Genomic DNA, 56,519 nt, shown 5'->3' with positions numbered 1-56,519 from the left:
ACATCAGGGCGGCGATCGAGAGGGTCACCATCTTTTTCATCGTCGTTCTCCTTCTTTCGTCGTTCGGCCCTTCTGGGCGTTGTCGATGAAGGGGTTATGGGTGATTCGCATTGAGCCAACCCTGAACGCGCTTGTTGGCTGCCGTTCAGCTTCGCGCCCCGGAACACTTCCCTTTCGCCCCCCACCGCCCTAACCCCGCGCCGATGCGCCGCTTGTTTCTTGCCGCCCTGATCTTTCTCGCGCTCGGCCCCGTGCCGGGGACGGTGCAGCGCTTCCCCGTGGATGACCTGACCCAGCGCGCCAGCGCCCACCCACTGGTGTTGGCACCCGCGACGACCGGGTCGATGCGCTTTGCGCGCGGCTGGCATCTGGTCAGCCCGCACAGCCGCTTCGGCGGTTTTTCAGGGCTCGCGCGGATTGCGCCCGACCGCTTCCTGCTCATCGGCGACAATGGATATCGGACACGGCTGGCATTCGATCGCAAAGGGCAATTGTCCTCTTTTGATATCGCGCCCTTGCCTGTGCCGCCCGGCTGGCCCGACCGCAAAACGATGCTCGACACCGAATCGCTGTTCGTCGATCGCGCGCATGGAACAGCGTGGGTGGGTCTGGAACACATCAACCAGCTGTGGCGCTTCGACAGTGAATTGACGCGGCTACAGGCGCGCCATGCCCCCGCCGCCCTGCGCGACTGGCCAAAGGGTCGCGGGCCGGAGGCGATGGCGCGGCTCGCCGGCGGGCGAATCATCATCCTGGCCGAGGGCGGCCGCGACGATCCGCGTCGCAATCGCGGCGTGCTGCTCGCGGGCGATCCGGGCGCCGCTTCGCCGCCGCCGACGCACTTCTTCTATGATTCGCAGGGCAAGGGCGCGGTCAGCGATGCCGCGCCGCTTCCTGATGGCCGCATCCTTATCGTGCACCGCAAAGTCGGCTGGAGCAGTCAGCTGTTCACAACGACGGTCGCGATTGCCGATCCGCACGACATCAAACCGGGCGCCATCTTGCGGTCGCAACCGATCGGCCGCGTTCCTCGTCCGCTTGCCGAAAATTACGAAGGCGCATCGGTGACGGTCGAAAATGGCCGTACGTGGCTGTGGCTCGTCGCCGACAATAATTTCAACCGCTGGCAGCGCAGCCTGCTGCTCCAGTTCGAACTGGTCGATCTGCCACCAGCAAAAACCCCGGACAGCAAAAAGGCCGCGCGGAAACCGGCGGCCTGATTGCGACTGGCGATGGGAAAGTGCTTAAGCGGCTTTTTCGGCCAGCTTCTTCGTCACTTCCTTCTTCACCTTGCGGGCCGAAGCCGACAGCTGGTCGTCGCCAGCCTTGACCAGCCAGTTGTCGAGACCGCCATTATGTTCGACGGTGCGCAGGCCGTGGGTCGACACGCGCATCTTGATGCCCTTGCCCAGTGCGTCCGACAGCAAGGTCACATTCTGCAGATTGGGCAGGAACGTGCGCTTGGTCTTGTTGTTGGCATGGCTGACATTGTTGCCGACCATACGACCCTTGCCGGTCAGTTCGCAGATGCGCGACATGATGTTTGTCCTCGTACAAAAATATCGGTTCGGCGTCCGGGTGCTTCCCGTGAAATCGGGGAAGGAAGGACCGGAGTGAGCCGGGAAAGGCGCGCGCTTATCGGCTTGCCGCAGATTCGTCAAGCGACTAGCGGGAAAAGCGATGCCGCAATTTCCGCTGCCCGAACCGATGCGCCGCGCGCTCGACCTCGCCAAAACCGCGGCAGACCGGGGCGAAGTGCCCGTCGGCGCGGTCGTCGTCAAGGACGGTATGAATATCGGCGAAGGCCATAATCGCCCGCGCGAATCGCACGATCCCACCGCGCACGCCGAAATCGTCGCGATTCGCGCCGCCGCGGCCAGACTCGGCAACGAACGCCTCGACGGCTGCGATTTATACGTGACGCTGGAGCCTTGCGCGATGTGCGCCGGCGCCATCGCCCACGCCCGCATCGCGCGGCTCTATTACGGCGCCGACGATCCCAAGGGCGGCGCTGTGGTCCACGGCCCGCGCGTCTTCAGCCAGCCGACGGTGCATCATCGGCCGGAGGTTTACGACGGCATCGGGGCAGGGGAGGCGGGAGCGCTGCTCAGGGATTTCTTCTCGGCTCGTCGGTAACAAGAATCTCACCCAAAGGCGCGAAGACGCAAAGAAAAATGTGACACCCCGAACCGTTCGCCCTGAGCCTGTCGAAGGGCCGTTCTTTCCTTCGGCGTCGAGGAAAAGAACAGTGCTTCGACAAGCTCAGCACGAACGGAATAGGAGTATCTTTGCGCCTTCGCGCCTTTGCGTGAGATAATCGGGGAAATGCACCGCCGCAGTTAATTCCCTAAAACCTCGTCCACCCACGTCGGCACCAGCACCCCCGCCGGCCCATGCCGCGCCTCGCTGAACCAGTGGCTCCCCTGGCTCGGCTCCATATTCAGCTCCAGCGTCCGCGCCCCCGCCTGCCGCGCCTCGCGTACGAACCCCGCCGCCGGATACACCGCGCCCGACGTGCCGATCGACACAAACAGGTCGGCGCGGTTCAGCGCCGCATAAATCTCGTCCATCCGGTACGGCATCTCGCCGAACCACACGATGTCGGGGCGCAAGGTGCCGACCACCCCGCACGCCGCACAGGCGGGCCGATCGAGCAGCGGCCCGGTCCACCGCAGCCGCGCGTCGCACGCCGCGCACCAGGCGTTCAGATGCTCGCCATGCATATGGATCAGCCGCCTGGCCCCGGCACGCTCGTGCAGATCGTCGACATTCTGCGTCACGATCAGCAACTCGCCCGGCCATTCCGCATCGAGCCGCGCCAGCGCCTCATGCGCCGCATTCGGCACCTTGGTCTGGATCGCCGCGCGCCGCGCATCATAGAATCGCAGCACCAGATCGGGGTCGCGCGCAAAGGCTTCGGGGGTCGCCACATCCTCGACGCGATGTTGTTCCCACAAGCCGCCGCCGTCGCGAAATGTGTCGATGCCGCTTTCGGCCGACACCCCGGCGCCGGTCAGGATGACGATGTTCTGAATATCCTTCATCCCCCCTCTCTATCCGTTGGTGCCGCGGGAAGTCGAGACACCCATCGTCGAAACCTTCCCATGCTCACCCTCTTCGTGGGGATGGGGCTGCCCTGCCTTCCGTTCGTCCTGAGCTTGTCGAAGGACCGTCCTTCCTCTTATGGCGGTGACAGGACAAGCACGGCCCTTCGACAAGCTCAGGGCGAACGGGGATTTAGGGTCATGACCAGCATCGGCATTATCGGCAGCGAAGGCCGCATGGGCGTCGCGCTGGCCGCCGCGATCGCCGCGGCGGGGCAGCAGCATCGCGGCGCCGACAAGGGCGGCAACATCGTCAAACTGGTCAGCGAGAGCGACGTCCTCGTCGATTTCTCCTCCCCCGCCGCGCTCGAAGCGACGCTCGACGCCTGCATCGCGGCGAAAAAGCCGATCGTCATCGGCACCACCGGGCTCGAGGAACGCCATCATTATCTGATCGACGATGCGGCCGCCGACATCGCGGTGCTGCAAACCGGCAACACCTCGCTCGGCGTCACCCTGCTCGCGCATCTGGTGCGCGAAGCGGCGGCGCGGCTCGACGCCGACTGGGATATCGAAGTCGTCGAAATGCACCACCGGATGAAGGTCGACGCACCCAGCGGCACCGCGCTGCTGCTCGGCCAGGCCGCCGCCGAGGGCCGCGGCATCGATCTCGCTGCGGCTTCCGAACGCGGCCGCGACGGTGTCACCGGCGCGCGCGTTCGCGGCAACGTCGGCTTTGCGTCGCTGCGCGGCGGCACCGTTGCGGGCGATCACGACGTGATCTTTGCGGGCGACGAAGAAATGATCACCCTGTCGCACCGGGCCGAGAACCGGATGATCTTCGCGCGCGGCGCCGTGCGCGCGGCACTGTGGCTTACGGGGCAAAAGGCGGGACGCTATACGATGCCGCAGGTGCTGGGGCTGCCCGAACGGTGAAAAAGGCCGATATTTTCGAATTCTATCGCCGCCTCGCGGACCTCAACCCGGCGCCCGAGACCGAGCTGGCCTATGGCAACACCTACCAGCTGCTCGTCGCCGTCGTGCTCTCGGCGCAGGCGACCGATGTCGGGGTGAACAAGGCGACGCGGCGCTTGTTTCAGGACGTGACCACGCCGCAGCAGATGGTCGACCTCGGCGAGGCGGGGCTGAAAGAGCATATCAAGACGATCGGGCTGTTCAACGGCAAGGCGAAGAATGTCATCGCGCTCTCCGAAATCCTGGTCCGCGACCATGGCGGCGAAGTCCCCGCCGACCGCGATACACTCGTCGAACTGCCCGGGGTCGGGCGCAAGACTGCCAATGTCGTGATGAACTGCGCCTTCGGCGCCGAAACCTTTGCTGTCGACACCCATATCTTCCGCGTCGGCAACCGCACCGGGCTGGCGCCCGGAAAGACGGTGCTGGCGGTCGAAAAGGCGCTGGAAAAAGGCACGCCCGCGCCATTCCGCGTCGGCGCGCACCACTGGCTGATCCTCCACGGCCGCTACATCTGCAAGGCGCGCACCCCCGAATGCTGGCGCTGTCCGGTGGTCGACCTGTGCCGGTTCAAGCCGAAGACGGAGGCGCCGAAGGGGTGGCAGGCGGGGTAAAGGGTTCGTGCCGTCTAACGTCCAACTTGGGGTGGGAAGCGGACGTTACTAAGGCTCTAAGGCTTGCTCGGCAGGCCAGTCGTAAGGCGGCGGTTCAAATCTGTGCGCAGTATCCGGCTCGTTGGCGACGCCCAGCACACGCCGCTCCCGATAGCGGAATGCGCCATGATATTGATCCCCGCCAGCTCCATTGACGATGTAAAGATGCCCTGACTTCAGTGGTTCCGCAGGCACCACTGACTGCCAGTTCTCCGGTGCAACGCCATAGAATAGTGGAAAAATCTCGCACTTAAGATTGTCTGTTGCGTTCTCAATTCGCCAGACAGTCTTCCCCGATTCATCGCGAACTGAGAAATAGCTGGGGCAAAATCCCGTTTCCCCAAAGAACCAGTCCTTCCCGGCGCCTGCAAAGGCCAATCGACCCTTCAAGAAAACGGCATTGACCGGGTAATCGGCGCTGCACGAACTAAGGACGGCCGCCGCCGCTAACACCCATAAAAAAGTGCGCACCACCCGTGTCCTCCATATGCCGCTCTCGAACTTATGACGACCGGCCGAAGTCCGCAATTGGTCGTTTGAGGCCATCGAGCCCTAGGCCAAATGAACAATTATATCCGGACCGTCATAGGTCTTATCACTGAGCCAAAGAAAATCGCCGAAATGCGCGTGATCCCAAAGTTCGAATTCTTTCGTTTCGTTCGCGCATTTCACCAAAAACTCCGACAGCTTCAGCATCTCGGCAGGACTAAGATACAAGGTTGCTTCCGAAAGGCGGCCAACGCCGTCCTCTGGTCGATGCGTTCCGCTTGTGTCAGGCGTGCCGAAAAGTTCCATGCGTTTCTCATCCCAATCTGATCAATGCTGGGAGCAAATAGTTTAATCAGCCAAACAGGAGCTTAATGTCCGCAACCGCTCGAATCTCGCCGTGCCGCATGCGGTCGCACCGCAGCTCCAACGATTGGCGCTTGCCGTCTGCCCACGACCCGCCATAGTCCGTTTCCATGCGCAACCTCACCGCCCCGCTCGCCCTCGCCGCCGCCCTGCTCGCCGCCGCGCCCGTCCACGCCAAACCCGCCGATGCCGACGCCGCGAAGCAGATCCTCAAGGACAGCATCGCGATCCCGACGGTCGAGGGGCGGGGCAAAGTGCCCGAACTGGCGGCCTATTATGCCGGGGTGCTGAAGGCCGCGGGCTTTGCCGACAGCGATATCGAAATCACCCCGATGGGCGAAACCGCAACCCTCGCCGCGACGCTCACCGGCACGACCCAGAAAAAGCCGATCCTGCTGCTCGGCCATATGGATGTTGTCGCGGCGGACCCGAAGGACTGGACGCGCGATCCCTTCGTGCCGGTGGAGGAAAATGGCTATATTTTCGGCCGCGGGTCGGAGGATAACAAGTTCGACATCGCGATGATGGTCGCAACGATGGCGCAGCTCAAACGCGACGGATTCAAACCGCAACGCTCGATCATCCTGTTGCTCACGGGCGACGAGGAAACCCAGATGCTGACGACGCGCGCGCTCGCGGCCAAGTACAAGAATGCCGAATTCGCACTGAACGGCGATGGCGGCGGCGGGACGATCGGCGAAGATGGCAAGCCGCTATATTACGGGCTGCAAGCGGGCGAAAAAACCTATGCCGACTTCACCCTCGAAGTCACCAACCCCGGCGGCCACAGCTCGCGGCCGTCGCCGGTCAACGCGATCGTCCAGCTTGCCGCGGCACTTGAAAAGGTCGGGGCCTATAAATTCGCCGCGCAGCAGAACGAGCTGACCAAGATCGGCATGCCGATCGTCGCCGACCAGGTCGGCGGCAATATGGGCGCCGCGCTCAAGGCTTTCGCCGCGAACCCGGAGGATGAAGACGCGATCACCAAGATTCGCGCCGACCCCGAATATGTCGGCCAGATCGGCACCACCTGCGTGCCGACGCTGGTCAAGGGCGGCCATGCCGAAAATGCGCTGCCGCAGCGCGCAACCGCCAACATCAACTGCCGCATCTTCCCCGGCGTCCCGGTCGAAAGCGTGCGCGCCGAACTGGAGCGGCTGATCGCGGACCCCGCGGTCAAGGTGAATACAGATCCCGACGCCAGCGCCAGCGACGCGTCGCCGCTGCGCCCCGACGTCATGGCGGCGGTCAAGAAAGCGGTCCACGCCCGCGCCCCCGGCCTGCCGATCATCCCGTCGATGAGCGCCGGGGCGACCGACAGCTATCATTTCCGGATGCAGGGCGTGCCGAGCTACGGCGTCGCGGGGCTGTTCTCGAAAGCCAGCGACAGTTTCGCCCACGGCCTCAACGAACGCGTCCCGGTCGACGCCATCGCCCCCGCGCTGGCGCATTGGGACAGCCTGCTCAGGGATTTGTCGAAATAGGGCGCCTCACGCCGACAATCCGAATTCGGGCGCCGCGCGCAGCCGGGCGGCGTCGCGCAGCGGCGGCAGGCCGAAGGCACGGCTATAGTCGCGGTTGAACTGCGACGGGCTTTCGTACCCGACGTGAAAACCCGCGCTCGCTGCGTCCATCGCCTCCGACACCATCAACCGCCGCGCTTCGAGCAGCCGCAGCCGGGTGCGATATTGCAGCGGGCTGAAACGCGTCACACTCTTGAAATGCTCGTGGAAGGAGGACGGACTCATCCCTGCCAGCCCGGCCAGGTGATCGATGCTGAAGGCGCCGGCATAATGATCCTTGATCCACGCCACCGCGCGGCTGATCTGGTGCAGCCGGGTGTCGGCGGTGGCGATATGGCGCAGCATCGCGCCCTGCGATCCGGTCAGCAGCCGGTACAGGATCTCGCGTTCGGCTAGCGGTGCGAGCGCGGCCATATCGTCGGGTGTATCGAGCAGGCGCAGCAGGCGCAGCGCGGCATCGAGCAGGCCCGTATCGACGTCGCCGACCGCAATCGACGGGGCATGATCGCTCCGCGGGACGCGCGCCTCATGCGCGAGCAGCAGGTCGCTCAGCACGGCAACGTCGAGATCGAGCTTCAGGCATAGATAAGGATCGTCAGCGCTGGCATCGACCACCATGCCGCTCACCGGCAGGTCGACCGAAACGACCAGAAACTGTGCGCTGTCGTAGATAAAGCTCGCATCGCCCAGCAGCACGCGCTTGCGGCCGCTGATCGCCAGGCACAGCGACGGCTCGTACACGACGGGCATCGGCTCGCTCGGCTCGGAGCTACGGACAAGCGATACGCGCGGCAGCGCGCACGGATGGACCCCGTCGGTCGGCCGATGACGGAGTAGCAGCGAACGCATTTCTTCAAGTTTTGTCATGATGATGGTTTTGCAGCCTTGCGCTGCCCCGACAAGCGCAAAGCGCAGTGTCCGGAGGATCGTGCAATCATTGCGGAGCCTTGATCTACCGTCTGACCGCCGGTCGGTCGCAAAAGCGGGTCAACGGACGGCACGGGGCCGTCCGGTTTCGATGGAGACGATCATGACCCCCACCACCGACAAAGTCATCCTGATCACCGGCGCGAGCAGCGGCATCGGCGCCGCCACGGCGCGCGAACTTGCCGCAACCGGCGCGACGCTTTTGCTCGGCGCCCGCCGTACCGACCGGCTCGAAGCGCTCGTGGCCGAAATCGCCGCTGCCGGCGGTACCGCCGACTATCGCGCGCTCGATGTGACCAGCCGCGCCGACATGCAGGCGTTCGTCGATCATGCGATCGCGCGCTTCGGCCGCGTCGATGTGCTGGTCAACAATGCGGGCATCATGCCGCTGTCGCCGCTCGCCGCGCTCGAGACCCAAAATTGGGACGCGATGATCGACGTCAACATCCGCGGCGTCCTCAACGGCATTGCAGCGGCGCTGCCGGGCTTCACCACGCAGGGTTCGGGCCATTTCGTCAATGTCGCCTCGCTCGGCGCGCATTATGTGGTTCCGACCGGTGCGGTCTATTGCGCGACCAAGTTTGCGGTGTGGGCGATCACCGACGGTATCCGGCAGGAACATCGGGATGTGCGCGCGACGATCATCTCGCCCGGCGTCGTCGAATCCGAACTCGGTCACGACATCACCGATCCGGGCAGTGCCGCCGCGATGGCCGAATTCCGCAGCATCGCGATCACCCCCGATGCGATCGCCCGCGCGATCCGCTTCGCGGTCGAACAGCCCGATGATGTCGACGTCAGCGAGATCATCGTGCGCCCTGTGAAGGGCAGTTTCTGAGAATGCCGCGTGGCAGCGCTGCTAATCGAGCAGCGCTGCCACCGCCTTTTCGATCATCGCCGCCGCCGCTTCCGCACCGAAGCTGGCGGCATCGAGCGACAGTTCGAGCCATAGCCCGTCGACCATCGCGGTCAGCATGATCGCCAGCCGCTCGGCATCGCGCGCGCCGCACGCGGTCAGCAACTCGCCGAGCCGCGTGCGATATCCGGCGTAACTGTCCGCGTGAATAGCCGCCATCCGCGCATCGCTACGCGCCAGCGCCCAGAAGGCCGTCCACGCCCCCAGCAGTTCAGGATCGGTCACCGGTGGGCGAAAGCTGGCGGTTAGATACGCCGTCAACTTCGCGCGCGGATCGTCACCGGCATCGTCGACCGCCGCAGCAAAAATCGCGTCCATCCGGTCGCTCGTCGCCTGATAGGTCGCCGCGACCAGGTCGTCGATGCCACCGAAATAGTGGCGCAGCAGCCCCGGCGACACGCCTGCTTTCGCGCAGATTGCCCGGACATTGGTGCCCGCCAGCCCATGCTCGGCCAGGCACGCCGCGGTCGCCTCGATCAGGTCGCCGCGGCGGGCATCGGCGCTTTCGCGCGTAAAGGCTTGGCGAGCGGGCTGCATCTTGTTATACGTTTGTATAACAAGGATCGACTCATGGCAACGCTGCGCGACACTTTCGACAACATCGACCCGCAAGACGGTTGGTCACTTCCGGCGTGGACCTACAGCGACCCCGATTTCTACGCCGCCGAAATGGCGCGGATCTTCCGCCCCAGCTGGCAGGTCGTCTGCCACGATAGCGACATCCCGAACCCCGGCGACTGGCACAGCATCGACTATTGCGGCGAAAGCGTCCTCGTCGTGCGCGGCACCGACCGCATCGTCCGCGCTTTCACCAACGTCTGTCGCCACCGCGGCTCGCGACTGGTCGATGGATCGGCCGGCTGCGCGAAAAAGCTTGTCTGCCCCTATCACGCCTGGACCTACGAACTCGACGGCCGCCTGACCGGCGTCCCCGACAGCGCCAGCTATCCGACGCTCGACAAGGAAAAGGCGTCGCTGGTGCCGGTCGACCTCGAACAATGGCGCGGCTTCTGGTTCGTCCGCCTCACCGACGACGGCGGACCCTCGGTCGCCTCGATGATGGCGCCCTATGAAGCGGAGGTGGCACCGTACCGCTTCGACGAACTCGGCGCTTTGGGCCGCGTCACGCTGCGCCCGCGCGAGGTGAACTGGAAAAATGTCGGCGACAATTATTCGGACGGCCTCCACATCCCCGTCGCCCACCCCGGCCTGACCCGCCTGTTCGGCAAAAGCTATGGGGTCGAGGCGACGGACTATGTTGACCGCATGTGGGGCGACCTGATCGACCGGCCATCAGTGAACTGGTCCGAACGCATGTACCAGCGGCTGCTGCCCCCGGTCCCGCACCTGCCCGAAGACAAGCAGCGTCACTGGCTCTATTTCAAGCTCTGGCCCAACGTCGCGTTCGACATCTACCCCGACCAGGTCGATTTCATGCAATGGCTGCCGACCGGCCCGACCAGCTGTCTGATCCGCGAAATCAGCTATGTCTTGCCCGATGACCGCCGCGAAATGCGCGCCGCGCGCTATCTCAACTGGCGGATCAACCGGCAGGTGAACGCCGAAGACACGCTGCTGATCACCCGTGTCCAGCAGGGGATGGCGTCGCAGAGTTTCACCATGGGGCCGCTCAGCGACAAGGAAGTGTGCCTCAAACATTTCTGCGCCCGGATGCGCGAGCTGCTCCCCGAATCCCGCCTCGAACAACCCCCGCGTGCGGGATGGAGCAAAGCATGACCAAGCAATATGACGCCCTCATCATCGGCGCCGGCCACAATGGCCTCGTTTGCGCCTTCTATCTGGCGCGGGCGGGGCTGAAGGTGCGGATGGTCGAAGCGCGCGACGTCGTCGGCGGCGCCGCGGTAACCGAGGAGTTCGCGCCGGGTTTCCGTAATTCGGTCGCCAGCTACACCGTCAGCCTGCTCCAGCCAAAGGTGATCGCCGACATGAAGCTCGCCGAGCATGGCTACCGCGTGATCGAGCGGCCGATCAGCAACTTCCTGCCGCAGGAAGATGGCGGTTACCTCAAGCTCGGCGGCGGGCTGGAGCGCACGCAAAAGGAGTTCGCGCGTTTCTCGGCCCACGATGCGGCGCGTCTCCCCGCATATTATGACATGCTCGAAGGCGTCGCCGATGTGCTGCGCGACCTGGCGCTGAAATCGCCGCCCAATGTCGGCGATGGCTTCAAGACCTTGATCGACGCCGCGCGGCAGGGGCGGGGGCTCACCAAGCTCAGCCTGTCGCAGCAGCGCGACGTACTCGAGCTGTTCACCAAATCGGCGCGCACCTTTCTCGACAGCTGGTTCGAAAGCGAGGCGGTCAAGGCCGCGTTCGGCTTCGACGCCGTCGTCGGCAATTACGCCAGCCCCGACACCCCGGGCAGCGCCTATGTCTTGCTCCACCATGTCTTTGGCGAAGTGAACGGCAAGAAGGGCGCATGGGGTCACAGCGTCGGCGGCATGGGCGCGATCACCCAGATGATGGCGAAGGTCTGCACCCAGCTGGGGGTCGAGATCAGCCTCGAAGCGCCCGTGTCGCGCGTGCTGGTGGATGGCGGCAAGGCGGTCGGGGTCAAGCTGGTCGGCGGCGAGGAAATCGCCGCGGCGCGCGTCATCGCCAATGTCGGGCCGAAACTCCTTTACGAACGGATGTTCGACGAAGGCGACATCGCGCCCGAATTCCGGCGCCGGGTCAAGGCGTTCAAGGCAGGCAGCGGGACGTTCCGAATGAACGTCGCACTCAGCGAGCTGCCCAAATTCACCTGCCTGCCGGAACCCGGCGAGCATCACCAGTCAGGGATCATCCTTGCCCCGACGCTCGATTATATGGACCGCGCCTTCCTGGATGCGAAGGCACATGGCTGGTCGAAGGCGCCGATTGTTGAGATGCTCATCCCCTCGACCGTCGACGACAGCCTGGCGCCGCCGGGACAGCATGTCGCGAGCCTGTTCTGCCAGCAATTTGCGCCCGAACTGCCCGACGGACGCGATTGGGATGCCGAGGAAGGCGCCGCCGCTGACTGCATCATCGACACCGTCGAAGCGCATGCCCCCGGTTTCCGCGCCTCGATCGTCGGGCGCCAGATCCTCAGCCCCAAGGGGCTCGAACGCAAGTTCGGCCTCGTCGGCGGCGACATCATGCACGGCAATATGAGCCTCGACCAGCTGTGGTCGGCGCGCCCGGTGCTCGGCAACGGCGCGTATCGCGGGCCGCTGAAGGGGCTGTATATGTGCGGTGCGGGCACCCATCCCGGCGGCGGCGTCACCGGCGCGCCGGGGCATAATGCGGCGCAGGTGATCCTACGCGATCGGAGCTTCTTCGCACCGCGCTGGCGTTGAGCGGCGCATCGCGAAGTAGATCGGCAGCCCGGTCGCGGTCATCGCGAGGCTCCACAGGCTCGCCTCGATCCCGGCACCGTAAAAGGCCCAGCAGCTGTAGATGAAGCCGGTCAGCGTCAGTGCAGCGAATCGCGGCGAGGCCGCGATGCGGCGCTGTCGTTCGAACTTCAGCGCCGCGAGCGCCGCTGCCATGTAAAATATGATCGCGGTCGAAGTCGTCACCAGCACCATGAAGTTAAACAACCCGGCCAGCCCGCGTGAATAATTGGCATAGACGACCAGCGTGGCGAGGCTGCTGGCGAGCAGCAGGCTCCACAGCGGCGCGCCAAAGCGGTTCTCCCTTGCCATCAATGACGGCAGTTGCCGCTTCTGCGCCATATCGCGCGGGATTTCGCCGACGAGGAGGACAAAGCCGTTGAGCGCCCCGAGCGCGGCGATTGCGGCGAACAGCGCGACGAGCTGGCCCGCGGCTGGGCTGACCAAGGTCGCGAAAAAGGTCGCATAGGGGGCGTTCGAGGCCTGTACCGTCTCTACCGGCAGCAGCATGGTGACAGTGGTACAGGACAACAGATAGATGATGCCCGTCGCCACCGCGCCGATCATCGTCGCGCGCGGAACCGTTTTTTCGGGATCTTTCACCCGGTCGCCGACCGCTAGTGCGCTTTCAAACCCGAGCAGCGCGAACAAGGTCAACGTCGCCGCGCTTCCGATATTGCCCAGGCTGACCGGCGCGGCGTTGGCGAGTGCGGGCGGGGTCACGCTGCCCGACCCCAGCACCCAGACCGCCACCACGACGGCGCCGAGCAACGGCAGCAGCTTGAGCGCCCAGGTCAGCACCTGCGCGCCGCCCGCCTTGCGCACTCCGAGCAGGTTGATCGCCGTGAACAGCCAGATAAAGCCGATCGCGATCAGCGCGGGGGTCTGGCCTTCGTCGGCGAGGCCCGGAAAGATGATCGACAAATTGCTGGTTGCCGCGACTGCCAGCGCCGCGTTGGCGGTCCAGCAGCTGATCCAGAAACTCCATGCGACGATAAAGCCGACGCCGGGGCCAAAGGCTTCGGCAGCGTAGGTGAACGGTCCCGTGCCCCCCGGCAGCAAACGCGCCAGCCGCGCGAGGACCAAGGCGAGGCACAAGGTACCGCCGATCGTCACCCCCCAGCCGATCACGGCATTCCAGCCGAGCGGTGCGAGCGCGGCGGGGAGCAGGAATACCCCCGACCCGATCATATTGCCCATAACCAGCGCGATGCACATCAAAAGGCCGAGCTTTTGGCCCGGCCTTTCCATGTTGGTCACGCTGCCGGTCACCCGGTCAGAAATCCTTGCTGACCTTGATCCCGATCAGGCGCGGGCGAATGACATTGTCGTAAAAGACTCCGCCGGTGCTGCTGACCCCGTCGGGATCGCCGCAGATCGATTCACCGCACTGGACCGCGCTGTTGATGACGCCGTTGCTGTTGAACAGGTTCGTGGCGAACAGCTCGGCGTCCCAACCTTCGCCCTTGACGCCAAAGCTGATGTCAGCGGTGGTATAGGCCTTGAAATTGCCGACGATGTCATTTTCGAACGGTCGCACATCGGATCGCCGCTTGCCGATATGGTTGACGGCAAACTGGAAATGACCGTCCATGCCGCCGATCGGAAACTCATAACGGGCGATAGCATTGCCCTTGAATTTCGCCGTGACTGGCAAACGTGATCCTGCGGGCGCAAGGAGTGCGTTTGTCTGGCCCGGTGGGTTAATCGTACAGTCGAAACTGTCATTGGCGATCCGGCAGAAATCGCGGCGGATCGTCGCATCGTTGTAACTGCCGCCCAAGCTGAGCGTGAAGCCGCCGGCGCGATAGTTCAGATCGGCCTCGATCCCGCGGATGCGGGCGATACCGGCGTTGCGGATTTCAGTGAGACCATTGGCGCCCAGGAACGACAGCTGAATGTTGTTCCAGTCCTGCTGATACACGGCACCGTTAAAGCGCACCGGGCCGAACGACGTCTTCCAGCCGAACTCATAATTGTCGAGCGTGTCTGGACCATAGGGATCAAGCGTGCCGCGGCGGTTGATCCCGCCCGGGCGGAAACCGCGCGACCAGGTGCCGTACAGCAACACATCGTCGGTCACCTTATAGGTGAGGTTCAGTTTGTGGATGAAGTCGGTATCGCTCGTGCTCTTGTCGAGATTGGTACAGGGTGACCCCGCAATGATCGTCGGAGCGAAACACGCCGCCTCGCCGGTGCGACTGCTGAAACCGGCCGAATAGCCGAAGAAGCCGACCAAGCTGTTGTCGAATTTATAGACGCGGCCGCCGCCGGTCAGCGTCAGCTTGTCGGTGATGTCGAAACTGACTTCACCAAATGCAGCATAGTCGCGGTCGATGCGCAGCTGTTTGGTCAGCCAGATATTGCTGTCGGTGCCGGTGACGGTGATCGCGTCGCCGATGCCGTCGATGATGTAATTCTGTTCGATATTGTGCGACTGGCGCTGCCAGAACAGCCCACCGATAAAGCGGATACGCGCATCGGCTGGCGAGGCAACACGGATTTCGGCGAAGCTGCGCTTATAGCGATCGATCCCTTGGATATATTGGTTCGGATTGACCGGGTCGCCATTATTATCGGTGAAATAGGCGCCATAGCCATAGAGCGCATCATAGAAATAGGCGTAATCCGAATAGTCGCTTTCGGTCTCGGTCTTCCGGCGCATATGCCCGCCGGTGACGGTCAGATCCCAGCTGCCGATCTTGCCCTCGATCGTCATCGCGGCCTGGATCCATTTATCGTCGCCGCGTTCGGGATTATATTGCACCGTCTGCAGCTTGCCGTTCACCGCGGTCGAACGCTCCTGCGCGAAGCTGCCGTCGGCCTTCTGGATCTGCCCCATCAGGTTCGGGCGGATCGTCCAGTCGTCGTCGAGTTCGATGCCGAGCGCGAGGCGCGCACCATAGGTATCGACGTCGTTATAGTCCTTCTTGACCAAGTCAGCGTTGTTCTGGGTGATGCCGCTGGTCGGATAGGTCCGGCTTCCGGTAATATTGTCGATATAGCCTGCGTCGTGGCGGTACCAGCCGACCAGACGCAGCGCCGCCTTTTCACTGAGCGCGGCGTTGACAAAGCCTTCGGCAACCCCGCCGACGCCGCCCTTGGACACGGTGTTGAGCTCCAGGCCCATCGAGCCATAGGTGCCGCTGGTATCGGGCTGGTTGGTAATCAGGCGGATCGTTCCCGCCATCGAGCTGGCGCCATAGAGTGTGCCTTGCGGCCCGGCGAGTGCCTCGACGCGCGCCAGGTCATAGGCATGGATGTCGAGCGCGCCCTGAATGGTCGTGATCGGCATTTCATCGAGATAGGTGCCGACGGTGGGCAGCGATGCCGAATGGTTGGCGTTCTCACCCGACGCGACGCCGCGAAAATAAATCTGCGCAAAGCCGGGTCCGGCGGTCTGGATCGTCACCGACGGCAGGAATTTGATGACGTCCTGAAATTCCTTGACCTGCAACTGGTCGAGCCGCTCGGTCCCGATTGCGGTGATCGCCAGCGGGACGTCCTGCAGATTCTGTTCGCGCTTCGACGCGGTCACGACAATGTCGCGATCGTCGTTAATCGCGGCCTCCTGCGCCAGCGCAGCGCCCGACGTGCATAAAATGGTCCCGCCAAGCAGTAGTGCGCTGCTCCGCATCAGACCGGCCGAAATCTTCATCATGAGACCCCCCTCAATTGACAATTGTATGACGTAAACATGACGCAGTGCAGCACAAGCGCAAGCCTTGTTCGCCGACCCAGTACATCGTTGGTCGAAAATGTCGCCCGCTGTTGCCAAAAGGCAACGAATTTGCTCTGGGCGCTCAGTCGAAGCGTGGCGGCGGTGCCGGGTAGGCTGCGAGAACGGGCCCGAGCGCAGCCTTGAGCGGATCGAGCCACGCGTCGTAAGGCCGCCATTGATCGACCCCGTCGCGGTTGATCGGGCGGCGGACCTGCTCGCTCGACGCCGTCCGCACTGCGCGCGCATTGGTGTGGAACGCCATGCAGGCGTCCTCGAACGGCAGTCCGAGATAGCCCAGCATCGCGCGCACCTCGGCTTCCGGATTATCCAGCAGCGCTTCGTGGATCACGCGGTGGACGCGGCCCGGCTGGACGGCGTCGATATGCGCCATCAACCGCACATAGTCACGGTAATAAGCGCCCATGTCGGCCAAGTCATAACTGAAGGCCTGTCCCTTGGCATAATGCTGGCGGAAGTTGGACCAGCAACAGTCGAGCGGGTGCCGCCGCGCGTCGATGATCTTTGCATTGGGCAGGATCAGCCGGATCAGCGGCACATAGCGCCAGTTGTTCGGCAGCTTGTCGATATAGAAGGGTTTGGCGGTCTTGCGCTGGACGGCGGTGCGGCGCAGGAACGCCGCGCCCATTTCGGCAAGGCGCTCAGCTGGGGCGTCGGCCAGCGCCGCGACCCAATGCCGTCCCTCACCTTGCGTTTCGCGCCCCAGGCCCAGCGCCAGCGCGGGGATGTCGGGCAGCTCCATCGTCCCCTCGATCGCCGAATGGCTCGCCAATATCTGCTCGATCAAAGTCGACCCGGCGCGCGGCATGCCAAGGATGAAGATCGGATCGGGCGCGGGATCGCCCATATCGGCGCGGGCCGCGAAAAAGTCGGCGGTGCAGGTCGCGATCGCGGCATCGACGATCGCACGCGTGTCGCCGGCGTCATAGCCGAGCTGCCCAGCGCGAATCGCATTGCCAGCGGCAAAATGGCGAAAGGCGGGTTCAGCGTCGCCGGCGTCGTCATAGGCTTTGCCGAGCGCGAAATGCAGGTGCAGCCGGTCGTCGTCGCGTCCGGCGTCGCCCGTATCGATGGCGACCAGCGCTGCCTCCATCGCCGCTCGGTCGTCGGTGCCGAACCGGATCGTCTTGAGGTTGGCGAGGCTCCACCAGAGTTCGCCGAGGCCTGGATCGACACCGAGCGCGTGGCGATAGGCGGCGACGCTGTCATCCTGTTGCCCAACGGTCTTGAGCAGATGGCCATAGCTCATCCACAGCTTGGCATGATCGGGGAAGCGCGTCGTGAGTTGCTCGTAGAGGGCAAGCGCTTCGTCATAACCGCCAATACGGCCCAGCGCCGCGGCTTTCAGATTGGCGTGCGCCGGATTGTCGGGGTCATCGCCCAGCACTGCGTCGAGCGTTTCGGCGGCCTCGGCATAGCGGTTCTGTTTGTAATAGACGGTGGCGAGATTGGCGCGCGCCGCCCCGAAACCCGGGGCGAGTTCGAGCGCGCGGTTCAACAATTTCTCAGCGTCTGCGTAACGTCCGATCCGCCCCGCGACCTCGGCCAGCATCCGTATCGCCGCGACATCGGTCGCGTCCTCGCGCAGCCGCTGGCGCAGGGCGGCTTCGGCGTCTGGCAGGCGGTTTTCGGCCAGCGCCAGCGCGGCATCGACCATCGCCGCGTCGTAGATCGTTGCGCCAACCGCGGCGAGTGCGGCGGCCTGCGCTTCCGCTTCGCGGTTCAGCGCGCGCAGAGCGTGCGCGGCCAGCCGGTGCGCGGCGGCGGACGTCGGCACCGCTTCGATGATCGCCTGTGCCTGCGCCAGCGCGGCGGCGGGCTCGGCTGAGAGCAGGCGGCGGGCGTTGGCGAGTGCCGCATCATGGGTGACGGTTGCCACGCTACCCCGATCAGCTTTTCGCCGCGCGTGCTTTGGCGACCGCCTGCTTCAACGCGTCATAACCAATCTGCCCCTGGAACAGCTGGTCGCCGACGATCCAGGTCGGAGTGGCGTTGAGCTGCAACTGGGTCGCGATCGCCAGGTTGCTGTCGAGCTCGCGCTGGAACAGCGCCTCGTTCGCAGTCGCATCGGCGGTGCCGTCGGTGACGACGCCGGCGCGCTGGGCGGCGGTGGCTATGCCCGCTGCGTCGAGCGATCCGACGGCGAACATCGCATGATGGAACGCATCATATTTGCCCTGCCGCGCCGCGGCAAGCGCCATCAGCGCCGCGTCACGGCTCTGCGGGGCGATGATCGGCAGCTCGCGGAACACGACCTTTAACCGTTTGTCTTCGCGGATCAGCCGGTCGACGTCTGGCACGCTGGCGCGGCAGAAACCGCAGGCATAATCGGTGAACACCACCAACGTGACGTCGCCGTCGGCATTGCCCGCCCACGCCCCGGCATAGGGTTTTTCCAGCGCCGGGCGGATCGCGCCGATCGCCTTGGCGATTTCGCCGTTGCGCTGCGCCTCCAGCGCCTCGGGAATGATCTGCGGATTGGCCTTGATATAGTCGGCGACGATGGTTTCGACCTCGCTCTTGCTCAGCCCGCCGCCCATGCGGCCACCGAGCCAGAACACCACAGCGAGCAACAACAGCCCGCCAAGCGCGATGGCCCAGATACGCGTCGATCCGCCGTCCATTCCCGTCCCCTTGATGTGCGGCAAGCGCGGCGCCGCCATCGCTTTGGTTGCGCCAATCGGCTTTTTCGGTGGCGGCGCGGCCAGCGGTGAGCGGTCGTCACCATCGGCGCCGGCGCCCACCGGGGCCGACGCCATCGTCCTGCCCGCATCGCTCGCAAACAGCGGCAGGTCGGGGGCTGACGGGTTTTTGGCGCGCGCCGCGGCTTCCTCGCGGGCCAGCAATTGTTCGAGCCCTGACGGCGGCGGCACCAATTCCTCACGTGGGCCGGGGCGGAGCTTTGTTGCGGCGTCGCCAATGCTCCCACGGATGCTTTCGCTGCCCGCTTTGGCGATCTGGCCGACACCCGCCTTGGTCCGGTCGGCGACTTCGCCAAGCCCGCGCCCCGCTTCGCTCGACAGCTTCCGCGCCTTGTCGCCGAGCGCCAGCCGGTCCCACGCTGCGCTGCTGGCCTTTGCTGTGACGCGGCCTGCCTGCGCCGATCCGCGCCCGATCGCGCGCGCCGCTTGCGCCGTCAGCGCGCCAGTTTTGGCGGCGAGTTCGCCGGTTCGGCGCGGAATTTCCATCGCCTCGACGCGCGCCGGAATGTCGGCGCGGTCGCCGATGCGGATCGTCCAGTCGGCAAAGGCGTCGGCGCCATCGCGCAGCGCCCGCCACACTCCGGCGGCGCCTGCCTTCATCTGGTCCGATGTGACCACCGGCTTGCGCGCCGCCTTGTCGTTGGCGGTATAGCGCGACAGGTCGATGCCAACCGGCGGTATGTCGCGCGGCTTGGCCAATCCTTCGTCCGGCGACGGCGATGTCGGCAGCTGCGGCCGCGGCACAGCCTTCGGGGTCGGCTCCGCGTCGCGCAGCCATGGCTGATAATAATCGTCGTTTTTGTCGGTCACTTGTTGCCCTTGCGCATCATGATCGACGATGCGGCCCCTGTCTTTGTTCGAAACTAGCGTCGTTTGCGCGTCTGTTCCACCTCGGCGCGTGCGACCAGTGCAATATCCTGTGCACGGATCCAATCGGGGGAGTCCTGCGCCAGGCCCTGCATCGCGATTTCGGCATTACGCAGCGTCAGCGCAGGCTGTCCACCCTGCAGGCTATAGCGTTCCGCCGAAGCGAGCGCGGCGCGCGCCTGATCGCCTTTGTTCGCATAGACGATACCGAGTTGATACCAGGCAAAGGGGTTCTGATTGTCGAGTGCCACCGCCGTTTTCAGCACATCCTCGGCCTCGGTGAAATTGGCCGGGTCTTCGGTCGCGATTAGCGCGTGGCCCAGCGTCGCGCTAATCAGCGGCTGCGACCGCGATATCGTCACCGCTTTGCGCAGCGCCGGGATCGCTTCCTTGGGGCGCCCCGATTCGAGCAGCACCTGGCCTTCAAGTTCCAGAAAATAAGGGTCGCGTGGATTGGTGGCGAGCAGCGCCTTGACTTCGTCCAGCGCTTTTTGCGGATAGGCGCTGCGATGCCAGGCGTAGGCGCGCGCGTAACGCGCCGGAATGCTTGTGTTGGTTTCGGGGAATTTGCGCAGCGTCCGGTCGGGATCGGTCATGAAACCGGACAATTTTGCTTTGATTCGCTGAAAACGTGCCTCGATCACCGGATCGGCGGGCTTGTCCCACGCCGGATCGATCACATAGACCTCGCGCAGCGCCTGGATGCGATCGCCCGACATCGGATGGGTGCGGCCATAGGCCTGATCATCGTCCTGCTTCACCGCGTAACGAAATTCCAGATTCTGCAATTTTTTGAAAAAGGCCAGGCTGCCGCGGCCGCTGATCCCGGCCTTGGAAAGATATTGGGCGCCCGCCGCGTCGGCAGTCGATTCCTGAACGCGACTGAACGCCAGATATTTGCCCAGCGCGGCCTGCTGCCCCGCCATCATGACACCCATGCCGGCTTCGCCCGCGCCCGCCGCGATCGCCGCGGCACCCAGCAAAAGGCTGAGCAGCGATATGCCGGTGGCCGTCTTGGCGCCGTCATTGACGCGAATCGCGTGACCGCCGATGACATGGCCCAGTTCGTGCGCGAGCACACCCTGCACCTCTTCGGCAGTGTCGGCGGCCTCGATCAGCCCGGCAAAGACATAGACGTCCTGACTGCCCGCCACGAACGCGTTGATGCTGGGGTCGCCAAGCAGATGGACGCGCACCTGCCCCGGTTGCAGCCCGGCTGCGACGAGCAGCGGGTCCATCATGTCCTGAAACAGCGCTTCGGTCTCGGCATCGCGCAGGATCGATTGCGCCATCGCCGGGCGTATCGTCACGGCGAGCATCGCGAGCAGGGTCAGTGCGATCCGGAGCAGCGGGCGCCATGCGCCTGTCCGAAAGATCGATTTGGGGGAGGGCGGCATCATCCTGCCTTCCCTCGCGCGGCGCATCTGAACATCGACTGAAGCCATGCCAGCTTTGTGGGGGTCAGCGCGCGTGGAGGCAAGGCGAGACTTTGGCGGAAAACGATCATGGCTTCCCCCGGCGTTTGCCGGAGGAAGCCATGATGAGACGTATTTCGCTCGGATCAGCCGAAAGTGCGCTGCCACCAGCCGCGACGCGGTTCGCCGTCGGGACCGACGCCGCTCTCGTCGCCATTGGCGGCTTCGGTTTCAGCTTCGCCCGTCGTCGCCGCTTCGGGCGCCGCGTCCGCTGCAACCGCCTTTTTGGCGCGGCTCGCCCGCTTCTTCGGCGCGGGTTTGGCGGGTTCGGCTTCCGGTTCGGCCTCGGCAACGGGTTCGGCCTCCACCGCTTCCGGTGCCGCTTCGACCGCAGCGTCGGCGGCTTCGGCTTCGACTGCCGCCTTGGTCTTGCGCGGTGCGCGCTTGCGTTTCGGCTTTTCCTCGGCAGCCGGTGCGTCGTCGGCGACCGGTTCGGCGACGTCCGCGGCTAGCGGGGCTTCGACAGCTTCTGCGGCGGTGTCGTCGGTTGCCTCTGCCGCGTCGACCTTGGGCTTGCGACCACGGCCACCCCGTCGGCGGCGCGGTTTGGCGTCGGGATCGACGGCTTCGGTCCCGGCTTCTGCCTCGCCATCGCTGGCGGTTTCTGCCGGTGCGGCCTCACCCTCCTCGGCACCGTCGGCGGCGTCGTCGCGCTCGGCTTCGCCATCGCGTTCTTCGCCGTTCTCGAGGATTTCATTACCTTCCTCGTCGCGGCGGCCGCGACGACCGCGGCGACGACGGCGGCGGCGCTTGCGGCCCTCGCCGTCGGTGTCGCTCTCGCCGCCCTCGGATGCGCGTTCACGCTGGCGTGCGGGGCGAGCTTCGGCTTCTTCTTCGGCCGCTTCCGCATCCTCGTCTTCGGGATAATCGTCGTCATCCTCGTCCTCGATCGGCGCGATCGGGGCAAAGCTGCGGCGCTGCGTCGGCGGCGGGCCGGTGACTTCGACCGCCATCCGCGCACCTTCGGTCTCGCCGTCGGGCAGGATTTCGACGATGACGCCGTACAGCTCCTCGATGTCGCGCAGCTCGCGGCGCTTTTCGTTGAGCAGATAGAAAGTCGCTTCCTGGCTGGCGCGAAGCGTGATCCGGCTGCCCTTGCCGCGTGCCGCTTCTTCTTCGATCAGGCGCAGCGCGCTGAGCCCCGCCGACGAGGCGGTGCGGACCAGCCCGGTGCCTTCGCAATGCGGGCACGGGCGCGTCGATGCTTCGAGCACGCCGGTGCGCAGGCGCTGGCGGCTCATTTCCATCAAGCCAAAGCCCGAGATGCGACCGACCTGGATGCGCGCGCGGTCGTTCTTCAGCGCGTCCTTCATCGCCCGCTCGACCTTGCGGACGTTCGAGCCATGATCCATGTCGATGAAGTCGATCACGATCAGCCCGGCCATGTCGCGCAGACGCAGCTGGCGGGCGATTTCGGCCGCGGCTTCCAGATTGGTGCTGACCGCGGTCTGCTCGATATTATGCTCGCGGGTCGAGCGGCCCGAGTTGATGTCGATCGACACCAAGGCTTCGGTCGGGTTGATCACCAGATAACCGCCCGATTTCAGCTGGACGACGGGATTGAGCATCCCGGCCAACTGATCCTCGACGCCGTAACGCTGATAGAGCGACACCGGATCGGCATATTGCTTCACCCGCCGCGCATGGCTGGGCATCAGCAACTTCATGAACTGCTTGGCGGCCTTATAGCCCTCGTCGCCTTCGACGAGCACTTCCTCGATATCCTTGTGATAGATATCGCGGATCGCGCGCTTGACCAGGTCGCTGTCCGAGTGGACCAGCGCCGGAGCGCTCGATTGCAGCGTCTTTTCGCGAATCTCGTCCCACAGGCGGGCGAGATAGTCGAAGTCGCGCTTGATCTCGACCTTGGTGCGGCTCATCCCGGCGGTGCGGACGATGCAGCCCATCGTCGGCGGCAGCGCGAGTTCGTCGATCATCGCCTTCAGCTTGCGGCGATCGGCGCCGTTCGAAATTTTGCGGCTGATCCCGCCGCCGTGCATCGTGTTGGGCATCAACACGCAATAACGACCGGCCAGCGATAAATAGGTGGTCAGCGCCGCGCCCTTGTTGCCGCGCTCTTCCTTGACCACCTGAACCAGCATCACCTGGCGGCGGCGAATGACGTCCTGGATCTTGTAACGGCGGCGGAGCGACATGCGGTTTTCGCTGTCATCCTCGTCGCGGCGGCTGCTGCGTCCGCGGCCACCACCCTTGCGGCCGTTGCCGCGCCCGCGGCCCCGACCCTTGCGGTCGCCGCGATCGCCCCGGCCGTCACGGCCTTCTTCGGATCCTTCGCCGCCCTCTTCGCCGTCGCCATTCTCGGCGTCGCCGTTATCGTCGCGGTCATCGTCGTCGCCATCGTTGCGCTCGTCACGATCGTCATCGTCGCGGTCGTGGCGGCTGTCGCCATTGTCATCCTCGTCATGATATTCGACGTCGGCAACGTCGCCTTCCAACGCGTCGAGGTCTTCCTCGGCGCGCTGCGCGGCGGCGGCGGCATGTTCGGCCTCTTCGCGCAGCAACGCTTCGCGATCTTCCTTCGGAATCTGGTAATAATCGGGGTGGATTTCGCTGAACGCCAAGAACCCGTGGCGATTGCCGCCATATTCGATGAACGCTGCCTGCAGCGACGGTTCGACGCGGGTTACTTTGGCCAGATAGATATTGCCCTTGAGCTGCTTGTGCTCGGCGGACTCGAAATCAAACTCCTCGATGCGGTTTCCCTGGGTGACGGCGACCCGGGTTTCTTCCCGGTGCCGCGCGTCGATCAACATGCGCGTGGTCATTAGTTACACTCCAAGCGCGCCGTAGCGCGCCATCAAAAAATCCCGCGACCTTCCTTGACGAAAGATCGCGGTGGATACGGATGATACGAAAAAAGACGTTATTGCCGCGGGGAGCCTGCGTCCGATGCTGGACGCGCATGCGGTCTTTGCATCCGGCGACGGCGGCGGCAAAAGCGCCCGCGTCGGGATGAAAAGAGGGCATGGCAAGCCTCATGCGGCATCAACCTGTTACATGGGGTGAGCGGGCGGGCAGGGCGGGCGTCTAGCGATCGCCCCGACTGTCCGGTCAACCGGGTGGACTGACGGCAGGTTGCCGATCCCCGCATATCCGGCGCCAAGGCGGCCATGTTCCGCAATTTTTGCGGAGCAGGCCTTCCCCTCAAAAGGCCGGACGGCACCGGGAACGACACCGTCAGTGATGCTGTGCTAGCATCGGCGCGGGCTGACGGCAACAGCGCCACGATAGAAAGATGGGACGCTGCCGCGCTTCCGCAAGGGTCGCGGTTCTGTTCATCTGGCAGATTCGCGGCTTAACGGGCATTTCACGCTTCATGGCTAACGGTGCGTTCACGATGGTTTGCGGCCTTGATCCTGAAATTTTAGAATTAAGCGCTGGACCAGTGTGCGCCGCGCGCCGCATAATCGTGCCATGAGCCTGCTGCTCGCCTTGATTGGCCTATCTGCGACCCCCGTGCCGTCGGGGCAGATGGTCGACCGTATCGCGGGCGGTTCGCGCACCGAATTGGCCCCGCCCGCGGGCTTTCGCGCTAAGCCTCCGGGAAAACGCTACAGCGTCAGCGTCCCGATCGGCAAGCCGAAGCCGAGCGTCGCGTTGCCGCGGATCGAAGGGCCGAACAACAGCCGCCTGCCGCTGGTCGTGCTCGACGCCGGGCATGGCGGCCACGATCCGGGGGCAATCAGCCCGCACAGCGGCAAACGCGAAAAGGACATCACCCTCGCGCTCGCCCGTGCCATCCGCGACGACCTGCTCGCCTCGGGCCGTGTCCGCGTCGCGCTGACCCGCGGCGACGACCGCTATCTGGTGCTTGAGGAGCGTTTCGGCATCGCGCGGCGGCTGAAGGCCGATTTGTTCATTTCGATCCACGCCGATGCGGCGGAAAACCAGACCGCCAGCGGCGCGTCGATCTACACCTTGTCCGAAGTCGCCTCCGACCGCGAAGCGGCGCGGCTTGCGGCGCGCGAAAACAAGGCGAATGTGATCAATGGCGTCGATCTCGGCGCTCACAGCGGCGATGTGTCGTCGATCCTACTCGACCTGACCCAGCGCGAGACGATGAACGTCGCCTCCGATTTTGCCCGGCTGCTTCAGCGCGAGGCAGGCGAAGCGGTCAAATTCCGCACTCACGCGCATCGCTTTGCCTCGTTCGTGGTGCTGAAGGCGCCCGATACGCCATCGGTGCTGTTCGAAACCGGCTTCATCTCGAACAAGGACGACGCCGAGTTTCTGGCGTCGGCGGCGGGGCAGAAGAAGGTTGCGCGCGGCGTGCGCAATGCGGTCCAGATCCATTTCGCGCGGCAGATCGCGGCGCGGTAACCACAATCGCCCTGCCCTGAAGGGGAGGGGCTTTTGAAATATAGTCTTGACTAACTTTCTTCACCTAGCCAGCTTGCCGTCGCTGGCGGCGGGAGAGAGGCATGAGCTGGAGCAACTGGTCGGGCAGCGTCACCGCGCCCGCGCAAATCGCCCGCCCGCATAGCGAGGACGAACTCGCTGCGCTGGTCCGTAGCGCGCACAAGCTGCGCGTCGCTGGCGCCGGGCACAGTTTCATGCCGCTCTGCGCATCGGACGAGCTGATCGTCAGCCTCGACGATCTGGCGGGTGTGATGCGCATCGCCGCCGACCGCCAGACCGCGCGCATCCCCGCCGGGTGGAGCATCCGGCGGCTGACCGCGGCGCTATGGGACGAAGGATTGGCGCTCGCCAATCAGGGCGATGTCAATCCGCAGTCGCTCGCCGGGGCGATGGCGACGGGTACCCACGGCACCGGGGTGGAACTGGGTTCGCTCGCGACCTTTGCGCGCGGCTTCCGGCTGATCGGCGCCGACGGCGAGGCGCATTGGTGCGATGCGACAACCAACGCCGATTTGTATCAGGCGCAGCGGCTGTCGCTCGGCCTGTTCGGGGTCGCGACCGAGATCGAGGTTGCGGTCGTCCCCGCCTTTCACCTCTCGGAACGGATCGAAAAGCGCCGCTGGGCGGAGGTGCGCGAGAGCTATAATGAGCTGGCGCGGCAGCACCGCCATGTCGAATTCTGGTTCTTTCCGCACAGCGACGACGTGATCCTGAAAACGCTCGACCTGTGCGATCCATGCGATCCGCCGCCGACCACGACCGATATGGAGGAGGCCGGTTTTCGCCGCATCCTCAACATTTCGGCGCGGCTGCCCTTCCTCACCCCGTCGCTCCAGCGGCTGATGATGAAAGGCGGCATTTCGGGGCGGCGCCGCGGTCCGGCGCACCGCATCTTTCCCTCCGACCGCAATCTGCGCTTCGAGGAAATGGAATATGAAATGCCGCGCGCCGTCGGACTCGATACCCTCGCCGAGGTTGTCGGGTGGATCCGGCGTAAACGGCTGCCCGTTACCTTCCCGTTCGAATTTCGCACCGTCGCCGCCGACGACATCTGGATGAGCCCGATGAACGCCGGGCCCGTGGCCGCAATCTCGATGCATCAATATGCCAAGATGCCGTGGCGGAACCTGTTCGCCGAGGCCGAGACGATCTTTCGCAGCCACGGCGGGCGGCCGCACTGGGCCAAGCGCCACACACTCACGCGCGCCGATGTCGCGGCGCTCTATCCGATGGCGGGGCGCTACAACGCCGTCCGCCGCGCCGCCGACCCCGGCGGCAAATTCCTCAACCCGCATCTCGAAAGCCTGTTCGCATGACCACCGACCGCGACCTTCATGCGCATCTGATTGACCAGCAGGGCTCGCGCGCCGACCTCAATACCCCGGTGCTCGTGCTCGATGTCGAAGCGCTCGACCGTAATATACAACATATGGCGGCGCTCGCCGCCCACCACGGCGTCGCGCTGCGTCCACATGCCAAAACGCACAAAAGCGTCGATATCGCCAAGCGTCAGATCGCGGCAGGTGCGGTCGGCGTATGTTGCGCCAAGATCGGCGAGGCCGAGGCGCTGAGTGAGGGCGGCGTGACGGGCATCCTGATCACCTCCCCCGTAGCGGCGCCGCGCGCGATCGAGCGGCTCGCTGCGCTCGCGGCCACTGCTGAAGGATTGATGGCGGTGGTCGATCATCCGGGTGTCGCCGAGAAGCTTCAGATCGCACTCGCGGCGGCGGATGCAAGTCTCGACGTCATCATCGACATCGATCCCGGCATCGCGCGCACCGGGGTTGCGTCGGCGGACGCGGCGGTGGCACTGGCCGAGGTCATCGCCGCCGCTCCCAACCTCGAATATCGCGGTGTGCAATTCTACTGCGGGTCGCAGCAGCATATCGAAAGCTATGCCGACCGCCGCGCGGCGATTGTCGAGCGCACCGGCTATTTGCAAAGCGTCATCGCGGCGCTGGCCGACGCGGGGTTCGCGCCCGAAATCATCACCGGATCGGGCACCGGCACCCATCGCATGGACCTCGACCTTCGCGTCTTCACCGAATTGCAGGCGGGAAGTTACGTCTTCATGGACAAGCAATATCTCGACTGCGATCTGACCGGCGAGGAAAGCGAACCGCCGTTCGAGGTCTCGCTGTCGGTCGATGCGCGCGTGGTCAGCGCCAACCACAGCGGGCTGGTCACCATCGACGCCGGGTATAAATCGCTGTCGACCGACGGCGGTGTCGCGGTGGTGCAGCGCGGGGCGCCCGACGCGGCCTTCTTCGCCTTCATGGGCGACGAACATGCGGCACTGATCGCCCCCGGAATCGGGGTGCAGCTCGCGCCCGGCGACCCGGTCAGCCTGACGGTGCCGCACTGCGACCCGACAGTGAATCTCTACGACAGCTATCATGTCGTCGCGGGCGAAACGCTGGTCGATATCTGGCCCGTCAGCGCGCGCGGCCGGGCGCGGTGAACGCGCCCGGGGCGGTGAAGCGTCCGCCGCAGCAGGACCGCGCGCGCCAGACCCGATCGCGCCTGCTCGACGTCGCAGGGGCGTTGCTCGGAGAGGTCGGGCTCGAACGGATTTCGACCAATATGATCGCCGCGCGCGCGGGCCTGACCCCGCCCGCGCTCTACCGCTATTTCGGCGACAAATATGCGGTGCTGGAGGCGCTGGGGCGGCGGCTGATGGACCGCCAGAACGCGGTGCTGGAGGCTTGGCTCGCCCAGCACGCGCCCGGTGGGATCGCGGCAATGGCCGATCATATCGGCGACTTGCTGGGCGACAACGCCGCGGTGACGCGTGCCGAACCGGGCGCGGTGTGGATCTTGCGCGCGCTCCACGCCTCGCCGCGGCTTGTCCATGTGCGGCTCGAATCGCACCGCTATGTGACCGACCGGCTGACCGAGGCTTGTGCGCCCTATGTGGCGGCAATCGACCGCGATATGCTGTGGACGCGGCTCCGGCTCGCGGTCGAGATCGGCTTCGCCGCCGACGAAATGCTGTACGAGGAAGACCGCGTATCGGCGGACGCGGCGCTGGCGGATGTTGCTGTGATGCTGCGTTTCGCGTTGCTTGACTTCATCAGTTCCCCTCCCGCTTACGGGAGGGGTTAGGGGAGGGCGCGAGCGAAGCGAGCCCCGGACCGTGCTATTGCCCACCCCGCTGCACCTAGCGAACAAGTTCGCAAGTTTCGCTGCCCCTCCCGCTTGCGGGAGGGGTTACCTGCGCTCGCGTGCAACCACTTCGCCCACCCCGCCGCAACCATGCTTCCCTTTCGGCGATCCACGCTTTAGAGGCAGGCATCATGGTCGCCGACAGTCCGCCCGATTTCCGCCTGCGCCTGCGCCGCGACAGCAATGCCGTCATCGCCTGGCTGCGCGGGATGTGGACGCGGCGCTGGTTCCGCTGGCTCGGTTATCTGGCGCTGGCGGGTGTGCTGGGGCTGATTCTGATCTGGGCGGTTTTTGCCCGCGACCTGCCGTCGGTCGATCAGCTGCGCGACTATGAACCGCCGCTGCCGACGATGGTCCGCGATGGCGAGGGCAAACCCGTCCACAGCTACGCCCGCGAACGCCGCGTGCAGTTGGATTACAGCGAATATCCGCAGCTGCTCGTCCGCTCGTTCCTGGCGGCCGAAGACAAGACGTTCTTCAGTCATGGCGGCATCGATTATCCGGGCATCGCCTCGGCAATCATCACCAATCTGTCGAGCAGCGGCCGTCCGGTCGGCGCCTCGACGATCACCCAGCAGGTCGCCAAGAACCTGCTGCTGACCAACGAGCTCAGCTATCGCCGCAAGGTGCGCGAGGCGATCCTGGCGATGCGGATCGAGGATGCGCTGACCAAGGAACAGATCCTCGAACTCTATCTCAACGAAATCCCGCTCGGTCGCCGCGCGTTCGGGGTGCAGGCGGCGAGCCGTGCCTATTTCGACAAGGATGTCGATCAGCTCCAGCTCTACGAAATGGCGTTCCTTGCCATCCTGCCCAAGGCTCCCGAAAAATATGGCCGGACGCGCAACGCGGCAGAGGCGCTGGCGCGGCGCAATTTCGTGCTCGGGTCGATGGAAAGCAATGGCTGGATCACCGCCGCGCAGCGCGACGCAGCGCGCGCCATGCCGCTCGGCCTCACCAACAGCGGCAACACCGCGATCGCGCAGGTCGGCGGCTATTATATGGAAGAGGTGCGGCGCCAGCTGATCGCCCAGTTCGGCGAAACCGCCGACGACGGGCCACTGAGTGTCTATGCTGGCGGGCTGTGGGTGCGCACCCCCTATGATGGCAAGATGCAGACTGCGGCGACGATGGCGCTGCGCAAGGGGCTTCAGCGTTACGACGCTGGCAAAGGCTGGTCGGGACCGATTGCCCGGATCGAGGCCGACGATCAGTGGCAGAGCCGCCTCGCATCGAGCTTTATTGGCATCGATTATGACAATTGGCGCGTCGCCGCAGTGCTGTCGAAATCGGCGGGGGCGGCACAGATCGGTTTTGCCAATGGCGATACCGGGACGCTGCCCGCCAGCGCTGCGACGCTCGGCTATCGCAAGACCGGCGGCACCGCCTTTTCGGCGATGCGCCCCGGCGACCTGATCGTCGTCAAATCGACCGGCGGCAGCAGCTATGCCCTGCGCAACATCCCCGAAGTGTCGGGCGGCATGGTCGTCGAAAGCCCGCACTCGGGGCGCATCTATGCGATGCAGGGCGGCTTCGACGTCCGCCTCTCGCCCTTCAACCGCGCGACCCAGGCGCAGCGCCAGCCGGGCTCGACGATCAAGCCGTTCGTTTACGCCGCGGCGCTCGACAATGGCATGACCCCCGCGACGATGATCGTCGACGGCTCGTTCTGCGTTTATCAGGGCGCGCGCCTCGGCAACAAATGCTTCCGCAACTTCGGCAACTCGGGGGGCAGCGGCGAACATACGATGCGCTGGGGCCTCGAACAGTCGCGCAATTTGATGACGGTGCGCGCCGCGAGCCAGGTCGGCATGGAACCGGTCGTCGAAACAATCGCGGCGATGGGCATTGGTAAGCACGAACCCTATCTCTCGACCGCGCTCGGCGCCGGATCGACAACGGTGGAAAAGATCACCAACGCCTATGCGATGCTCGCCAACCATGGCCGCGAGCTGAAACCGCGCGTTATCGACTATGCGCAAGACCGCCGCGGCAAGGTGATTTTTCCCGCCAATTGGAAACCCTGCGAAGGCTGCAATAAAAAGGATTGGGACGGCCGCCCGATGCCGCGCTTTGCCAAATCGGGCAAGCAGTTGATGGACCCGATGACCGCCTATCAGGTCGTCCATATGCTCGAAGGCGTTGTCCAGCGCGGTACCGCAGTGCGGCTGCGCGACCTGAATGTACCGCTGTTCGGCAAGACCGGCACGACCACGGGACCGAACGATGTGTGGTTCGTCGGTGGCACCCCCGATGTGGTGGCCGGTATGTATATCGGCTTTGACCAGCCGCGCAGCATGGGCGGCTATGCGCAGGGTGGCAGCTATGCGGCGCCGATCTTCAAGGATTTTGCGCTCGCCGCGCTCGCCGACCGCCAGCCGATTCCCTTTGCGGCGCCAAAGGGCGTGCGGATGGTGCGCATCGACCGCCGGTCGGGCCGCCGCGTCTATGGCAGCTGGCCGGGAACCGATCCCAAGGCGTCGATCATCTGGGAAGCGTTCAAGCCCGAAAGCGAGCCGCGCCGGACGATCCGCGAAGAAGAGATCCAGCCGGTGAAAACCCCCCGGCGACAGGATGCGCCGGTGCGGCAAGGTCCGGCGGGGCGCAGCGACAACGACTTCCTCGACGACCGCGGCGGGATCATCTGACCGCTTGTCTCTGACGGCTGAGCCTCTATGGCCGGTTTTCACTAGTTTCAGGAGCAAGGACATGCGCGCCGAAGCGCAGGATCATATCGACAAGATTGGCGCCGCGCTGGCGCTGCTGCGGCGTTTTCTCGACTGGGACCGCGCGGTGCGGCGGCTTGACGAGCTCAATGCCAAGGTCGAGGATCCGACCCTGTGGGACAGCCCCAAGGCCGCGCAGGAAGTGATGCGTGAGCGGCAGCGGCTCGATGCGGCGATTAGCGCGACGCGCGCGATCGAAAGTGAATGCGCCGACACCGCCGAACTGATCGAGCTCGCCGAAATGGAAGGCGACGAGGCGATGGTCGACGAGGCAGTGGCCTCGCTGGCAACCCTCGCCGCGCGCGCCGAAGAGGACAAGATCCGGGCGTTGCTCGCGGGCGAAGCCGACGCCAACGACGCCTATATCGAGGTTCATGCGGGCGCGGGCGGTACCGAAAGCCAGGACTGGGCCGAAATGCTCCAGCGCATGTACAGCCGCTGGGCCGAAAAGCGCGGCTTCAAGGTCGAGCTGGTCGAATATCAGGCCGGCGAAACGGCGGGAATCAAATCGGCGACGATGCTGGTCAAGGGCGAGAATGCCTATGGCTATGCCAAGACCGAAAGCGGCGTCCACCGTCTCGTCCGCATTTCGCCCTACGACAGCTCGGCGCGCCGCCACACCAGCTTCTCGTCGGTGTGGGTCTATCCGGTGATCGACGACAATATCGATATCGAAATCAACGAAGGCGACCTCAAGATCGACACCTATCGCGCCTCGGGCGCGGGCGGCCAGCACGTCAACACCACCGATTCGGCGGTGCGCATCACCCACATCCCAACCGGTATCGTGGTGGCCAGCCAGAACGACCGCTCGCAGCACAAGAACCGCGCGACCGCGATGGGGATGCTGAAGGCGCGGATGTACGAGGCCGAGCTGCAAAAGCGCGAAGCCGCGGCGTCAGGCGAATATCAGGCGAAGACCGAAATCGGCTGGGGCCACCAGATCCGCTCCTACGTCCTCCAGCCGTATCAGTTGGTCAAGGATCTGCGCACCGGGGTCACCTCGACCGCGCCCGGCGACGTGCTCGATGGCGCGCTCGACCCGTTCATGGCAGCGGCGCTGTCGCAGAAGGTGACGGGCGAAAAGGTCGAGGTTGAGGATATCGATTGATGAAGCGATCCGCCGCCATCCTGCTCGCGTTGATGCCGCTGCTCGGCAGCTGCGATGCGCCATGGGATGACAGCGGCGACCGCGCCGTAACCGCGCGCGACTTTCCGCCCGCCGACCGCCCCGTGGCGCCGACGGTCTCGACCAAATGGTCGACCGAGGAAGCGCGCGACCGCGTCAACGAGGCCGAAGACGTCATGGATTCGGCCGACGTTCGTCCGGGCATGACCGTCGCCGACATTGGCGCGGGCGACGGCTATTATACGGTGCGCCTGGCGCAGCGCGTCGGCGCGACCGGGCGGGTGCTGGCGCAGGACATCATTCCCGAGGTGATCGAGCGCCTCGCCGACCGCGTCGCGCGCGAACGGCTCGACAATGTCTCGCTGAAACTCGGCGCGGTCGACGATCCGCGCCTCCCCGCGGCGAGTTTTGACCGCGTATTCATGGTCCATATGTATCACGAGATCGGCGAGCCTTACGCCTTTCTGTGGCGGCTGCGCCCCGCACTGCGCACGGGCGGGCAGGTGATTGTCGTCGACGGCGACCGCCCGATCGCCGACCATGGCACGCCGTTCCGCCTGCTCGTCTGCGAGTTTCAGGCGGTCGGGTACAAGCTGGTGTCCTACGACGACAAACAACATGCCGGGGGGTATCTGGCGCGGTTCGTGCCGAGCGGGAAGCGGCCGGAACCCGACGCGATTACGGTTTGCGATAATCCGTGACCGCTTGATCCTCCCTGTCGCGCAGCGATGGGGAGGTGGCAGCGCGAAGCGCTGACGGAGGGGCCATAACGCTGCCGTCGCGGCGCCTCTACCACTCGCTTCGCGAGCGGTCCCCCTCCCCATGGCCTCGCCACAGGGAGGATTGATTTTCAATACACCACCAACCGATCCGCCTCGCCGATATCGGCCATAAAGCTTACCAGCCCGCCCGACCGCACCTGCGGCACCAGTTCGCTCGCGGTCATGCCGATCAGCGCCATACCCGACTGGCAGACGATCAGCCGCACGTCCATCGCCATGGCCTCGGCGATCAGCGACACCAGATCAGGCTGCCCCGACGCGCGCCGCGCCGCATCGCCCGCAAAGGCGACGGGCGTGCGCAGCAGCGCCGCCGCTGGTCCTTGCAGGAATATCCGCGCCGATCTCCCGAGCGCCGCGGCCGCGGCCGCCGTCTCGAGCGCGGCATAGAAACGCTCGCCATCGGCCGACCCAATGATGATGCTCAGCCCCGGCATATCGGACACTCTGGATCCTCGGCGACCGCGACCTCGCGCCAGCGTCGGTCGAGCATGTCGATGATCGCCAGCCGCCCGGTCAAAGCCGACCCCCAGCCAGTCAGCGCGCGCACCGCCTCCAGCGCCGCCATCGTCCCGATCATCCCGGCCAGAGCGCCCATCACCCCGGTCTCGGCGCAGTTAAGCCCCTCCTGGTTCGGATCGTCGCCGACGAGGCACGCGTAACAGGGGCTGCCGGGGCGCCAACCCTCGTACAGCGCGACCTGTCCCTCGAACGCCCCGATTGCGGCGCTGAGCAGCGGGATTTGCAAGGCGACGGCGGCGTGGTTGACCGCCAGCCGGGTGGCGAAATTGTCGCAGCCATCGAGGATCAGCGTCGCGCCTGACAGCAGCGCCGCGGCGTTGGTGGCGTCCAGCCGTTCGGCGACCGCGACCGCTACGACATGGGGATTGATCCGCCGCACCGCATCCGCTGCGACCGCGGCCTTCAGCGACCCGATGTCGCTATCGGTGAACAGCGGCTGGCGTTGCAGGTTCGACAATTCGACGACATCATCATCGACGATCGTCAGCCTGCCGACCCCCGCCGCCGCCAGATAAGTAATCGCCGGACACCCGATTCCGCCCGCGCCGACGATCGCAACATGCGCGGCCTTCAGCTTCGCCTGCCCCGCGCCGCCGAACGCTGGCAGGATGATCTGGCGCGCATAGCGGTCGAGTTCGGCGTCGGTTAGCAATTACTCGCTCGATCGCCGGGTCTTGATCCCCGACAGCGACGCCAGTCCTTCGGCATCGGCGGTTTCATCAACGGGTTCGCTCTCGACCCCGGTCGACCCGAAACCGCCTGCGCCGCGTGTCGTTTCGTCCAGCGTCGTCACCTCGGCAAAGCTCGCGCGCTGGACCGGCGCCGGGACGAGCTGCGCGATGCGGTCGCCGCGCTTCACCTCGAAATTATCCTCGCCCAGATTGGCCAGGATCACCTTCACCTCGCCGCGATAATCGCTATCGATCGTCCCCGGCGTGTTGAGACAGGTAATGCCATGTTTGAGCGCGAGGCCCGAGCGCGGGCGCACCTGCACCTCATAGCCGGGCGGGATCGCCATTGCGAACCCGGTCGCCACCGCATGGCGCGTACCGGGACGGATCGTCAGCGATTCCGCCGCGACCACATCCATCCCCGCCGCGCCATCGCTGGCATAAGCGGGCAGGGGCAGGCCGCCGCCATTGGGCAGCCGCTGGATGCGGATTTCAATCGGACTGGCGGGGGCTACGCGCATCGAGCTCATCGGCGATCTTTTCCATCAATTTGCGGGCGACGGCGGCTTTCGGCAGTCGGTCCCAGCTGTCTATCCCGGTTTTGCTAACGATATGCACCCGGTTGGTCTCGCCCCCCATCGGGTCAGCGGCGACGTCGTTGGCGACGATCCAGTCGCACCCCTTGCGCGCCAGCTTCGCCTGCGCATGGGCGATGACGTCGTTGGTCTCGGCGGCAAAGCCGATCAGCAGGGTGGGGCGCTCGGCGCTCTTGGCGACCCCTGCAAGGATGTCGGGATTTTCGGCCAGCGCGAGCGGTGGCACCGCGCCGCTGCCGTCCTTCTTGATCTTCTGGCCCGCGGGGTCGGCGGCGCGCCAGTCGGCGACCGCAGCGACCATGATCGCTGCATCGACCGGCAAGCCTTGTTCAACCTCGGCGGCCATCTCGACCGCGGTTTCGACATCGACGCGGATCACGCCGGGCGGGGTGGGCAGCGGCACCGGCCCGGCGATCAGCAGCACCTCGGCCCCCGCCGCAGCAGCGGCCTCCGCGATCGCAAAACCCTGTTTGCCGCTCGACCGGTTGGCGATGTAGCGCACCGGGTCGATTGGCTCGTGTGTCGGTCCGGCGGTGATCAGGATGCGGCGGCCATAAAGCGGGCGGTGATTGGCGGGCGCGAAATCGGGTTGCCCGACCATCGCAGTGACCGCGGGCGCAGCGGCCAGCGCGGCATCGATCGCGTCCTTGATCGCCGCCGGCTCAGGCAAGCGTCCCGGTCCAAATTCGCCGCACGCCATCTCGCCCTCGTCGGGCGCCATCACGGTGACGCCGTCACCGCGCAAGGTCGCCACGTTACGCTGCGTCGCGGGGTGAAGCCACATGCGGACATTCATCGCGGGTGCGGCAAGCACCGGCTTGTCGGTGGCAAGGAGCAGGGTGGTGGCCAGATCGTCGGCGATTCCCGCCGCCATCTTGGCCAACAAATCGGCGGTTGCGGGCGCAACAACGACCAGATCGGCCTCGCGGCTCAGCTGGATATGCCCCATTTCAACCTCGTCCTTCAGGTCGAAAAGATTGGTATAAACCTTGTTCTCGCTCAATGCCGCTAGCGTCAGCGGCGTCACAAACTGCTCGCCTGCGCGAGTGATGACGCAGCGCACGACATAGCCCGATTTGCGGAGCAGGCGGGCAAGCTCGATCGATTTATAGGCCGCGATACCACCGCCGATGATGAGCAGGATGCGGGGGTTGGTCATCGTCAGACTCCGGTCAACAGCACGTCGAGTGCATTCATGATCTCGAAGCTGCTGCCGTCCAAGGACATGACGGTCTCGCTGAGCTGATGGGCAGGAATGGCCGAGGCGAATTGCGTGTACATCACATGCTCGACGTCGTCGATCATGAACAGCGGATTGAGCCGCTTCGCGACGACCTCGAACTGATCTGCGGTTAGCAGCGGGACGACCAGCCGGGTGTTGAGATGAGTGAGTAAGTCGGATTGGCAATCGACCACCAGATCGCCGTCAGCGGTACGACATACATCGAACTGTGCCATTAAAATTGCCGATATTTCGCCAGCGGAAGACCGTGTTTGCGAACATACTCGTTGGACGCTTCCATAGCGGCGCGATTTTCCGCTTTCCACGCCGCCTCGCGGGCTTTTTTGACCTCGGCCAGCAAGCCCGCCTGGCATGCTTCGCTGACGTTGATCTCCAGCTTCTTCGCTTCGTCAACTAACTCGGCGCTCAACGACACATTAGTCGGCTTTTTCGGACCTTCGAATCGCGTCTGACGGTTCATCGCCATCCTCCTTGCGCATAAAATATGCACATCGGTTTGAAAGGTCAATCGGCCCACCCATGGGTAGCGTGCGGCGCGTGAGCCGCCAAAAGATCAAGGATGCAAAAACGCCGCATGCGCCGCCAAATGCCAGTATGCCTCGCAAATGTTCGCCATGATAGCGGTCGGGCTCGGTCACGAAATCCTCCAATGCCCCGCTTGCCAGCGCCAAGCTCAAAGCGCCCGCCACGACGCCAATGCCTGCCCACAGCGTGCGGCGGCGCATCAGCGGCCAGCGCACTGCACCGCGCGCGCAAAGCCAGCCGATGATCGCTATCGGAATCCAGCCGATCACGACCGCCAGAAAAATGGCCAAGATCGACCCGGCGAACAGCAACATGACAAATGTGGCAATGGCCCCGCCTGGATCGGCGATCAACTCCGAGGGATCGGCGGCGACCATCACCGCGATCAGCAACAATATGCCAAACAATCCAGTCGCAATGGCCGTCAGAAAGCCGAAGCCGAGGGCGCCCATCATCGTCAGTCGATGCAGTTCGCCCTCCGCCGCCACGCTACCCCCACCAGGCCATGCCCAGCGCCCCGGCGGCGCCCGCCGCCAGTGCGGTCAGCGCATAACGCCACCAGCGCCGTTTCTCGCCCTTTTCCCACATCAGCGGAATGTCGGGCAGCGGCGGCGCGGGCGGGGCGGCGCCCTTTCGCGGCAATTGCGCATCAAGGCGCCGGATGATGTCGGGGATCAGCGCCAGCGTCTTGCCCTGTTCGCGGATCCCGTCGGCAAGCGCGGCTTCAGGGCCGAGTTCGCCGCGGATCCATTCCTTCACAAACGGTCCCGATACGTCCCACATATTGATCTGCGGGTTCAGCATCGTCGCGACGCCCTCGACCATCACCATCGTTTTTTGCAGCAGCAGCAGGTGCGGCTGGGTCTGCATGTCAAAATCGCGCGTGATCGCGAACAGCCCGTCGAGCATCTGCCCGACGCTGAGCTCGCTAACCGGCTTGCCGCGCATCGGTTCGCCAACCGCGCGCAGCGCCGTCGCGAATTCCTCGACATTGTGATAATCGGGGACGTACTGCGCCTCGAAATGAATTTCGGCGACGCGGCGGTAATTGCCCGTCGTCAGCCCATAGAGGATCTCGGCGAGCCAATAGCGCGCCTGCCGGTTGATCCGCCCCATGATGCCGAAATCGACCGCGGCGATCGTGCCGTCGGCCTTCACGAACAAATTGCCCTGATGCATGTCGGCGTGGAAAAAACCCTCGGCGATGGCTTGGCGCAGGAAGGCGTGGACCAAATTGCCAGCGAGCTTTTCCATGTCGTGGCCTGCGGCAATCAGGTCGTCGCGGCGCGAAATCTTGATGCCGTCGATCCAGCTCAGCGTCATCACGCGGCTCGTCGTGCGGTCCCAGTCGATCGCCGGGACTTCATAGGTCGGCACCCCGACCATCGCGTCGGCGAGCTCGGACGCCGACGCGGCTTCGCGGCGCAGGTCGAGTTCGCGCAGCGTCCAGCGGCGGAAATTGGCGATGACTTGGCGCGGGCGCAGCCGCGTCGCTTCGCCGCCGAGTGCCTCAAGATGCGCCGCCGCCCATTCATAGGTTTCGATATCGCGCGCAAACTGCTTGTCGATGCCGGGGCGACGGATCTTGACCGCGACCGGACGGCCTTCGGTGGTGACGGCGCGGTGGACCTGCGCGATCGACGCCGATCCGACGGGGTCGGGGTCGAATTTGCTATAGAGGCTTTCGAGCGGCACCTCGAAGGTCGCCTCGATCTCCTGCCGGATGCGGTCGAACGCGACGGGCGCCAGCGCGTCCTGCAGGCTCAGCAGGTTGCGCGCGGCATCCTCGCCGACCAGGTCGGGCCGCGTCGCGAGCGTCTGGCCCAGCTTGACCGCGGCGGGGCCGATCGCCTGGAAGGCCGCGGCGTAATCGGGGATTTTTGGCTGGACGGTGCCGAAGCGCGCGATCCGGCACAGTCGCTTCACCCCCGGCGGCGTCTGCGGCGCGATCTCGATCCCGCGCAGCGCCCCGTGGCGCGCCAGGATGCGGCCCCACTTCAGCAGGCGCAGGATATGGGTGACGGGACGGGTCAAGCTTTCCAACCGCTGTGGATCGCGACCAGCCCCCCCATGATGGGCTCGACCTTCACCGATGTGAAGCCCGCGGCGCCGATCATCTTGGCAAATTCGGGCATCGGCGGAAACCGGCGGATCGATTCGATCAGATAGCGATAGCTGTCCTCGTCCTGCGCGATCAGCTTGCCCAGCTTGGGCACCACGCGGTGCGAATAGGCGTCATAAGCCTGCGCGAAGCCAGGCCATTCGTTGGTCGAAAACTCCAGGCAGAAAAAGCGCCCGCCATAGCGCAGCACGCGGTGGGCTTCCTTCAGTGCGGCGGGAATGTCGGTGACGTTGCGGATGCCGAACGCGATCGTATAGGCATCGAAAAACTGGTCGGGGAATGACAGGGTCTCGGCATTCTGCTCGCTCCACACCAGCGAATCGATGCCGCGCTCGGCGGCGCGTTCCATGCCGACGCCCAGCATGTCGGGGTTGATATCGGCCACCGTAATGCTGGCGCCCGACGGCTCCATGCGAAACGCGATGTCGCCGGTGCCGCCCGCCATGTCGAGGATCGCCTCGCCCGCGCGGGGTTTGACGCGGCGCACGAAGCGGTCCTTCCACAGCCGGTGCATGCCGCCCGACATCGCATCGTTCATGATGTCGTACTTGCGCGCGACGCGGCTGAACACCTCGCCGACCTTGGCGGTTTTTTCGGTCGCCGGAACCTGTTCGTAGCCAAAGCTGACAGTATCGGGGATGCTCATGGAGTCGCGCCTTGATGCGGGGAGAAACGAAGTCGCACCGGCCTTTAGCCAAGGGTTGAAGCGCAGGCAAATGGCGCGTAGCCCGATGCGCGATATGCCCGAGCTCCCCGAGGTTGAAACCACCGTCCGCGGCCTGACGCCGCATTTGACCGGCCAGCGGCTGGTGCGCGTCTCGACGCTGCGCCCCGACCTGCGCCGGCCGTTCCCGGTCGACCTTGCGCAGCGGCTCACGGGCTCCGTCGTCACCGGCCTCACCCGCCGCGCCAAATATGGCATCATCGCGACCGACCGCGGCGATCATATGATCTTTCACCTTGGCATGTCGGGCAGCTGGCGGATCGGCAATGCTGAGCCCGGCAAGCACGACCATTTGCTGATCGACACTGCGGCGGGGCAGCGGCTGACGCTCCACGATCCCCGCCGCTTCGGCTCGGTGGATCTGGTCGCGGGCGATCCGCTGACCGGCTTCCCCGCGTTCGTCACCCTCGGTCCCGAACCCTTGTCGGGCGCGTTCGACGCGGCCTATCTGGGACGGGTGCTGGCGGGGCGCCGCGCGCCGATCAAGGCGATGCTGCTCGATCAGACGATCGTCGCGGGGCTGGGCAACATCTATGTGTGCGAGGCGCTGAATATGGCGCGCATCCACCCCGCGAAGCCCGCGGCCGATGTGTCGCGCGCCAAGCTCGCGGCGCTGGTGCCCGCCATCAAGGCGGTGCTCGAAAAGTCGATCGCGGCGGGGGGATCGACATTGCGCGATTACAAACAGCCCGACGGCGAGCTCGGTTACTTCGCCAAGGACTGGCGCGTCTATGGCCGTGAGGGCGATGCGTGCCAATGCGGCGGCACGATCGCCCGAATCGTCCAGAGCGGCCGTTCGACCTTTTATTGCCCCAAATGCCAGCGGTGACGCGCGCATTTGCTGCAAAAATGATTGACCAACCGGGGCAGTCTGGCTATGCGCGCACCCTTCGAGCAGGGTCCGGGTTACCGGAACCGGCCGTATCCGGACATTGATTCGCTCGTTTCGCGCGATTCGGCTGCTCCGGTGACGCTGCGCTCCGACTGATTTAGACCGTTTGGAAACCGAGGAATTTATGGCCAATACGCCGCAGGCAAAAAAGCGCATCCGCCGCAACACCGCGCGCACCGTCGTGAACAAGAATCGCGTCTCGCGCATCCGCACGCTGGTGAAGAAGGTCGAGAACGCCATCATCGCGGGCGACAAGGACGCTGCGGCGACCGCGCTGAAGGCCGCGCAGCCCGAAATGGCCCGCGGCGTGGCCAAAGGCGTGCTGCACAAGAACACCGTCGCGCGCAAATTCTCGCGCCTGACCAAGAGCGTCAATCTGATCGCCTGATCGGCGCTGTCCCGAAAGGGAACAAAAAAGACCCGTCGGCTCCATGCCCGCGGGTCTTTTTTTGTGCCCGCAATTGTGACCGAGCGATGGCAAATCTGTTGCAGCGCGGTAAGTGACGGATTTCCGGCGATTCGTTGATTTGCAACCGGATTGTCACATATAAATAACTGAAAACATTGATGAAAACATGGATTTCGCGCGATTCCGCGACCCATGTCGAGTCAAGATTTTTATTTCAGTATTTTTACACGACCGCCCCTTGCTCGACTCGCTTCGGCCTGACTAGACAGGTGCGTCGTCGGCCTTCGCCGGTGGCCGCCACATCGACATGATTCGTACTTCTTCGGGCACTTAATCCCGGAAAGGATGCTTGCGTCTGCGCGCAAGCGACGACTCGGTATGTGGAGCGGCCGCGCGAAGGTTCGAGGACGGGGGATCAGCGGGGGCGGAGCGGCGTGACAGAGAGCGGGAGACTTCATGGTGATGGTGCAAGGGATGGAGCGATGAGCGGTGACGCCGCGGCGCTCTGGCCGCGCGTTGCCGAAGGCTTGCGCCGCGATCTGGGTGCGCGCACCTTCGACCATTGGCTCAAACCCGTGCGCTTTGGCGATTATTGCGCGCTGTCGGGCGTGGTGACGCTCGAAACCGTCAGCCGCTTCTCGGCCAACTGGATCAACGAACGCTTTGGTGATCGGCTCGAACTGGCGTGGCGCCAGCATCTTCCCACCGTGCGCGGCGTGACCGTGCGCGGCGGCGCCGGGGCGACCGAGAGCGCCGCAGTTTTGGCCAGCCCGCCGCTGCCGACCTTCGACACCCCTGCATCACCGACGATCGCGGTGCCGTCGCCGTTCGACCCGCGGCTGTCGTTCGACCGCTTTGTGATCGCGCGCAGCAACATCCTCGCCGCCAACGCTGCGCGCCGCATGGCCATGGTCGAGGCGCCGCAGTTCAACCCGCTCTATCTCGCTTCGGGGACCGGGCAGGGCAAGACCCACCTGCTTCAGGCGATCGCGCAGGATTATGCCGCGGCGCACCCGACCGCGACGATCATCCTGATGTCGGCCGAAAAATTCATGCTCGAATTCGTCGGCGCGATGCGCGGCGGCGACATGATGGCGTTCAAGGCGCGGCTGCGCGCCGCCGACCTGCTGCTGCTCGACGATCTGCAATTTGTCATCGGCAAAAATTCGACGCAGGAAGAACTGCTCCACACGATCGATGACCTGATGACCGCGGGCAAGCGGCTCGTCGTCACCGCCGACCGTCCGCCGTCGATGCTCGATGGGGTCGAGGCGCGGCTGCTGTCGCGCCTGTCGGGCGGGCTGGTGGCCGATATCGAGGCACCCGAGGATGATCTGCGCGAGCGGATCATTCGCCAGCGGTTGGCGCTGATGCCGATGCTCGACGTCCCCGACGATGTCGTCGCTTATCTGGTCAAGCATTTCACCCGCAACATCCGTGAACTCGAAGGTGCGCTCAACAAGCTGCTCGCCTATGCCGCGCTCACCGGGACGACCGTGGACTTAAGGCTCGCCGAAGACAGGCTCGCCGAAAATGTCCGCACCGCGCGGCCGCGGATCACGATCGACGAGATTCAGCGCGCCGTGTGCGCCCATTACCGGCTCGACAAGAGCGAGATGGCCTCGAAGCGCCGCGTTCGCGCCATCGCGCGCCCGCGCCAGGTCGCGATGTATCTGGCCAAGGAACTCACCCCGCGCTCCTATCCCGAAATCGGGCGCCGCTTCGGCGGCCGCGATCATAGTACGGTGATCCACGCGGTGCGCACGGTCGAGGCGCTGCGCGTCGCCGACAGCGAACTCGACGCCGAAATCGCCGCGATCCGGCGCAGTTTGAACAGCTGATCCACAGGGTTGTGCCGGGGTTATCCCCGGGTTTATGCACAGCTTGGAGCCGCGCTCCCATGTTCTTCTTCAGTGTGGAGAGAGGACGAAGCCGATCCTCCCCGGAACGGGGAGGGGGACCAGCGAAGCTGGTGGAGGGGTACTATCGGTTTACCTTACCGGTGAGGAAGCGGGCCTCCAGCGGTTTCCCCCGTAAGGATCGGCCTTTCAGTTCAGCGCTGCGTAAACCGCCTGTGCCCCTCCACCACCCTCCGGGTGGTACCCCTCCCCCGTTGGGGGAGGATCGCTTGAGGCCGCAACCGGTCGCACCCCGACATTGCACTTCGCCCGAAAACAAAAGGCCCGCCTCTCATCCGAAAGGCGGGCCTTTGTCATCAGCCTGGCGGCAATCTCACCCCTTTTCGGGCGGCGCCACCGTAATCCGCACCCGTTCGCCCGAATTGCCGGGGAAGCCGGTGAACATCGCCTCGACCAGATTGGGGACGATCGTTTGCAGGTTGTTGTCGCGCGACTGTGCCTCGGCCTGACCTTCGAACAGGCGCGATCCGTCGGCGGCGCGGTTGATCTGCAGGTTCAAACCGCTAGTGTAAACGGTGTAGCTGCTGATGTCGGTGCCGCCCCAGCCAGGTCCGAAACCGCCCCACAGGAACGGGTCGCGATAGCCATAGACATAACGGCGCCCGCCGCGCCCAGCGACGATTACCGGGCGATAGAAGCCGCGGCCATAATAGCCGCCGTAACCGCCATACCAGGGATCGCCAAAGCTGGGGCTCGACACGACGCGCTCGCGCCCCTTGTCGACGCCATAGTCCATGCGGACGACCAGATCGGCGCTTTCGCCCGGCGCGGCGGGGCGATAGCCGTAGCGGGTGAGCTCGCCCGCGACCAGATTGGCATATTGGCTGAATTCGATCCCGCCGGCGAGCGCCGGGTTGCCCGCCTCGACAACAAAGCTCTGGCCTTGCGGCGCAGGCAGCTGCGTCTGGAAACGCGCGACATCGGCCTTGAACGGCGTCGCGCAACCGGCGAGCGCTAGCGCTGCGCCGGTCATCGCGGCGAGGCCCAGGTGGCGAAGGTTGAACTTGCTCATCATGGTGGCTCCGTAATCCTGTCGGCGCCCAAAGGTCGCGCCTTTATCGCATAGACTAAGCCGCAACGGCTTAACCTTGGTTGAACCCGGCTTGCCGCAGCTTGGTTCCACAACAGGATATCGGGTGCCGCCACCAATAAGCAAGTCCGGTCAGGATTTTAGCGACACAGCCCCAGCGCCACATAAGCCGCATCGATTGTTGGCCGCGCCAGCGCGGTCGCGCGCGCCGCGCCATCTTCCAGCGCCGCGTCGATCGCCGCAGGATCGGCCTTGAGCGCGGTCAGCCGCGTCGCGATCGGGCGCAAGCTTTCGACGAGCAGCTCGCCCAGCGCGGGCTTGAACGCCCCGAAACCCTGTCCGGCAAAACGCGTCAGCACATCGTCAACGCTCTCATCGGCCATCGCGGCATAGATCGACACGAGGTTCCGCGCCTCGGCCCGTCCCTCCAGCCCCGCGGCCTCCGACGGCAGCGGTTCGGCATCGGTCTTTGCCTTGCGGATCTTGGCCATGATCGTGTCGGCGTCGTCGACCAGATTGATGCGGCTCGCATCGCTCGGGTCCGATTTCGACATTTTGGCATTGCCGTCGCGCAGGCTCATGATTCGCGCCGCGGTGGGCGGGATCGTCGGTTCGGGCAGGGTGAAGGTCTCGGTGCCGGTGTCGAGGTTGAACTTGGTCGCAATGTCGCGCGCCAGCTCCAGATGCTGTTTCTGGTCGTCGCCGACCGGCACATGCGTCGTCTGGTAGAGCAGGACGTCGGCGGCTTGCAGCACCGGATAGGCGTAAAGTCCGACGCTCGCGCCCTCGCGGTTCTTGCCCGACTTTTCCTTGAACTGGGTCATGCGGTTCAGCCAGCCGATGCGCGCGGTGCAGAACAGCAGCCAGCCCAGCTCGGCGTGGGCGGGAACGCGCGCCTGATTGAACAGAATTGCCTTGGCCGGGTCGATCCCCGCGGCCATCAGCGCCGCCGCCATTTCGCGCGTGTTCGCGGTCAGCTCGGCGGGGTCGTTATGGACGGTGATCGCGTGCAGGTCGGCCAGGAAATAGAGCTTTTCGCCCGGCATCTCGTCCTGCATCCGCACCCAGTTGCGGATCGCGCCCAGATAATTGCCCAGGTGCAAATTTCCGGTGGGCTGAATGCCCGATAGCGTCCGCATGATGTTCGTCCCGTTAGAGTTTGCGTCGGCGCAGCTGGCCGATGGTGTCGCGATTGACCACGCCGAACAGGAAGGCGCAACCAAAGAATATGAGCCCGCCCAGCCCGACGATCGCGCCCAGCGCAATGATCCGCTCGAACACCCCGCCGACAAAGGCATCGCCCGCCAGCGGGATCGCGACATAGAGCGATGCCGCCATCGCTGCGGCGGCGAGGACGATGCGCGCGATACGGCCCGCAACGCGTCCGGTCAGCCGGAACAATCCGCGGTGGTGGAGGATCGCATAGAGCATGACGACATTGCACCATGCGGCGATCGAGCCTGCGAGCGCCAGTCCGACGATCCCGAGCGAGGGGATGAGCAACAGGTTCAGGCCGATGTTGATCAGCAGCGAAATCGCCGCGGTCCACACCGGGGTGCGCGTGTCCTTGCGCGCGAAAAAGTTCGGCACCAGCACCTTGACCAGCACATAGGCAGGCAGCCCGACGACCAGCCCGCCGACGACCGCACCGGTCGCCAGCCCGTCGGCGACGCTATATTGGCCGCCGACATAGAAGGCGCTGGTGATCGACGGCCCGGCAACGAACAGCGCGACCGCGGCGGGGACGGTCAGCAGCATCGCCAGCTCGACCGCATTGCTTTGCAGGCGCGATGCGCCGTCGCGGTCATCGAGCGCGACGAAGCGCGACAATGCGGGCAGGATCGCGGTCCCCAGCGCGATGCCGATGATGCCCAGCGGCAGCTGGTTGAGCCGGTCGGCCATCGCCAGATAGGTGATGCTCTTGTCGGGCAGCATCGCGATGAAGAACAGGTCGACGAAGCGGCTGATCTGATAGACCCCGGCACCGAACACCGCGGGCAGGATGAGCACCCCCATTTCGCGCACGCCCGGAGTTAGGCGCGGCCGCCGCAACGCCGGTCGGAAACCCGAGCGGCGCACCCAGAACAGCAGCCAGACGAGCTGGAACAAGCCCGAAATCGACACCGAGATCGCCAGATACAGGCCGGTGGTGGCCTTCGCGGCTTCACTGCCATCGCCGGTCACCATGCCGAGGAGCAAGGCTGCGACGAGGCAGATGTTGAGCAGGATCGGCGCCGCCGCCGCGGCGGCAAAGCGTGACAGGCTGTTGAGGATCGCCGCGAACAGCGTCGCAACGCTCATGAACGCCAGATAGGGAAAGGCGATGCGTGCCATGGCGACGGTCAGGTCGAATTTTTCGCGGTCGGCGCGCAGCGTCTCGCTGGCGAACAGGTGCATGATCCACGGCATCACGATCAGCAGCAGCGCCGAAAAGACGATCAGGATCGGGATCAGCACCGCCAGCACCGCATCGGCAAAGGCGCGCGCCTCGCTATGGTCGCCCTCCGTCGTCATCCGCTGGTTGAACAGCGGGACAAAGGCGGCGGCAAAGGCACCCTCGGCGAACAGGCGGCGAAAGATGTTGGGTAGCTGGAACGCCAGCTGCCACGCGTCGGCCACCCCGCCCGCGCCGAGGATGCGGCTGAGCAGCATGTCGCGCGCGAAGCCGAAAATGCGGCTGACCATCGTCAGCCCGCCGATCGTCCCGACGCTTTTGAGCAGGCCGCTCATGGGGCGAAACCGCACAGAATTATAGCACCGTGTCCCCGCGAAGGCGGGGACCCATCTCCGGTCGGTGCTAATTCAAACTGGCCGGAGATGGACCCCCGCATTCGCGGGGGAGCACACACCGAAGGCATTGTAGTGGAAATGGAAAACCTATGCCTGGCCAACCGGCACGGCGTCGCCCAGGTCCCCGGCGTCTGCCTGCGCCTGAACCTGCTGCATGAACAGGCCGTGGAAATCGATCGGTTCGAGCAGCAACGGGGCAAAACCACCATCGCGCACCGCATCGGCGACGACACGGCGGGCAAAGGGGAACAGGATGCGCGGCGCTTCGGCCAGGAAGAATGGCTGCAACTGGTCTTCGGGGACGTTGCGCACGCCGAACAGGCCGGCATATTTCAGCTCGATCACGAACATCGTACCCGCGTCGGTTTTCGACGTGACGTCGATCTTCAGCGACACTTCGAACAGCTGGTCGCCGACGCCTTCGGCGGCAATGTTGAACTGGACGTCGATCTGCGGCGCGTCCTGCCACTGATACACCGCGGGCGCATTCGGATTTTCGAACGACAGGTCTTTGACATATTGCGAAATCAGGCCGATCGCCGGGCTGGTGTCTTCGCCATTGGGCTGCAGGGCAGGGTTGTTGATGTCGGCGCTGGTCTCGTCAGCCATGGTGCAATGCTTTCGCTCGAAAAGGTGAAACAGGGTCCGTACCACAGGCCGTGTCGGGTCCGCGGCAGACGGTTGCGGCGGCGCTTAGCAGCGCACGCCAGCCAGCACAATGGGATCACGGCGGCGTTTTGGCCGGGGTGAATCGTTGACCTGCCGCACCGCCGGGGCCATGACGTTTGAAACTTGGTCCTGCATCGCCTATGTAATGATCCTTATGTTTCCATTGCCCGCATTGGACTTTTGCCCGTGACTGCTTTTTCGATCGTCTTGCTCGCCATGATTGCCGCGTTCCTCGGGATGCGGCTCTATTCGGTACTCGGCAAGCGCACCGGGCATGAGCAGGAACCCGTGCTGCCGCGCCGCGACGAGCGCGCTGCGCCGTCACCGGTGCGTCTGGAGGACGGCGAAACGTCGCCATCGTCGACCACCGCGACTGCGGACACCTCCGGCCTCGTCTACGAACCCGCCGCCGAAATCGGCCTGCGCCAGCTGCTCGCCAGCGACCGCAATTTCGACGCCGGCCGCTTCATGGAAGGCGCCGAAGCGGCGTATCGCATGATCCTCGAAGCCTATTGGAAGGGTGACCGCGACACGCTGCGCGACCTGTGCGACGACGATAGCTACGAAGCCTTTGTCGAAGCGATCGACGCGCGCGATGCGCGCGGCGAAAAGCTGGAGAATCGCCTGGTCGGCATCGAATCGGCCAAGATCACTTCGGTCGAAATGGATCGCAAGGAAGCGCGGATCACCGTGCGCTATCAGGCCGACATCAGCGCGATCACGCGCGACGCCGATGGCAAGCTGATCGCCGGATCGATGAGCGATGCGTCGCGCACCGACGATCTGTGGACCTTCCGCCGCGCGATCGGCAGCGACGATCCCAACTGGCTGCTCGACGAAATCGAAGCAGCCTGACGGCGATGCCCACGGTGTACTCGTCCGGGAGACGCCGGACGCGGGTTTTCGGATTCATCTTTCTCACTGCGCTGCCGCTCCTCGCGGGCTGCGCGTCGGTGATCCCCGATTCGGGCGATCGGCCCGTCGCCGACACGCCCGCGCCGCCGCCTGCCGCTAGCCCCGCCGTGGGCACCCCGCGTCCCTACCAACCGCGCCCGTCGGAAAGCGGCGGCGTTGCGGCTCAGCCGATCCCCGCTACCCCGCGCGTGCCCTTGCCGGCGCCCGCGGCGCGGACCGACGCGACGACCGCCGCGACCAGCGGCGTCATCGCCGGTCCCGATTTCGCTACCCTTGGCGTGACCGCCGAACAGGCGACCACCGCACTCGCCGCCTTCCGCATCAGCTGCCCCTCGGTCCAGCGTCGCGCCGACGCCAGCGGGCTGACGCAGGGCGCCGACTGGACCGAAAGCTGCAACGCGGCGAAAAACTGGTCCGACAGCGACGCCTTGGCCTTCTTCACGCGCTATTTCGGCACGGTGCAGATCGGCACCGGCACCGCCTTCGTCACCGGCTATTACGAACCCGAAATCGCCGGATCGCGCACGAAACGCCCCGGTTACGACGTCCCCATCTATCGCCGCCCCGCCGACCTGGTCGATGTCGACCTCGGCCAGTTTGCGGACGATCTGAAAGGTCGCACGATCCGCGGCCGCGTCGATGGCGGCAAGCTGGTGCGTTATTATGATCGCACCGCGATCGAAAGCGGCGCGCTCGAAGGCCGCGGGCTCGAAATCGCTTATGCCGCCGACGCCGCCGAATTCTTTTTCCTGCAAGTACAGGGATCGGGCCGTCTGCGCCTGCCCGACGGCGGCATCATGCGGATCGGTTATGACACGCAGAATGGCCGCGGCTATGTCGGCATCGGCAAGCTGCTGCTCGACCGCGGCGAATTGCAGCGCGGCCAAGCCTCGATGCAGGGCATCCTCGACTATCTGCGCGCCGACCCGGTGCGCGGCGCGGCGGTGATGAACGAGAATCCCAGCTGGGTGTTCTTCCGCGAACTCACCGGCCCCGGCCCGCTCGGTGCCATGGGACTGCCGGTGACCGGCCGCGCCAGCGTCGCCGCCGATCCCAAATATGTGCCGCTCGGCGCCCCTGTCTTCCTCTCGCTTGACCGTGCCGAACCGAACGGCCTGTGGATCGCGCAGGATACCGGCGGCGCGATCAAGGGCGCCAACCGCTTCGACAGCTTCTGGGGCGCGGGCGAAGAGGCGCGCGCGATCGCCGGCGGCATGGCGGCGCGCGGTTCGGCGTTGCTGCTGCTCCCGCGCGCCAGCATCGCGCGGCTGATCCCGGCGCGCTGACGCCGCCATGGCGCGGCGGCTCGATCCCGACGAAAACGCGCTGTGGAAAAAGGTCGCGGCGACGGTCAAGCCGCTGGCGAAGCCCAAAGCTCCGCTTGCGCCCGCCGCGCCGCCGACGATCCGCCCGCCGCAGCCGACCCCGCGCAGCACCGCGCCGCGCGCCGCCGCGCCATCGCGTCCCGCTGCGCCGCTGCCGCCGCCGCGCCGCACCCACAGCGCCGCCACACTCGACGGCCATTGGGACCGGCGGTTGCGCAAGGGACTGGTGCGCCCCGACCTCAGCATCGATCTCCACGGCCATACGCTCGCGTCGGCGCAGGCGCTGCTCGACGACGCGATCGGCCGTGCGCTGCTGCGCGGCGCGCGCGTGCTGCTCGTGGTCGCGGGACGCCTCCGCCCCGGCGCCGACCGCCTGCCGCAAATGCACGGCGATCCGCGCCCCCGCGGCGCCATCCGCGCCTCGCTCCCCGACTGGCTCGCTTATTCGCCGCACGCCGACCAGATCGTTGCGCTACGCTCCGCGCATGTCAGCCATGGCGGGGCGGGGGCGGTTTATGTGATTTTGCGGCGCTCAAGAGAAGATTGATCTCACGCAAAGGCGCGAAGGCGCGAAGAAAAAGAGAAAAGAATTTCTCACACAAGACACAAAGAGGGCAGCCTGATCGGGCTGTGGAAACTTGCCGCCGCAGGCGATTGTGGAAGAGGGCGCTTCGCGCGGACCTCAACCGGCGGCGCCCGCCTAGGCGGTCATCTTTGTGTCTTTGTGTGAGATTTTTCTTCGCGCCTTCGCGCCTTTGCGTGAGACCATTCTAATCCAGCAAAGCCCGCATCAACACCCCGCGGTAAATCGCGGTCAGCTTGTGCAAATCCGCCACTGCCACCGCTTCGTCCAGCTTGTGCATCGTCGCGTTGGTCAGCCCGAATTCGACCACCGGACACAGCGCGTGCAGGAAGCGGGCATCCGATGTGCCGCCGGTCGTCGACATCTCGGCGACGACATCGGTTTCGGCATGGATCGCCTCGGCAACCAGCCCCGACAATTCGCCCGGTGGGGTCAGGAACGCCTCGCCCGAAATCTTGCCCAGCACCTTCGCGGCGGGCTCGACCCCATGCGCGATGCGCTCGATCATCGCCACCAGATCGGCGCCGCGATGCTGTTCGTTGAAGCGGATCGACAGCCGCGCCCGCGCCGACGCGGGGATGACATTGGTCGCGCCATTGCCGACCTCGATGTCGGTGAACTCGATATTCGACGGCTGGAACCAGTCATTGCCCTCGTCGAGCGCCACCGCGTCGATCGCCGCCATGATCCGCACTAGCTTGGGGATCGGATTGTCGGCGAGGTGCGGATAGGCGACATGCCCCTGCGTTCCCGGCACGTCGATCCAGATATTGACCGACCCGCGCCGCCCGATCTTCACCATGTCGCCCAGCCGGTTCACCGACGTCGGCTCGCCGACGACGATCATGTCGGGCACGATGCCGCGCCCCGCCATATGCTCCATCAGCGCGCGGGTGCCGAAAATGGCCGGCCCTTCCTCGTCGCCGGTGATGATCAGGCTGATCGTTCCCGCGTCGACCGGTGTCGCCGCTGCGGCGGCGACGAAGGCCGCTATCGATCCCTTCATATCGACCGCGCCGCGGCCATAGAGCAGGTCGCCGCGGATCTCGGGCGCAAAGGCATCGCCGGTCCAGCCCACCCCCGGCGGCACGACGTCGAGATGCCCGGCAAAGCCGAAATGGACGGGGCCGCTGCCCTGACGCACCGCGAGCAGATTTTCGACCGGCCCGTCGGGCTCGATCCCGTCGATAAAGCGCTCGACCGTAAAGCCGAGCGGGATCAGCGCCGCCTCCAGCACATCGAACACCGCGCCGGTCGCAGGGGTGACGGAGGGCGCGGCGATCAGCGCCTGCGCGAGTTCGACGGGATCGATGTGCATGGTCATGCCGCTCCTTACCCGTTCGTGTCGAGCGAAGTCGAGACACGTTGGTGTCCACGGATCTCGACTTCGCTCGATGCGAACGGCAAGAAGGCGGTGGAGGACTGCCATGCCCAAACTCGACCTCGCCGCCATCCCGCAAACCAACACCACCGGCTATCCGGCGCCCTATGATGCGCCCGTGCAAGGCCGCTGGTACCGCCGCCTCGCTCCCGCGACCGGCCTCAGCGATTTTGCCGCCAGCCATGTCGTGCTGAAACCCGGCGCCTGGTCGTCGCAGCGCCACTGGCACGATAGTGAGGACGAGATGCTCGTGATGATTTCGGGCGAGGCGGTGCTGATCGAGGATGACGGCCGCTGGCCGATGCGCCCCGGCGATATCGCGGTGTGGCCAAAGGGCAGCACGAACGGCCACCACCTGATCAACGAATCGGACGCCGACTGCGTGTTTGTCGCGCTCGGCGGCGGCAAGAAATATGACACCGGCGGCGGCTATTCGGACATCGACATGCTGTTCGGGCCGGACGGCTATTTCCACAAGGATGGCACGCCCTATTCGACGACGCGGATTCCTTGAGCGGGTGAGGTCAGCATTGAGGAGGGGAGCGGACGTTGCTACCAATCGTCGCCCCCGCGCAGGCGGGGGCCGCTGTCGGATTACGCAGCGATGTAGGAACAGGCGGCTCGCGGCCCCCGCCTCCGCGGGGGTGACGTCCTATTTCGGCTGGTAACCGCCACTAACAATTCGTCATCCCGGCGAAGGCCGGGATCTCACCCTCTCGGCTTACCGCACCGGCGAGATCCCGGCCTTCGCCGGGATGACGATGCTATAAAGGTCGTGTTTCGGTCGGACGCAGTCGCAACCCCTAACCCTCGACCGGCCCCTCAAACTTCTCGATGATCCAATCCTCGGCCTGCGCGCCGCCGATCCAGTCCTGCATGCACTTATGGCTCACCACCGCCTGCATATAGGCGAGGGCAAAGGGCGGCAGCGGGATCGAGTAAGTGATGAAGCGCGTCACCACCGGCGCGAACATCATGTCGGCGGCCGACCAGTCACCGAACAGATAATCGCCTTCGCCGCCGAATCGCGCCCGCGCTTCGGCCCAGATCTGCAGGATGCGGACGACATCGGCCTGCACTTCGGGCAGCAGCGGCGCGGCGGGATAGATGCGCCGGATGTTCATGCTGTGCTCGCGGCGTAACGCCGCAAAGCTCGCGTGCATTTCGGCCGCCATCGACCGCGCCATCGCGCGCGCCGCGATATCGTCGGGCCAGTATCCCTTGGTCCCGCCGGTCTTTTCATTAAGGTAATCGATGATCGCCAGGCTGTCCCACACGACGATGTCGTCGCCGTCCCACAGGATCGGAACCTTGCCCCCCGACGGCGCGAACTCGTCGCCCTCGCGGCGCTGGTTCCATTCCTCGTCATAGAGCGGGACGGTGATTTCCTCGAAGGGCAGGCCGCTGTGCTTGGCGGCGAGCCAGCCGCGCAGGCTCCAGCTGGAATAGGCCTTGTTGCCGATGAACAGTTTCATGCGATCTCCTTTTCCCTCCCCCTTTGACGGGGGAGGGTTGCGCAGACTTGCCAGCTTGCTGGCTAGTCGAAGCTGGGAGAGGGTGATGCGAGCCGAAGGCTCGCGCGGCCTGACGGGCCGCAACCCCTCTCCAAGTTTCGGTAGCGGACAAGTCCGCAACCTCCACTATCCTCTCCCGCAAGGGGAGAGGATTATTAGATCTCCACCGCCTCGAGCACTGCGGTGCGCAGCTCGGCGATCCCCAAGCCCTTCTCCGACGACGTCATAATCACCTCGGGATGCGCGGCAGGGTGTTTGCGCGCCTCGGCTTCGGTCGCGGCATGAACCGCGGCGAGCTCGCTCGCCTTGATCTTGTCGGCCTTGGTCAGCACCAGGCGATAGCTGACCGCAGCGGTGTCGAGCATCTCCAGGAATTCGCGGTCGACATCCTTCAGCCCGTGGCGGCTGTCGATCAGCACCAAAGTGCGCTTCAGCACCTGCCGTCCGCGCAGATAGTCGTTGATCAGGAAACGCCATTTCCTGACGACATCCTTCGGCGCCTTGGCAAAGCCATAGCCGGGCATGTCGACCAGCCGGAACACCAGCGGTTCGCCGACGTCGAAATAATTGAGCTCCTGCGTCCGCCCCGGCGTCACCGACGTGCGCGCGAGGCCGTTGCGGTTGGTCAGCGCGTTGAGCAGCGACGATTTGCCGACGTTCGATCGCCCCGCAAAGGCGATCTCGGGCATTGTCGGGTCGGGCAGATGCTGGAGCGCCGGGGCCGATTTCAGAAAATTGATCGGTCCCGAAAACAGCTTGCGCGCGCGTTCCGCCCGTTCGGGGTCGGCGCCGGGTTCCAGATCGATATCGCTCACGTCGCCGCCTGCGCCTTCAACGCCGGGAACTTCTGATACATCCACTGCTGCTGTGCGATCGACAAGATATTGTTGGTGATCCAGTAGAGCAGCAGGCCCGCGGCGAACGGCGCCATGATGAACATGAACAGCCACGGCATGATCTTGAACACCTGCGCCTGCACCGGGTCGGCCGGGGCGGGGTTCAGGCGGAACTGCAACCACATTGTCACGCCCAAGATCACCGCCATCACGCCGATTGCCAGGATCGACGGCGGGGTAAAGGGCAGCAGGCCGAACAGGTTCAGGATGTGCAGCGGGTCGGGCGCCGACAGATCCTTGATCCACAGGATGAACGGCTGGTGGCGCATTTCGATCGCCAGCATCAGCACTTTGTACAGCGCGTAAAAGATCGGGATCTGGATCAGGATCGGCAGACAGCCCGCCAGCGGATTGATCTTTTCATCCTTATAGAGCTTCATCAGCTCCTGCTGCATCTTGGGCTTGTCGTCCTTGAAGCGTTCCTGCAGCGCCTTCATCTTCGGCTGCACGACGCGCATCTGCGCCATCGACGAGAATTGCCGGTTGGCGATGGGGAACATCAGCAGACGGATGATCAGGGTCAGCGCCATGATCGCGACGCCGAAATTGCCGACCTGCAGGAACAGCCAGTGCAGCAGCTTGAAAATCGGCACCGCGAAAAATTCGAACCAGCCCCAATCGATCGCGTTCGACAGGCGGGTGATGCCGAGCTTGTCCTGATAGGTTTCCAGGATCTCGACTTCCTTGGCCCCGGCAAAGATGCGGCTGGTGGTCGTGACCTGCTGGCCCGGGCTGACCTGCGCAAAGTCGCGCGCGAACAACGTCTGGTAATTATTGGCGCTCGGTGAGCTGATCGCCGCGGTGACGCGCTCGCCCTTGGCCGGGACTATCGCCGCGAGCCAGTATTTGTCGGTAAAGCCCAGCCAGCCCGCGGCATTATAGCGCACGGTGCGGTTCGGGGCTTCTTCCAGATCCTCATAATCGGTGTCGAACACCGATTTGCCGTCGAGATAGCCGGTCGGCCCGACATGGATCGTCCAGCTGTCGACCTCATGCGGGTCGGTGGGTTTGCCGAGGCGGTCGATCAGCGCAAAGCTGCTCGCGCTCACCGGAGCAGTACCAGCATTGGCAATCGTCTGTTTGGCGGTGATCAGGTAATTGGCGTCGATGCTATATTCGATGCGGAACGTCTGGCCGGTCGTGTTGGCCCAGCTCAGCGTCACCGGGGTCGTCGGGGTCAGCTTGCTGCCGGTCGCGGTCCACAGCGTCGTCGGCCCAGGCACCTGAACGCCTTGTGCCGACCAGCCGATGCTGGCGAAATAGGCGGCCTTGGTCCCGCCCGGCGCGAACAGCCGCACCGGCGGCGAATCCTTTTTGATCGTCTGGCGATATTTGGTCAGCGTGATGTCGTCGATGCGCGCGCCGATCAGGTTGATCGATCCCGCCAGCGCCGGGGTGGCGATCGGTATCCGGTTGCCTTCGGCCAGCGCCGCTTCGACCGGGCGGATCGCCTGCGTCGCGGGGGCAGCAGGGGCGGTGGCGGTCGGCAGTGCGCTCGGCTGGCCTTGCGTGGCGGGCGTGGTTGCCGGGGTGCCGTTGGCGCCTGCGACCGTGGTCGTCACGTCGGGCTTGGCGGGGGTCGGGAAAAACTGCGCCGAGACGAAATTCCAGCCCAGCAGGATGGCCACCGACAACAAAATTGCCGCGATCAGGTTACGCTTGTCGTCCACGCCGATTGGTCTCTCTTCGTCTCAAAATGTCGGGGAATACCGTTCAGGGAACGGGGTCGTGGCCATGGCCCCCCCAAGGATGGCAGCGCAATAGCCGCTTTGTCGCCAACCAGCCACCCTTGATCGCACCATGGCGCGACAGCGCTGTGATGGCGTAGGCACTACACGAGGGCGAATAGCGGCAGGTCGGCGGCAGGAGGCGCGAGGGGCCAAGCTGCCAGCCGCGCGCGATCAGGATGAGGAGTTTGGCGATCATTGGGAAAGCCCTGAAAACTGCGCAACTTCACGCGCGATTTCAGTTTTTCCTTCTTCGTCACCCCGGACTTGATCCGGGGTCCATGCGGTGCCGGTGGCGATGGGCCCCGGATCAAGTCCGGGGTGACGATGGGGGGGAAGCAGCGTCATCGCGCCAGTTTCTTCGCCGCGCGCGTCAACGCCGAATCGAGCTGCTCGCCCAGCTCGGCAAACATGATGTCGTTACCCCCCGGCCGCCCGATCAGCACATGGTCCGCCCCGGCAATCCCCGATTCGGGGAGCGCCGCGCGGCACAGTTCGCGCAGCCGCCGTTTCATCCGGTTGCGGGTGACGGCATTGCCGACTTTCTTACTGACCGTATAGCCAATGCCCATCGCGTCATCGGCATCGCCGCGCGGGCGGACGAGCAGGACAAAGCCGGGCATGGGAAAGCGAAGGCCGCGGTTGGCGGCCAGAAATTCGCTGCGTTTTGAAAGCGTTCGCACCAGTTTCACTGGCGCCGAAGCGTCAGCGGTCAGGCCGACAGCTTCTTGCGGCCCTGGGCGCGGCGGTTGGCGAGAATCTTGCGACCGCCGACCGTCGCCTTGCGGGCGCGGAAACCGTGGCGACGGGCGCGCACGAGGTTGCTCGGTTGAAAGGTAC

The 56,519-nt window shown here is 65.0% G+C and carries 56 protein-coding genes (1 of these 56 running past the window's edge); 22 read left to right on the top strand and 34 right to left on the bottom strand.

All coding sequences use genetic code 11. From position 1 onward, the window contains the following. On the bottom strand, positions 1-40 hold the 5' end (the start) of the coding sequence (locus tag VGN68_RS07625; protein ID WP_327475393.1) for a glycine zipper 2TM domain-containing protein. Its footprint begins 368 nt before the window's first position; 40 of the gene's 408 nt are visible here — the first part of the coding sequence; the start codon lies at positions 38-40; the stop codon falls past the left edge of the window. Between the two features lie 163 nt (positions 41-203). Between VGN68_RS07625 and VGN68_RS07620 the strand changes: the two genes are divergently transcribed. Next, positions 204-1,220, top strand: a complete 1,017-nt coding sequence (locus VGN68_RS07620; protein WP_327475391.1) for an esterase-like activity of phytase family protein — start codon at positions 204-206, stop codon at positions 1,218-1,220. Between the two features lie 24 nt (positions 1,221-1,244). On the opposite strand, the gene rpmB is transcribed toward VGN68_RS07620, so the two are convergent. Then, positions 1,245-1,538: a 50S ribosomal protein L28 gene (gene rpmB / locus VGN68_RS07615; protein WP_327475389.1), complete on the bottom strand. Its 294-nt coding sequence runs from the start codon at positions 1,536-1,538 to the stop codon at positions 1,245-1,247. Positions 1,539-1,680: 142 nt separating this feature from the next. Between rpmB and tadA the strand changes: the two genes are divergently transcribed. Continuing rightward, positions 1,681-2,136 carry a tRNA adenosine(34) deaminase TadA gene (gene tadA / locus VGN68_RS07610; protein WP_327475387.1) on the top strand — a complete coding sequence of 152 codons (456 nt, stop codon included), beginning with the start codon at positions 1,681-1,683 and terminating at the stop codon, positions 2,134-2,136. A 203-nt stretch (positions 2,137-2,339) separates the two neighbouring features. Here tadA and VGN68_RS07605 read toward each other — a convergent pair whose 3' ends face one another. Next, positions 2,340-3,044: an NAD-dependent deacylase gene (locus VGN68_RS07605; RefSeq protein WP_327475385.1), complete on the bottom strand. Its 705-nt coding sequence runs from the start codon at positions 3,042-3,044 to the stop codon at positions 2,340-2,342. A gap of 201 nt (positions 3,045-3,245) precedes the next feature. Between VGN68_RS07605 and dapB the strand changes: the two genes are divergently transcribed. Both dapB and nth read left to right on the top strand, forming a co-directional pair. Then, a complete protein-coding gene (dapB, locus tag VGN68_RS07600) occupies positions 3,246-3,980 on the top strand; it encodes a 4-hydroxy-tetrahydrodipicolinate reductase (RefSeq protein WP_327475383.1) in 735 nt (244 codons plus the stop codon). Next, a complete protein-coding gene (nth, locus tag VGN68_RS07595; protein ID WP_327475381.1) occupies positions 3,977-4,633 on the top strand; it encodes an endonuclease III in 657 nt (218 codons plus the stop codon). The genes dapB and nth overlap by 4 nt, the downstream gene beginning before the upstream one ends. A 48-nt stretch (positions 4,634-4,681) precedes the next feature. On the opposite strand, the gene VGN68_RS07590 is transcribed toward nth, so the two are convergent. Then, positions 4,682-5,146 carry a hypothetical protein gene (locus tag VGN68_RS07590; protein WP_327475379.1) on the bottom strand — a complete coding sequence of 155 codons (465 nt, stop codon included), beginning with the start codon at positions 5,144-5,146 and terminating at the stop codon, positions 4,682-4,684. 78 nt (positions 5,147-5,224) lie between these two features. Next, positions 5,225-5,467: a hypothetical protein gene (locus VGN68_RS07585; protein ID WP_327475377.1), complete on the bottom strand. Its 243-nt coding sequence runs from the start codon at positions 5,465-5,467 to the stop codon at positions 5,225-5,227. 167 nt (positions 5,468-5,634) lie between these two features. Between VGN68_RS07585 and VGN68_RS07580 the strand changes: the two genes are divergently transcribed. Beyond that, positions 5,635-7,008 carry a M20/M25/M40 family metallo-hydrolase gene (locus tag VGN68_RS07580; RefSeq protein ID WP_327475375.1) on the top strand — a complete coding sequence of 458 codons (1,374 nt, stop codon included), beginning with the start codon at positions 5,635-5,637 and terminating at the stop codon, positions 7,006-7,008. Between the two features lie 6 nt (positions 7,009-7,014). Here VGN68_RS07580 and VGN68_RS07575 read toward each other — a convergent pair whose 3' ends face one another. Beyond that, positions 7,015-7,914, bottom strand: a complete 900-nt coding sequence (locus tag VGN68_RS07575; protein ID WP_327475373.1) for an AraC family transcriptional regulator — start codon at positions 7,912-7,914, stop codon at positions 7,015-7,017. Positions 7,915-8,077: 163 nt separating this feature from the next. On the opposite strand from VGN68_RS07575, the gene VGN68_RS07570 reads away from it, so the two are divergent. After that, complete coding sequence (locus tag VGN68_RS07570) at positions 8,078-8,812, top strand: SDR family oxidoreductase (RefSeq protein WP_327475371.1); 735 nt, start codon at positions 8,078-8,080, stop codon at positions 8,810-8,812. 21 nt (positions 8,813-8,833) lie between these two features. Here VGN68_RS07570 and VGN68_RS07565 read toward each other — a convergent pair whose 3' ends face one another. Next, a complete protein-coding gene (locus VGN68_RS07565; protein WP_327475369.1) occupies positions 8,834-9,427 on the bottom strand; it encodes a TetR/AcrR family transcriptional regulator in 594 nt (197 codons plus the stop codon). Between the two features lie 33 nt (positions 9,428-9,460). On the opposite strand from VGN68_RS07565, the gene VGN68_RS07560 reads away from it, so the two are divergent. After that, positions 9,461-10,627: an aromatic ring-hydroxylating dioxygenase subunit alpha gene (locus VGN68_RS07560; RefSeq protein WP_327475367.1), complete on the top strand. Its 1,167-nt coding sequence runs from the start codon at positions 9,461-9,463 to the stop codon at positions 10,625-10,627. After that, a complete protein-coding gene (locus VGN68_RS07555; protein WP_327475365.1) occupies positions 10,624-12,228 on the top strand; it encodes an NAD(P)/FAD-dependent oxidoreductase in 1,605 nt (534 codons plus the stop codon). The genes VGN68_RS07560 and VGN68_RS07555 overlap by 4 nt, the downstream gene beginning before the upstream one ends. Here the strand turns inward: VGN68_RS07555 and VGN68_RS07550 are convergent. From VGN68_RS07550 to VGN68_RS07525, 6 genes are all read right to left on the bottom strand, one after another. Then, positions 12,190-13,536 carry an APC family permease gene (locus VGN68_RS07550; RefSeq protein ID WP_327475363.1) on the bottom strand — a complete coding sequence of 449 codons (1,347 nt, stop codon included), beginning with the start codon at positions 13,534-13,536 and terminating at the stop codon, positions 12,190-12,192. The two genes, VGN68_RS07555 and VGN68_RS07550, sit on opposite strands and share 39 nt — an antisense overlap. A gap of 4 nt (positions 13,537-13,540) precedes the next feature. Then, positions 13,541-15,925, bottom strand: coding sequence for a TonB-dependent receptor (locus VGN68_RS07545; RefSeq protein ID WP_327475361.1), 2,385 nt, complete (start codon positions 15,923-15,925; stop codon positions 13,541-13,543). Between the two features lie 142 nt (positions 15,926-16,067). After that, on the bottom strand, positions 16,068-17,882 hold the full coding sequence (locus VGN68_RS07540; RefSeq protein ID WP_327475359.1) for a tetratricopeptide repeat-containing sulfotransferase family protein: 1,815 nt from the start codon (positions 17,880-17,882) through the stop codon (positions 16,068-16,070). A 10-nt stretch (positions 17,883-17,892) separates the two neighbouring features. Further along, positions 17,893-19,515 carry a DsbA family protein gene (locus tag VGN68_RS07535; protein ID WP_327475357.1) on the bottom strand — a complete coding sequence of 541 codons (1,623 nt, stop codon included), beginning with the start codon at positions 19,513-19,515 and terminating at the stop codon, positions 17,893-17,895. A gap of 53 nt (positions 19,516-19,568) precedes the next feature. After that, a complete protein-coding gene (locus VGN68_RS07530; protein WP_327475355.1) occupies positions 19,569-20,972 on the bottom strand; it encodes a M48 family metalloprotease in 1,404 nt (467 codons plus the stop codon). A 161-nt stretch (positions 20,973-21,133) separates the two neighbouring features. After that, positions 21,134-23,833: a ribonuclease E/G gene (locus VGN68_RS07525; RefSeq protein ID WP_327475353.1), complete on the bottom strand. Its 2,700-nt coding sequence runs from the start codon at positions 23,831-23,833 to the stop codon at positions 21,134-21,136. 604 nt (positions 23,834-24,437) lie between these two features. On the opposite strand from VGN68_RS07525, the gene VGN68_RS07520 reads away from it, so the two are divergent. The 7 genes from VGN68_RS07520 (at position 24,438) to VGN68_RS07490 (ending at position 33,148) form a co-directional block, all read left to right on the top strand. Next, positions 24,438-25,388 (top strand): N-acetylmuramoyl-L-alanine amidase, encoded by a 951-nt coding sequence (locus VGN68_RS07520; RefSeq protein WP_327475475.1) that lies wholly within the window; start codon positions 24,438-24,440, stop codon positions 25,386-25,388. A 101-nt stretch (positions 25,389-25,489) separates the two neighbouring features. Further along, entirely contained in the window at positions 25,490-26,743 is a 1,254-nt protein-coding gene (locus VGN68_RS07515) for a D-arabinono-1,4-lactone oxidase (protein ID WP_327475351.1), read from the top strand. Continuing rightward, complete coding sequence (locus tag VGN68_RS07510) at positions 26,740-27,888, top strand: DSD1 family PLP-dependent enzyme (protein ID WP_327475349.1); 1,149 nt, start codon at positions 26,740-26,742, stop codon at positions 27,886-27,888. Before VGN68_RS07515 ends, VGN68_RS07510 begins: the two co-directional genes overlap by 4 nt. Then, a complete protein-coding gene (locus tag VGN68_RS07505) occupies positions 27,885-28,532 on the top strand; it encodes a TetR/AcrR family transcriptional regulator (RefSeq protein WP_327475347.1) in 648 nt (215 codons plus the stop codon). The genes VGN68_RS07510 and VGN68_RS07505 overlap by 4 nt, the downstream gene beginning before the upstream one ends. 191 nt (positions 28,533-28,723) lie before the next feature. Then, positions 28,724-31,240: a penicillin-binding protein 1A gene (locus VGN68_RS07500; protein ID WP_327475345.1), complete on the top strand. Its 2,517-nt coding sequence runs from the start codon at positions 28,724-28,726 to the stop codon at positions 31,238-31,240. Positions 31,241-31,301: 61 nt separating this feature from the next. Continuing rightward, a complete protein-coding gene (gene prfB, locus VGN68_RS07495; RefSeq protein WP_327475343.1) occupies positions 31,302-32,429 on the top strand; it encodes a peptide chain release factor 2 in 1,128 nt (375 codons plus the stop codon). Beyond that, a complete protein-coding gene (locus tag VGN68_RS07490) occupies positions 32,429-33,148 on the top strand; it encodes a class I SAM-dependent methyltransferase (RefSeq protein WP_327475341.1) in 720 nt (239 codons plus the stop codon). The genes prfB and VGN68_RS07490 overlap by 1 nt, the downstream gene beginning before the upstream one ends. Before the next feature lie 149 nt (positions 33,149-33,297). Here VGN68_RS07490 and VGN68_RS07485 read toward each other — a convergent pair whose 3' ends face one another. The 9 genes from VGN68_RS07485 to VGN68_RS07445 form a co-directional block, all read right to left on the bottom strand. Beyond that, complete coding sequence (locus VGN68_RS07485; protein WP_327475473.1) at positions 33,298-33,663, bottom strand: DsrE family protein; 366 nt, start codon at positions 33,661-33,663, stop codon at positions 33,298-33,300. Then, entirely contained in the window at positions 33,651-34,400 is a 750-nt protein-coding gene (locus tag VGN68_RS07480; protein WP_327475339.1) for a molybdopterin-synthase adenylyltransferase MoeB, read from the bottom strand. The genes VGN68_RS07485 and VGN68_RS07480 overlap by 13 nt, the downstream gene beginning before the upstream one ends. Beyond that, positions 34,401-34,940 (bottom strand): dUTP diphosphatase, encoded by a 540-nt coding sequence (gene dut / locus VGN68_RS07475; RefSeq protein ID WP_414713028.1) that lies wholly within the window; start codon positions 34,938-34,940, stop codon positions 34,401-34,403. Next, entirely contained in the window at positions 34,912-36,174 is a 1,263-nt protein-coding gene (coaBC, locus tag VGN68_RS07470; RefSeq protein WP_327475337.1) for a bifunctional phosphopantothenoylcysteine decarboxylase/phosphopantothenate--cysteine ligase CoaBC, read from the bottom strand. The genes dut and coaBC overlap by 29 nt, the downstream gene beginning before the upstream one ends. Positions 36,175-36,176: 2 nt before the next feature. Further along, positions 36,177-36,473, bottom strand: coding sequence for a CcdB family protein (locus VGN68_RS07465; RefSeq protein ID WP_327475335.1), 297 nt, complete (start codon positions 36,471-36,473; stop codon positions 36,177-36,179). After that, positions 36,473-36,718, bottom strand: coding sequence for a type II toxin-antitoxin system CcdA family antitoxin (locus tag VGN68_RS07460; protein WP_327475333.1), 246 nt, complete (start codon positions 36,716-36,718; stop codon positions 36,473-36,475). Before VGN68_RS07460 ends, VGN68_RS07465 begins: the two co-directional genes overlap by 1 nt. Beyond that, positions 36,675-37,175, bottom strand: a complete 501-nt coding sequence (locus tag VGN68_RS07455) for a hypothetical protein (protein WP_327475331.1) — start codon at positions 37,173-37,175, stop codon at positions 36,675-36,677. The genes VGN68_RS07460 and VGN68_RS07455 overlap by 44 nt, the downstream gene beginning before the upstream one ends. A gap of 97 nt (positions 37,176-37,272) precedes the next feature. After that, positions 37,273-38,817 carry a 2-polyprenylphenol 6-hydroxylase gene (gene ubiB, locus VGN68_RS07450; RefSeq protein ID WP_327475329.1) on the bottom strand — a complete coding sequence of 515 codons (1,545 nt, stop codon included), beginning with the start codon at positions 38,815-38,817 and terminating at the stop codon, positions 37,273-37,275. Further along, entirely contained in the window at positions 38,814-39,551 is a 738-nt protein-coding gene (locus VGN68_RS07445) for a class I SAM-dependent methyltransferase (protein WP_327475327.1), read from the bottom strand. Before VGN68_RS07445 ends, ubiB begins: the two co-directional genes overlap by 4 nt. 94 nt (positions 39,552-39,645) lie before the next feature. Here VGN68_RS07445 and mutM point away from each other — a divergent pair, with 94 nt between their 5' ends. The 3 genes from mutM to dnaA all read left to right on the top strand — a co-directional run bounded on the left by mutM (position 39,646) and on the right by dnaA (position 42,771). Next, positions 39,646-40,458: a bifunctional DNA-formamidopyrimidine glycosylase/DNA-(apurinic or apyrimidinic site) lyase gene (gene mutM / locus VGN68_RS07440; RefSeq protein ID WP_327475471.1), complete on the top strand. Its 813-nt coding sequence runs from the start codon at positions 39,646-39,648 to the stop codon at positions 40,456-40,458. Between the two features lie 187 nt (positions 40,459-40,645). Continuing rightward, the gene (rpsT, locus tag VGN68_RS07435; protein ID WP_137754241.1) at positions 40,646-40,909 is read left to right on the top strand and encodes a 30S ribosomal protein S20; all 264 of its coding nucleotides are present in this window, start codon (positions 40,646-40,648) and stop codon (positions 40,907-40,909) included. Between the two features lie 503 nt (positions 40,910-41,412). Beyond that, the gene (gene dnaA / locus VGN68_RS07430) at positions 41,413-42,771 is read left to right on the top strand and encodes a chromosomal replication initiator protein DnaA (RefSeq protein ID WP_327475324.1); all 1,359 of its coding nucleotides are present in this window, start codon (positions 41,413-41,415) and stop codon (positions 42,769-42,771) included. Between the two features lie 391 nt (positions 42,772-43,162). Here dnaA and VGN68_RS07425 read toward each other — a convergent pair whose 3' ends face one another. The 4 genes from VGN68_RS07425 to secB all read right to left on the bottom strand — a co-directional run bounded on the left by VGN68_RS07425 (position 43,163) and on the right by secB (position 47,278). Beyond that, the gene (locus VGN68_RS07425) at positions 43,163-43,861 is read right to left on the bottom strand and encodes a DUF4136 domain-containing protein (RefSeq protein ID WP_327475322.1); all 699 of its coding nucleotides are present in this window, start codon (positions 43,859-43,861) and stop codon (positions 43,163-43,165) included. Between the two features lie 158 nt (positions 43,862-44,019). Further along, complete coding sequence (gene trpS, locus VGN68_RS07420; protein WP_327475320.1) at positions 44,020-45,018, bottom strand: tryptophan--tRNA ligase; 999 nt, start codon at positions 45,016-45,018, stop codon at positions 44,020-44,022. A 13-nt stretch (positions 45,019-45,031) separates the two neighbouring features. Beyond that, on the bottom strand, positions 45,032-46,609 hold the full coding sequence (gene murJ, locus VGN68_RS07415) for a murein biosynthesis integral membrane protein MurJ (RefSeq protein ID WP_327475318.1): 1,578 nt from the start codon (positions 46,607-46,609) through the stop codon (positions 45,032-45,034). A gap of 147 nt (positions 46,610-46,756) precedes the next feature. Continuing rightward, positions 46,757-47,278 carry a protein-export chaperone SecB gene (gene secB, locus VGN68_RS07410; protein ID WP_327475316.1) on the bottom strand — a complete coding sequence of 174 codons (522 nt, stop codon included), beginning with the start codon at positions 47,276-47,278 and terminating at the stop codon, positions 46,757-46,759. 246 nt (positions 47,279-47,524) lie between these two features. Here secB and VGN68_RS07405 point away from each other — a divergent pair, with 246 nt between their 5' ends. Genes VGN68_RS07405 through VGN68_RS07395 form a run of 3 tightly spaced genes read left to right on the top strand, consistent with a single transcriptional unit; the run spans position 47,525 to position 50,125 of the window. Further along, positions 47,525-48,193: a Tim44/TimA family putative adaptor protein gene (locus VGN68_RS07405; RefSeq protein WP_327475314.1), complete on the top strand. Its 669-nt coding sequence runs from the start codon at positions 47,525-47,527 to the stop codon at positions 48,191-48,193. A 5-nt stretch (positions 48,194-48,198) separates the two neighbouring features. Then, positions 48,199-49,539: a murein transglycosylase A gene (locus VGN68_RS07400; RefSeq protein ID WP_327475312.1), complete on the top strand. Its 1,341-nt coding sequence runs from the start codon at positions 48,199-48,201 to the stop codon at positions 49,537-49,539. Between the two features lie 7 nt (positions 49,540-49,546). Continuing rightward, complete coding sequence (locus VGN68_RS07395) at positions 49,547-50,125, top strand: Smr/MutS family protein (RefSeq protein WP_327475310.1); 579 nt, start codon at positions 49,547-49,549, stop codon at positions 50,123-50,125. 223 nt (positions 50,126-50,348) lie between these two features. Here VGN68_RS07395 and dapE read toward each other — a convergent pair whose 3' ends face one another. Next, a complete protein-coding gene (gene dapE, locus VGN68_RS07390; RefSeq protein WP_327475308.1) occupies positions 50,349-51,485 on the bottom strand; it encodes a succinyl-diaminopimelate desuccinylase in 1,137 nt (378 codons plus the stop codon). 103 nt (positions 51,486-51,588) lie between these two features. Between dapE and VGN68_RS07385 the strand changes: the two genes are divergently transcribed. After that, positions 51,589-52,056 (top strand): cupin domain-containing protein, encoded by a 468-nt coding sequence (locus VGN68_RS07385; protein WP_327475306.1) that lies wholly within the window; start codon positions 51,589-51,591, stop codon positions 52,054-52,056. Between the two features lie 289 nt (positions 52,057-52,345). On the opposite strand, the gene VGN68_RS07380 is transcribed toward VGN68_RS07385, so the two are convergent. The 7 genes from VGN68_RS07380 to rpmH all read right to left on the bottom strand — a co-directional run. Next, positions 52,346-53,017, bottom strand: a complete 672-nt coding sequence (locus VGN68_RS07380) for a glutathione S-transferase family protein (protein WP_327475304.1) — start codon at positions 53,015-53,017, stop codon at positions 52,346-52,348. A 194-nt stretch (positions 53,018-53,211) separates the two neighbouring features. Next, entirely contained in the window at positions 53,212-53,871 is a 660-nt protein-coding gene (gene yihA, locus VGN68_RS07375) for a ribosome biogenesis GTP-binding protein YihA/YsxC (protein ID WP_327475302.1), read from the bottom strand. Continuing rightward, on the bottom strand, positions 53,868-55,622 hold the full coding sequence (yidC, locus tag VGN68_RS07370; protein WP_327475300.1) for a membrane protein insertase YidC: 1,755 nt from the start codon (positions 55,620-55,622) through the stop codon (positions 53,868-53,870). Before yidC ends, yihA begins: the two co-directional genes overlap by 4 nt. A 43-nt stretch (positions 55,623-55,665) precedes the next feature. Then, positions 55,666-55,878 (bottom strand): membrane protein insertion efficiency factor YidD, encoded by a 213-nt coding sequence (gene yidD, locus VGN68_RS07365; RefSeq protein WP_120215070.1) that lies wholly within the window; start codon positions 55,876-55,878, stop codon positions 55,666-55,668. After that, positions 55,875-56,027: a hypothetical protein gene (locus tag VGN68_RS07360; protein ID WP_327475296.1), complete on the bottom strand. Its 153-nt coding sequence runs from the start codon at positions 56,025-56,027 to the stop codon at positions 55,875-55,877. Before VGN68_RS07360 ends, yidD begins: the two co-directional genes overlap by 4 nt. Then, positions 56,024-56,362 carry a ribonuclease P protein component gene (gene rnpA / locus VGN68_RS07355; protein WP_327475294.1) on the bottom strand — a complete coding sequence of 113 codons (339 nt, stop codon included), beginning with the start codon at positions 56,360-56,362 and terminating at the stop codon, positions 56,024-56,026. Before rnpA ends, VGN68_RS07360 begins: the two co-directional genes overlap by 4 nt. A 29-nt stretch (positions 56,363-56,391) precedes the next feature. Beyond that, on the bottom strand, positions 56,392-56,519 hold a 128-nt coding region (rpmH, locus tag VGN68_RS07350), incomplete at its 5' end, for a 50S ribosomal protein L34 (protein ID WP_327475469.1).

This window comes from Sphingopyxis sp. (assembly GCF_035998965.1).
Classification (GTDB): domain Bacteria; phylum Pseudomonadota; class Alphaproteobacteria; order Sphingomonadales; family Sphingomonadaceae; genus Sphingopyxis.
The sequence above is the reverse complement of the archived record's forward strand: the minus strand, read 5'-3'. Positions and strand labels throughout refer to the sequence as shown.

Excerpts from the sequence above, each read along its gene's own strand:
- VGN68_RS07620 (WP_327475391.1), top strand. The coding sequence starts at position 204 with ATGCGCCGCTTGTTTCTTGCCGCCCTGATCTTTCTCGCGCTCGGCCCC.
- rpmB (WP_327475389.1), bottom strand. The coding sequence starts at position 1,538 with ATGTCGCGCATCTGCGAACTGACCGGCAAGGGTCGTATGGTCGGCAAC.
- tadA (WP_327475387.1), top strand. The coding sequence starts at position 1,681 with ATGCCGCAATTTCCGCTGCCCGAACCGATGCGCCGCGCGCTCGACCTC.
- VGN68_RS07605 (WP_327475385.1), bottom strand. The coding sequence starts at position 3,044 with ATGAAGGATATTCAGAACATCGTCATCCTGACCGGCGCCGGGGTGTCG.
- dapB (WP_327475383.1), top strand. The coding sequence starts at position 3,246 with ATGACCAGCATCGGCATTATCGGCAGCGAAGGCCGCATGGGCGTCGCG.
- VGN68_RS07585 (WP_327475377.1), bottom strand. The coding sequence starts at position 5,467 with ATGGAACTTTTCGGCACGCCTGACACAAGCGGAACGCATCGACCAGAG.
- VGN68_RS07580 (WP_327475375.1), top strand. The coding sequence starts at position 5,635 with ATGCGCAACCTCACCGCCCCGCTCGCCCTCGCCGCCGCCCTGCTCGCC.
- VGN68_RS07575 (WP_327475373.1), bottom strand. The coding sequence starts at position 7,914 with ATGACAAAACTTGAAGAAATGCGTTCGCTGCTACTCCGTCATCGGCCG.
- VGN68_RS07570 (WP_327475371.1), top strand. The coding sequence starts at position 8,078 with ATGACCCCCACCACCGACAAAGTCATCCTGATCACCGGCGCGAGCAGC.
- VGN68_RS07565 (WP_327475369.1), bottom strand. The coding sequence starts at position 9,427 with ATGCAGCCCGCTCGCCAAGCCTTTACGCGCGAAAGCGCCGATGCCCGC.
- VGN68_RS07560 (WP_327475367.1), top strand. The coding sequence starts at position 9,461 with ATGGCAACGCTGCGCGACACTTTCGACAACATCGACCCGCAAGACGGT.
- VGN68_RS07555 (WP_327475365.1), top strand. The coding sequence starts at position 10,624 with ATGACCAAGCAATATGACGCCCTCATCATCGGCGCCGGCCACAATGGC.
- VGN68_RS07545 (WP_327475361.1), bottom strand. The coding sequence starts at position 15,925 with ATGATGAAGATTTCGGCCGGTCTGATGCGGAGCAGCGCACTACTGCTT.
- VGN68_RS07530 (WP_327475355.1), bottom strand. The coding sequence starts at position 20,972 with ATGATGCCGCCCTCCCCCAAATCGATCTTTCGGACAGGCGCATGGCGC.
- VGN68_RS07525 (WP_327475353.1), bottom strand. The coding sequence starts at position 23,833 with ATGACCACGCGCATGTTGATCGACGCGCGGCACCGGGAAGAAACCCGG.
- VGN68_RS07515 (WP_327475351.1), top strand. The coding sequence starts at position 25,490 with ATGAGCTGGAGCAACTGGTCGGGCAGCGTCACCGCGCCCGCGCAAATC.
- VGN68_RS07510 (WP_327475349.1), top strand. The coding sequence starts at position 26,740 with ATGACCACCGACCGCGACCTTCATGCGCATCTGATTGACCAGCAGGGC.
- VGN68_RS07500 (WP_327475345.1), top strand. The coding sequence starts at position 28,724 with ATGGTCGCCGACAGTCCGCCCGATTTCCGCCTGCGCCTGCGCCGCGAC.
- prfB (WP_327475343.1), top strand. The coding sequence starts at position 31,302 with ATGCGCGCCGAAGCGCAGGATCATATCGACAAGATTGGCGCCGCGCTG.
- VGN68_RS07490 (WP_327475341.1), top strand. The coding sequence starts at position 32,429 with ATGAAGCGATCCGCCGCCATCCTGCTCGCGTTGATGCCGCTGCTCGGC.
- VGN68_RS07485 (WP_327475473.1), bottom strand. The coding sequence starts at position 33,663 with ATGCCGGGGCTGAGCATCATCATTGGGTCGGCCGATGGCGAGCGTTTC.
- dut (WP_414713028.1), bottom strand. The coding sequence starts at position 34,940 with ATGCGCGTAGCCCCCGCCAGTCCGATTGAAATCCGCATCCAGCGGCTG.
- coaBC (WP_327475337.1), bottom strand. The coding sequence starts at position 36,174 with ATGACCAACCCCCGCATCCTGCTCATCATCGGCGGTGGTATCGCGGCC.
- VGN68_RS07465 (WP_327475335.1), bottom strand. The coding sequence starts at position 36,473 with ATGGCACAGTTCGATGTATGTCGTACCGCTGACGGCGATCTGGTGGTC.
- VGN68_RS07460 (WP_327475333.1), bottom strand. The coding sequence starts at position 36,718 with ATGAACCGTCAGACGCGATTCGAAGGTCCGAAAAAGCCGACTAATGTG.
- VGN68_RS07445 (WP_327475327.1), bottom strand. The coding sequence starts at position 39,551 with ATGAGCATCCCCGATACTGTCAGCTTTGGCTACGAACAGGTTCCGGCG.
- mutM (WP_327475471.1), top strand. The coding sequence starts at position 39,646 with ATGCCCGAGCTCCCCGAGGTTGAAACCACCGTCCGCGGCCTGACGCCG.
- rpsT (WP_137754241.1), top strand. The coding sequence starts at position 40,646 with ATGGCCAATACGCCGCAGGCAAAAAAGCGCATCCGCCGCAACACCGCG.
- dnaA (WP_327475324.1), top strand. The coding sequence starts at position 41,413 with ATGAGCGGTGACGCCGCGGCGCTCTGGCCGCGCGTTGCCGAAGGCTTG.
- VGN68_RS07425 (WP_327475322.1), bottom strand. The coding sequence starts at position 43,861 with ATGAGCAAGTTCAACCTTCGCCACCTGGGCCTCGCCGCGATGACCGGC.
- trpS (WP_327475320.1), bottom strand. The coding sequence starts at position 45,018 with ATGCGGACGCTATCGGGCATTCAGCCCACCGGAAATTTGCACCTGGGC.
- murJ (WP_327475318.1), bottom strand. The coding sequence starts at position 46,609 with ATGAGCGGCCTGCTCAAAAGCGTCGGGACGATCGGCGGGCTGACGATG.
- secB (WP_327475316.1), bottom strand. The coding sequence starts at position 47,278 with ATGGCTGACGAGACCAGCGCCGACATCAACAACCCTGCCCTGCAGCCC.
- VGN68_RS07400 (WP_327475312.1), top strand. The coding sequence starts at position 48,199 with ATGCCCACGGTGTACTCGTCCGGGAGACGCCGGACGCGGGTTTTCGGA.
- VGN68_RS07395 (WP_327475310.1), top strand. The coding sequence starts at position 49,547 with ATGGCGCGGCGGCTCGATCCCGACGAAAACGCGCTGTGGAAAAAGGTC.
- dapE (WP_327475308.1), bottom strand. The coding sequence starts at position 51,485 with ATGACCATGCACATCGATCCCGTCGAACTCGCGCAGGCGCTGATCGCC.
- VGN68_RS07385 (WP_327475306.1), top strand. The coding sequence starts at position 51,589 with ATGCCCAAACTCGACCTCGCCGCCATCCCGCAAACCAACACCACCGGC.
- VGN68_RS07380 (WP_327475304.1), bottom strand. The coding sequence starts at position 53,017 with ATGAAACTGTTCATCGGCAACAAGGCCTATTCCAGCTGGAGCCTGCGC.
- yidD (WP_120215070.1), bottom strand. The coding sequence starts at position 55,878 with ATGATCGCCAAACTCCTCATCCTGATCGCGCGCGGCTGGCAGCTTGGC.
- VGN68_RS07360 (WP_327475296.1), bottom strand. The coding sequence starts at position 56,027 with ATGACGCTGCTTCCCCCCCATCGTCACCCCGGACTTGATCCGGGGCCC.